This window comes from Bacillus sp. K2I17 (assembly GCF_002209985.1).
GTDB classification, from domain to species: Bacteria; Bacillota; Bacilli; order Bacillales; family Bacillaceae_G; genus Bacillus_A; species Bacillus_A wiedmannii.
This window is the reverse complement of the sequence record NZ_NJGF01000011.1, coordinates 57672-115342: the sequence shown is the minus strand read 5'-3', so window position 1 is coordinate 115342 and position 57671 is coordinate 57672. Positions and strand designations below refer to the sequence as shown.

General features: G+C 34.6%; 68 protein-coding genes and 3 pseudogenes (2 of these 71 cut by a window edge). 18 read left to right on the top strand and 53 right to left on the bottom strand.

Features of this window, described 5'->3' with window-relative positions; translation table 11 throughout:
• Together CER22_RS15205 and CER22_RS15200 are read right to left on the bottom strand one after the other, a co-directional pair.
• On the bottom strand, positions 1-309 hold the start of the coding sequence (locus CER22_RS15205) for a DUF3600 domain-containing protein (protein WP_088609024.1). Its footprint begins 372 nt before the window's first position; 309 of the gene's 681 nt are visible here — the first part of the coding sequence; it begins with the start codon at positions 307-309; its stop codon lies beyond the left edge, outside the window.
• Positions 306-884, bottom strand: a complete 579-nt coding sequence (locus CER22_RS15200) for a sigma-70 family RNA polymerase sigma factor (protein WP_088609023.1) — start codon at positions 882-884, stop codon at positions 306-308. Before CER22_RS15200 ends, CER22_RS15205 begins: the two co-directional genes overlap by 4 nt.
• Before the next feature lie 207 nt (positions 885-1091).
• Here CER22_RS15200 and CER22_RS15195 point away from each other — a divergent pair, with 207 nt between their 5' ends.
• Both CER22_RS15195 and CER22_RS15190 read left to right on the top strand, forming a co-directional pair.
• Positions 1092-2078 carry a quinone oxidoreductase family protein gene (locus CER22_RS15195; RefSeq protein ID WP_088609022.1) on the top strand — a complete coding sequence of 329 codons (987 nt, stop codon included), beginning with the start codon at positions 1092-1094 and terminating at the stop codon, positions 2076-2078.
• Positions 2079-2107: 29 nt separating this feature from the next.
• Entirely contained in the window at positions 2108-2746 is a 639-nt protein-coding gene (locus CER22_RS15190; RefSeq protein WP_088063142.1) for a zinc dependent phospholipase C family protein, read from the top strand.
• Positions 2747-2790: 44 nt separating this feature from the next.
• Here CER22_RS15190 and CER22_RS15185 read toward each other — a convergent pair whose 3' ends face one another.
• The 5 genes from CER22_RS15185 to CER22_RS15165 all read right to left on the bottom strand — a co-directional run bounded on the left by CER22_RS15185 (position 2791) and on the right by CER22_RS15165 (position 7568).
• On the bottom strand, positions 2791-3174 hold the full coding sequence (locus CER22_RS15185; protein WP_088609021.1) for a VOC family protein: 384 nt from the start codon (positions 3172-3174) through the stop codon (positions 2791-2793).
• Between the two features lie 123 nt (positions 3175-3297).
• Positions 3298-4467 (bottom strand): DEAD/DEAH box helicase, encoded by a 1170-nt coding sequence (locus CER22_RS15180; protein ID WP_000588608.1) that lies wholly within the window; start codon positions 4465-4467, stop codon positions 3298-3300.
• A 19-nt stretch (positions 4468-4486) separates the two neighbouring features.
• Entirely contained in the window at positions 4487-5014 is a 528-nt protein-coding gene (locus CER22_RS15175; RefSeq protein WP_141499182.1) for a hypothetical protein, read from the bottom strand.
• A gap of 90 nt (positions 5015-5104) precedes the next feature.
• Positions 5105-6793, bottom strand: coding sequence for a formate--tetrahydrofolate ligase (locus CER22_RS15170; RefSeq protein ID WP_087983223.1), 1689 nt, complete (start codon positions 6791-6793; stop codon positions 5105-5107).
• 94 nt (positions 6794-6887) lie between these two features.
• Positions 6888-7568: a class I SAM-dependent methyltransferase gene (locus CER22_RS15165; RefSeq protein ID WP_088609020.1), complete on the bottom strand. Its 681-nt coding sequence runs from the start codon at positions 7566-7568 to the stop codon at positions 6888-6890.
• Positions 7569-7772: 204 nt separating this feature from the next.
• Between CER22_RS15165 and CER22_RS15160 the strand changes: the two genes are divergently transcribed.
• Complete coding sequence (locus CER22_RS15160) at positions 7773-8111, top strand: hypothetical protein (protein WP_060488565.1); 339 nt, start codon at positions 7773-7775, stop codon at positions 8109-8111.
• A gap of 30 nt (positions 8112-8141) precedes the next feature.
• Here the strand turns inward: CER22_RS15160 and CER22_RS15155 are convergent, their stop codons facing one another.
• The 4 genes from CER22_RS15155 to ytfJ form a co-directional block, all read right to left on the bottom strand.
• Entirely contained in the window at positions 8142-8354 is a 213-nt protein-coding gene (locus CER22_RS15155) for a hypothetical protein (RefSeq protein ID WP_000798747.1), read from the bottom strand.
• Positions 8355-8423: 69 nt separating this feature from the next.
• Positions 8424-8744 carry a hypothetical protein gene (locus CER22_RS15150; RefSeq protein ID WP_048540982.1) on the bottom strand — a complete coding sequence of 107 codons (321 nt, stop codon included), beginning with the start codon at positions 8742-8744 and terminating at the stop codon, positions 8424-8426.
• Positions 8745-8795: 51 nt separating this feature from the next.
• Positions 8796-9572, bottom strand: a complete 777-nt coding sequence (locus tag CER22_RS15145; RefSeq protein WP_000014094.1) for an oxalate:formate antiporter — start codon at positions 9570-9572, stop codon at positions 8796-8798.
• A 160-nt stretch (positions 9573-9732) separates the two neighbouring features.
• Positions 9733-10158 carry a GerW family sporulation protein gene (gene ytfJ / locus CER22_RS15140; protein WP_000349987.1) on the bottom strand — a complete coding sequence of 142 codons (426 nt, stop codon included), beginning with the start codon at positions 10156-10158 and terminating at the stop codon, positions 9733-9735.
• 131 nt (positions 10159-10289) lie between these two features.
• Here ytfJ and CER22_RS15135 point away from each other — a divergent pair, with 131 nt between their 5' ends.
• A complete protein-coding gene (locus CER22_RS15135; RefSeq protein WP_088063139.1) occupies positions 10290-11075 on the top strand; it encodes a GNAT family N-acetyltransferase in 786 nt (261 codons plus the stop codon).
• A gap of 26 nt (positions 11076-11101) precedes the next feature.
• Here the strand turns inward: CER22_RS15135 and CER22_RS15130 are convergent, their stop codons facing one another.
• From CER22_RS15130 to CER22_RS15105, 6 genes are read right to left on the bottom strand one after another with little or no spacing between them, the layout of a single operon-like run.
• A complete protein-coding gene (locus CER22_RS15130) occupies positions 11102-11452 on the bottom strand; it encodes a hypothetical protein (protein ID WP_088063138.1) in 351 nt (116 codons plus the stop codon).
• 32 nt (positions 11453-11484) lie between these two features.
• Complete coding sequence (locus tag CER22_RS15125; protein ID WP_088063137.1) at positions 11485-11913, bottom strand: GNAT family N-acetyltransferase; 429 nt, start codon at positions 11911-11913, stop codon at positions 11485-11487.
• Positions 11907-12281 carry a cupin gene (locus CER22_RS15120; protein ID WP_088063136.1) on the bottom strand — a complete coding sequence of 125 codons (375 nt, stop codon included), beginning with the start codon at positions 12279-12281 and terminating at the stop codon, positions 11907-11909. The genes CER22_RS15125 and CER22_RS15120 overlap by 7 nt, the downstream gene beginning before the upstream one ends.
• Positions 12282-12293: 12 nt before the next feature.
• On the bottom strand, positions 12294-12779 hold the full coding sequence (locus CER22_RS15115) for a GNAT family N-acetyltransferase (RefSeq protein WP_087982712.1): 486 nt from the start codon (positions 12777-12779) through the stop codon (positions 12294-12296).
• Complete coding sequence (locus CER22_RS15110) at positions 12776-13336, bottom strand: 2'-5' RNA ligase family protein (protein WP_088063135.1); 561 nt, start codon at positions 13334-13336, stop codon at positions 12776-12778. Before CER22_RS15110 ends, CER22_RS15115 begins: the two co-directional genes overlap by 4 nt.
• Positions 13337-13342: 6 nt before the next feature.
• Positions 13343-13909 carry a GNAT family N-acetyltransferase gene (locus CER22_RS15105; RefSeq protein ID WP_088063134.1) on the bottom strand — a complete coding sequence of 189 codons (567 nt, stop codon included), beginning with the start codon at positions 13907-13909 and terminating at the stop codon, positions 13343-13345.
• 136 nt (positions 13910-14045) lie between these two features.
• On the opposite strand from CER22_RS15105, the gene CER22_RS15100 reads away from it, so the two are divergent.
• Positions 14046-14672, top strand: coding sequence for a DUF1648 domain-containing protein (locus CER22_RS15100; protein ID WP_088063418.1), 627 nt, complete (start codon positions 14046-14048; stop codon positions 14670-14672).
• A gap of 31 nt (positions 14673-14703) precedes the next feature.
• On the opposite strand, the gene CER22_RS15095 is transcribed toward CER22_RS15100, so the two are convergent.
• The gene (locus tag CER22_RS15095) at positions 14704-15831 is read right to left on the bottom strand and encodes a metallophosphoesterase (RefSeq protein WP_088063133.1); all 1128 of its coding nucleotides are present in this window, start codon (positions 15829-15831) and stop codon (positions 14704-14706) included.
• A 120-nt stretch (positions 15832-15951) separates the two neighbouring features.
• On the bottom strand, positions 15952-16374 hold the full coding sequence (locus CER22_RS15090) for a GNAT family N-acetyltransferase (protein WP_088063132.1): 423 nt from the start codon (positions 16372-16374) through the stop codon (positions 15952-15954).
• A 130-nt stretch (positions 16375-16504) separates the two neighbouring features.
• On the opposite strand from CER22_RS15090, the gene pdxR reads away from it, so the two are divergent.
• Positions 16505-17905: a MocR-like pyridoxine biosynthesis transcription factor PdxR gene (gene pdxR, locus CER22_RS15085; RefSeq protein ID WP_088063131.1), complete on the top strand. Its 1401-nt coding sequence runs from the start codon at positions 16505-16507 to the stop codon at positions 17903-17905.
• A 46-nt stretch (positions 17906-17951) separates the two neighbouring features.
• Here pdxR and CER22_RS15080 read toward each other — a convergent pair whose 3' ends face one another.
• Together CER22_RS15080 and CER22_RS15075 are read right to left on the bottom strand one after the other, a co-directional pair.
• Positions 17952-18797 carry a YitT family protein gene (locus CER22_RS15080; protein WP_000831975.1) on the bottom strand — a complete coding sequence of 282 codons (846 nt, stop codon included), beginning with the start codon at positions 18795-18797 and terminating at the stop codon, positions 17952-17954.
• Between the two features lie 169 nt (positions 18798-18966).
• Positions 18967-20175: a macrolide family glycosyltransferase gene (locus tag CER22_RS15075; RefSeq protein WP_088609019.1), complete on the bottom strand. Its 1209-nt coding sequence runs from the start codon at positions 20173-20175 to the stop codon at positions 18967-18969.
• 386 nt (positions 20176-20561) lie between these two features.
• On the opposite strand from CER22_RS15075, the pseudogene CER22_RS15070 reads away from it, so the two are divergent.
• The 3 genes and pseudogenes from CER22_RS15070 to CER22_RS15060 all read left to right on the top strand — a co-directional run bounded on the left by CER22_RS15070 (position 20562) and on the right by CER22_RS15060 (position 23028).
• Positions 20562-21430: pseudogene (locus tag CER22_RS15070) on the top strand (nitrate reductase).
• 23 nt (positions 21431-21453) lie between these two features.
• Positions 21454-22341, top strand: a complete 888-nt coding sequence (locus CER22_RS15065; RefSeq protein ID WP_088609018.1) for a GNAT family N-acetyltransferase — start codon at positions 21454-21456, stop codon at positions 22339-22341.
• Positions 22334-23028 (top strand): annotated as a pseudogene (locus CER22_RS15060) (class I SAM-dependent DNA methyltransferase). Before CER22_RS15065 ends, CER22_RS15060 begins: the two are co-directional and overlap by 8 nt.
• Positions 23029-23048: 20 nt before the next feature.
• Here CER22_RS15060 and alr read toward each other — a convergent pair.
• Positions 23049-24224, bottom strand: a complete 1176-nt coding sequence (gene alr / locus CER22_RS15055; protein WP_088609060.1) for an alanine racemase — start codon at positions 24222-24224, stop codon at positions 23049-23051.
• Positions 24225-24395: 171 nt separating this feature from the next.
• On the opposite strand from alr, the gene CER22_RS15050 reads away from it, so the two are divergent.
• The gene (locus tag CER22_RS15050) at positions 24396-24857 is read left to right on the top strand and encodes a DinB family protein (RefSeq protein WP_088063128.1); all 462 of its coding nucleotides are present in this window, start codon (positions 24396-24398) and stop codon (positions 24855-24857) included.
• A 7-nt stretch (positions 24858-24864) separates the two neighbouring features.
• On the opposite strand, the gene CER22_RS15045 is transcribed toward CER22_RS15050, so the two are convergent.
• The 4 genes from CER22_RS15045 to CER22_RS15030 form a co-directional block, all read right to left on the bottom strand.
• Positions 24865-25641, bottom strand: a complete 777-nt coding sequence (locus CER22_RS15045; RefSeq protein ID WP_088063127.1) for a Cof-type HAD-IIB family hydrolase — start codon at positions 25639-25641, stop codon at positions 24865-24867.
• A 6-nt stretch (positions 25642-25647) separates the two neighbouring features.
• Positions 25648-26238 carry a histidine phosphatase family protein gene (locus CER22_RS15040; RefSeq protein WP_033656322.1) on the bottom strand — a complete coding sequence of 197 codons (591 nt, stop codon included), beginning with the start codon at positions 26236-26238 and terminating at the stop codon, positions 25648-25650.
• A 262-nt stretch (positions 26239-26500) separates the two neighbouring features.
• Entirely contained in the window at positions 26501-27472 is a 972-nt protein-coding gene (locus CER22_RS15035; RefSeq protein ID WP_088063126.1) for an SPFH domain-containing protein, read from the bottom strand.
• Between the two features lie 2 nt (positions 27473-27474).
• Positions 27475-27903, bottom strand: coding sequence for an NfeD family protein (locus tag CER22_RS15030; protein WP_087982739.1), 429 nt, complete (start codon positions 27901-27903; stop codon positions 27475-27477).
• A gap of 275 nt (positions 27904-28178) precedes the next feature.
• Here CER22_RS15030 and CER22_RS15025 point away from each other — a divergent pair.
• Positions 28179-29395: pseudogene (locus CER22_RS15025) on the top strand (MFS transporter).
• 48 nt (positions 29396-29443) lie between these two features.
• Here CER22_RS15025 and CER22_RS15020 read toward each other — a convergent pair.
• The 5 genes from CER22_RS15020 to spoIIP form a co-directional block, all read right to left on the bottom strand.
• Positions 29444-30916 carry an amidase family protein gene (locus CER22_RS15020; protein ID WP_088609017.1) on the bottom strand — a complete coding sequence of 491 codons (1473 nt, stop codon included), beginning with the start codon at positions 30914-30916 and terminating at the stop codon, positions 29444-29446.
• Positions 30917-31101: 185 nt separating this feature from the next.
• Positions 31102-31548, bottom strand: coding sequence for an NUDIX hydrolase (locus tag CER22_RS15015; protein WP_076537077.1), 447 nt, complete (start codon positions 31546-31548; stop codon positions 31102-31104).
• Positions 31549-31571: 23 nt separating this feature from the next.
• A complete protein-coding gene (locus CER22_RS15010) occupies positions 31572-32312 on the bottom strand; it encodes a M15 family metallopeptidase (protein ID WP_088609016.1) in 741 nt (246 codons plus the stop codon).
• Between the two features lie 11 nt (positions 32313-32323).
• The gene (locus tag CER22_RS15005; RefSeq protein ID WP_141542753.1) at positions 32324-32821 is read right to left on the bottom strand and encodes a GNAT family N-acetyltransferase; all 498 of its coding nucleotides are present in this window, start codon (positions 32819-32821) and stop codon (positions 32324-32326) included.
• Positions 32822-33043: 222 nt separating this feature from the next.
• Entirely contained in the window at positions 33044-34198 is a 1155-nt protein-coding gene (gene spoIIP, locus CER22_RS15000; RefSeq protein WP_088609015.1) for a stage II sporulation protein SpoIIP, read from the bottom strand.
• An 89-nt stretch (positions 34199-34287) separates the two neighbouring features.
• Here spoIIP and CER22_RS14995 point away from each other — a divergent pair, with 89 nt between their 5' ends.
• Positions 34288-34584 carry a hypothetical protein gene (locus CER22_RS14995; protein ID WP_088609014.1) on the top strand — a complete coding sequence of 99 codons (297 nt, stop codon included), beginning with the start codon at positions 34288-34290 and terminating at the stop codon, positions 34582-34584.
• A 4-nt stretch (positions 34585-34588) separates the two neighbouring features.
• Positions 34589-34894 (top strand): hypothetical protein, encoded by a 306-nt coding sequence (locus tag CER22_RS14990; RefSeq protein ID WP_048543104.1) that lies wholly within the window; start codon positions 34589-34591, stop codon positions 34892-34894.
• Here the strand turns inward: CER22_RS14990 and CER22_RS14985 are convergent.
• The 4 genes from CER22_RS14985 to cbpA form a co-directional block, all read right to left on the bottom strand.
• The gene (locus tag CER22_RS14985; RefSeq protein ID WP_088609013.1) at positions 34867-35394 is read right to left on the bottom strand and encodes a DUF1572 domain-containing protein; all 528 of its coding nucleotides are present in this window, start codon (positions 35392-35394) and stop codon (positions 34867-34869) included. The two genes, CER22_RS14990 and CER22_RS14985, sit on opposite strands and share 28 nt — an antisense overlap.
• A 17-nt stretch (positions 35395-35411) precedes the next feature.
• On the bottom strand, positions 35412-35741 hold the full coding sequence (gene csaA / locus CER22_RS14980) for a chaperone CsaA (RefSeq protein WP_046954946.1): 330 nt from the start codon (positions 35739-35741) through the stop codon (positions 35412-35414).
• 66 nt (positions 35742-35807) lie between these two features.
• A complete protein-coding gene (gene brnQ4 / locus CER22_RS14975; protein WP_395940407.1) occupies positions 35808-37145 on the bottom strand; it encodes a branched-chain amino acid transport system II carrier protein BrnQ4 in 1338 nt (445 codons plus the stop codon).
• A 436-nt stretch (positions 37146-37581) separates the two neighbouring features.
• Positions 37582-38229 (bottom strand): cyclic di-AMP binding protein CbpA, encoded by a 648-nt coding sequence (gene cbpA, locus CER22_RS14970; RefSeq protein ID WP_088063119.1) that lies wholly within the window; start codon positions 38227-38229, stop codon positions 37582-37584.
• A 244-nt stretch (positions 38230-38473) separates the two neighbouring features.
• On the opposite strand from cbpA, the gene CER22_RS14965 reads away from it, so the two are divergent.
• From CER22_RS14965 to CER22_RS14955, 3 genes are all read left to right on the top strand, one after another.
• On the top strand, positions 38474-39343 hold the full coding sequence (locus tag CER22_RS14965; protein WP_088609012.1) for a hypothetical protein: 870 nt from the start codon (positions 38474-38476) through the stop codon (positions 39341-39343).
• 208 nt (positions 39344-39551) lie between these two features.
• Complete coding sequence (locus CER22_RS14960; RefSeq protein ID WP_000353742.1) at positions 39552-40859, top strand: hemolysin family protein; 1308 nt, start codon at positions 39552-39554, stop codon at positions 40857-40859.
• Between the two features lies 1 nt (position 40860).
• A complete protein-coding gene (locus CER22_RS14955; RefSeq protein WP_046959211.1) occupies positions 40861-41343 on the top strand; it encodes a DUF456 domain-containing protein in 483 nt (160 codons plus the stop codon).
• A 25-nt stretch (positions 41344-41368) separates the two neighbouring features.
• Here the strand turns inward: CER22_RS14955 and CER22_RS14950 are convergent, their stop codons facing one another.
• From CER22_RS14950 to cls, 4 genes are all read right to left on the bottom strand, one after another.
• Positions 41369-41989 carry an NAD(P)-dependent oxidoreductase gene (locus CER22_RS14950; protein ID WP_088063116.1) on the bottom strand — a complete coding sequence of 207 codons (621 nt, stop codon included), beginning with the start codon at positions 41987-41989 and terminating at the stop codon, positions 41369-41371.
• Positions 41990-42232: 243 nt separating this feature from the next.
• Positions 42233-42412, bottom strand: coding sequence for a hypothetical protein (locus CER22_RS14945; protein WP_001045960.1), 180 nt, complete (start codon positions 42410-42412; stop codon positions 42233-42235).
• Between the two features lie 187 nt (positions 42413-42599).
• Positions 42600-43058 carry a spore coat protein gene (locus CER22_RS14940; protein ID WP_000340548.1) on the bottom strand — a complete coding sequence of 153 codons (459 nt, stop codon included), beginning with the start codon at positions 43056-43058 and terminating at the stop codon, positions 42600-42602.
• A 31-nt stretch (positions 43059-43089) separates the two neighbouring features.
• Positions 43090-44274: a cardiolipin synthase gene (cls, locus tag CER22_RS14935; protein WP_142291719.1), complete on the bottom strand. Its 1185-nt coding sequence runs from the start codon at positions 44272-44274 to the stop codon at positions 43090-43092.
• Between the two features lie 160 nt (positions 44275-44434).
• On the opposite strand from cls, the gene CER22_RS14930 reads away from it, so the two are divergent.
• Positions 44435-44521 (top strand): YjcZ family sporulation protein, encoded by an 87-nt coding sequence (locus CER22_RS14930; RefSeq protein ID WP_000505094.1) that lies wholly within the window; start codon positions 44435-44437, stop codon positions 44519-44521.
• A 126-nt stretch (positions 44522-44647) separates the two neighbouring features.
• Here the strand turns inward: CER22_RS14930 and CER22_RS14925 are convergent, their stop codons facing one another.
• The 8 genes from CER22_RS14925 to cotH form a co-directional block, all read right to left on the bottom strand.
• On the bottom strand, positions 44648-45154 hold the full coding sequence (locus CER22_RS14925) for an acyl-CoA thioesterase (protein WP_000141167.1): 507 nt from the start codon (positions 45152-45154) through the stop codon (positions 44648-44650).
• A 195-nt stretch (positions 45155-45349) separates the two neighbouring features.
• A complete protein-coding gene (locus tag CER22_RS14920; protein WP_088609011.1) occupies positions 45350-46237 on the bottom strand; it encodes a TIGR03943 family putative permease subunit in 888 nt (295 codons plus the stop codon).
• Positions 46238-46240: 3 nt separating this feature from the next.
• A complete protein-coding gene (locus CER22_RS14915) occupies positions 46241-47137 on the bottom strand; it encodes a permease (RefSeq protein WP_000418724.1) in 897 nt (298 codons plus the stop codon).
• A gap of 198 nt (positions 47138-47335) precedes the next feature.
• Positions 47336-48277, bottom strand: a complete 942-nt coding sequence (locus tag CER22_RS14910) for a magnesium transporter CorA family protein (protein WP_000932392.1) — start codon at positions 48275-48277, stop codon at positions 47336-47338.
• A 184-nt stretch (positions 48278-48461) separates the two neighbouring features.
• Positions 48462-49841: a putative polysaccharide biosynthesis protein gene (locus tag CER22_RS14905; protein ID WP_002071458.1), complete on the bottom strand. Its 1380-nt coding sequence runs from the start codon at positions 49839-49841 to the stop codon at positions 48462-48464.
• A gap of 96 nt (positions 49842-49937) precedes the next feature.
• Complete coding sequence (locus CER22_RS14900) at positions 49938-50540, bottom strand: DedA family protein (RefSeq protein ID WP_000881203.1); 603 nt, start codon at positions 50538-50540, stop codon at positions 49938-49940.
• A gap of 104 nt (positions 50541-50644) precedes the next feature.
• Positions 50645-51262 (bottom strand): NUDIX hydrolase N-terminal domain-containing protein, encoded by a 618-nt coding sequence (locus tag CER22_RS14895; RefSeq protein ID WP_088063114.1) that lies wholly within the window; start codon positions 51260-51262, stop codon positions 50645-50647.
• A gap of 105 nt (positions 51263-51367) precedes the next feature.
• Positions 51368-52444 (bottom strand): spore coat protein CotH, encoded by a 1077-nt coding sequence (gene cotH / locus CER22_RS14890; RefSeq protein ID WP_088063416.1) that lies wholly within the window; start codon positions 52442-52444, stop codon positions 51368-51370.
• Positions 52445-52625: 181 nt separating this feature from the next.
• Here cotH and exsB point away from each other — a divergent pair, with 181 nt between their 5' ends.
• Positions 52626-53186 carry an exosporium protein ExsB gene (gene exsB / locus CER22_RS14885; RefSeq protein WP_088609010.1) on the top strand — a complete coding sequence of 187 codons (561 nt, stop codon included), beginning with the start codon at positions 52626-52628 and terminating at the stop codon, positions 53184-53186.
• Between the two features lie 45 nt (positions 53187-53231).
• Here exsB and CER22_RS14880 read toward each other — a convergent pair whose 3' ends face one another.
• From CER22_RS14880 to CER22_RS14855, 6 genes are all read right to left on the bottom strand, one after another.
• A complete protein-coding gene (locus tag CER22_RS14880) occupies positions 53232-53843 on the bottom strand; it encodes a phosphoserine phosphatase 1 (RefSeq protein WP_088609009.1) in 612 nt (203 codons plus the stop codon).
• 12 nt (positions 53844-53855) lie between these two features.
• Entirely contained in the window at positions 53856-54401 is a 546-nt protein-coding gene (locus tag CER22_RS14875; RefSeq protein ID WP_088063111.1) for a short-chain dehydrogenase, read from the bottom strand.
• Between the two features lie 12 nt (positions 54402-54413).
• The gene (gene fosB / locus CER22_RS14870; RefSeq protein ID WP_088063110.1) at positions 54414-54830 is read right to left on the bottom strand and encodes a FosBx1 family fosfomycin resistance bacillithiol transferase; all 417 of its coding nucleotides are present in this window, start codon (positions 54828-54830) and stop codon (positions 54414-54416) included.
• A 57-nt stretch (positions 54831-54887) separates the two neighbouring features.
• Positions 54888-56549, bottom strand: a complete 1662-nt coding sequence (locus tag CER22_RS14865; RefSeq protein WP_088609008.1) for a peptide ABC transporter substrate-binding protein — start codon at positions 56547-56549, stop codon at positions 54888-54890.
• 84 nt (positions 56550-56633) lie between these two features.
• A complete protein-coding gene (locus CER22_RS14860) occupies positions 56634-57638 on the bottom strand; it encodes a DUF2628 domain-containing protein (protein ID WP_088609007.1) in 1005 nt (334 codons plus the stop codon).
• A 7-nt stretch (positions 57639-57645) separates the two neighbouring features.
• Positions 57646-57671: the final stretch of a methylated-DNA--[protein]-cysteine S-methyltransferase gene (locus tag CER22_RS14855; protein WP_046959201.1), read on the bottom strand. Its footprint extends 427 nt past the window's final position; only the last 26 of its 453 coding nucleotides appear in the window; the start codon falls outside the window, past its right edge — the gene reads right to left on this strand; its stop codon occupies positions 57646-57648.

Below are 57671 nucleotides of genomic sequence, written 5' to 3'. Positions count from 1 at the left end.
TTCGTCTTTCGCTTCTGATAACTTTGCATTAAAACGCATATACGCTTCTAATGTCATCGCTCCGGCATGTTTTTTTAAGTTCTCAAACGACCCGTATATACCATCCGCCATAATAGATTGGTAAGCAAAACCAGTCGTTGGGATTAAAAATGCTGCTGCAAGCACTCCTGCAATAAGGCGTTTCTTCATCTTACTCCCGCCGTGATTCATTTTTATTTGAACGATTACTTTTTCTTTTAACCCCGGCGGGGCAATAATCCCCTTCGCTTCTTCTTGTATAGATTTTCTAACTCTACAATCTAAACTCATTTCACATTCCCTACCTCTCCTAAAAAGATTTCTTCTACTTGCTCTTTTTGACGTAGTTTCTTTAATGCTGCGTTAATTCTAGATTTCACAGTACCAATTGGAATATGTAATATTTGTGCTACTTCTTCTTGAGAGTAATCGTGTAAGTATCTTAAGATAATAACTTGTTTCAATTTATACGGTAACTTATGAATGAGTTCGATTAATTTTTGATTTGATATTTTACTTACAACATCGCTAGAAAAATCAATTTGTACTGGTTTTCTTTGCTCTTCTGCTTTTTTTATAATTCGTAGTCGCATCCACCTCTTTCTTCTATAAGAATGAATTTGTTTAATCGTAAGCCCAATTAGCCAAGGTCTAAATGGCTTCTTGCTATCATACTTACGAAGCGATTCATATAACTGTATGTATATTTCTTGAACGACATCATCTACATCCGTTTTATCTTCAATTAAAAAATGTGCTGTTTTATATACTTCTTGAATCGTTTTATCATACAACTTGCTATATGCTTCTTTATTGCCTGATAAAGTTAATTGGATCAAATCTGTATACACTGTTTCACCCTTCACATACCATCCCTCCTTTGTCTTACACTATATATTGGCAAGTAATTGACATTTCGTTCGATTTTTTCAAAAGTTTTTTTATATAGATTAATATAATGATTCAATATGTTCATAAGCTTCACTTATAATCACACATAACTATTATATAATTTTCCAATTTCTAATGAACATTTAAAATGATTTATATAGTCAAATTTAGGAGGATATATAATGAAAGCTATCATTGTAACGTCGTTCGGTGGTCCTGAAGTGATGAAATATACAGATGTGGATATGCCGGCTATTTCAGAAGATCAAGTTTTGATTCGCGTTGTTGCTACTAGTATAAATTTCGCCGATATTAAATCCCGTTATGGTAAAAAAGGAAATAAAGCACTACCTTTTATACCAGGGATAGATGCCGCTGGTGTTGTAGAACGAGTCGGTTCTCATGTGAAAAATATTTATCCTGGACAACGTGTCATTGCTTTTCCTCAAGATGGCTCTTACGCAGAATACGTTGTCGCAAACGAAAACCTTACTTTTGCTTTGCCTGATGAAGTCGATTTTCAAACTGCAGCTGCTTGTCCGATTGTATCTTTTACAAGCTATAATTTACTCGCAAATGTAGCAAGGCTTCAACAAGATGAGTCTGTACTCATTCATGCAGCGGCTGGTGGGATTGGTACGACAGCAATTCAAATCGCTAAACTATTAGGGGCTGGAACTGTTATCGGTACTGTCGGAAATGAAGCGAAAAGTAAAATCGCTTTAGACGCTGGAGCTGATTATGTTATATGTCGTCAAGATGTAGATTTTGTAGAGAAAGTCAATGAGCTGACCAACGGTGAAGGGGTTGATGTAATTTTAGATTCTATTTCTGGAACGGTTTCGGAAAGAAGTTTAAAATGTCTTGCTTATTATGGTCGCCTCGTTCATTTCGGAAATGCAAGCGGTGAAATTGGTAACTTCCAAACGAAAGATTTACACGCAAGTTGCCGCTCTATACTCGGTTTTAGTTTTGGTACTACACGAAAAAAACGTCCTGAACTACTCCAAAAAACTGCAAATGAAGTTTTCCGTTATTTACGTGATGGCCGTCTGAAAATGAAAGCTGCGAAATCTTTTCCACTTCAAGATGCAGGGAAAGCACATGAATGGGTCGAAAGTAGAAAAAGTACAGGGAAAGTAATACTAACTGTTCAGTCCCCTTCCTGAAATGAATACTTGAAACCGAGGTGTCATTCATGGGATCACGAATTATGCATGCTATTATCGCTAACAGGATTGCCGAGAAATTATCTATTCAAGATAAAACTTCTTTTATACTTGGAGGCGTAGCCCCCGATGCTGTGCATTCAAAGATAGAAAAAGTCACCTCACATTTTTACGCCGGCTCAACAAAAGACTATACGAGACGAATTGATTATGGATCATTTATTCATAAATATAAAGATTATATGGAGTCCCCTTTTCTCCTAGGCTATTGCACCCACCTCATTGCCGATGATAATTGGCTAAGCGGCTTTTTTCTACCTTGGCTTAAAAACAGAATCGAAAATGACGAAACTATCGCGCCTATGTACTACAACGACTTTAAATTATTGAACGCAAAATTACTTTATCATTACGATAAAGAACAACGGCTCTTCTCTCTTCTCAATCAAGAGGCTCACATTATAGATATTGAAGAGGTTTCTAAAGAAAACGTTTTAGCTTTTCGAAAGTATCTTTTTGAAGATATGTTGTATCCAGAGCAACATTTACATGAAAACTTACAAGTATTTACGTTCGATCAAATCGTTGGTTATATTGAAACAGCTATTGAAAAAGGGGCATTTTTTATTAATCAACTCTCTAATGAAAAATCCACTTCAAACATGTAATCCCCCTCAATATATTTGAGGGGGATTTTCACATAGCAATATTATTATTTGTTCTTTTCCATAACCGCAAAATAATTCTCTTCACTATCAGCAAAGTTAAATACTTTACCAGAAGGCATTGTTACCATTTCACCAACAGTAACATTTTTATTTTTTAAATCTGTATATAATTGATCAAGATTTTCTGAGAAGAACATTAAAGATGGTGTACCAAGATTTAATTCTGGGCTCATCTTAGAAATCACTTCTTTATTATGTAATATAATGCTCGTTTCTGCACCGCTAGTCGGAGCAATCTCAACCCATCTCATTCCTTGCTTATTATCTTCCTCTGCAACTACATGAAACCCTACCTTTTCCGTCCAAAAATTTACTGCCTCTTCTTGATTGTTTACATATAACATAATTTGTCCAACTTTATGAATCATTTCATTTCCCCCTAATGGTTTTTATATTCTATGTAGGTTTCTACAGGTACTATTATTATTCCTCTTTCATTCAATTACAAACAAAAAAGACGTAACTACAAATAGTTACGTCTTTCTCTTTATTTATCTAGGCTTTTTCTTCCCAGTAAATGCTGGCTTCTTTTTCTTTGGTGCTTTCGGTTTCGTTTCTACAAATGATCCGTTGAACATTTCTTGCTTCGTAAATACGATGCCTAGTTTTTTTGCAAATTGAAGTAATTTACGCTCTTCTTGTTGTGTTACAAGAGAAACGACTGTTCCTTCTTTACCCATACGTCCTGTACGTCCTGAGCGGTGAATATATTGGTCTACTGTGTCTGGTAACTCCAAGTGGATTACATGTGTTAAATCATCGATATCAATACCGCGTGCTGCAATATCAGTAGCAAGTAGAATTTCTAATTTCCCGCCGCGGAAAGCACGCATCGTTGCTTCACGCTCTTGCTTACTTGCCTCTGCATGAAGAGCCGCTGCTTTCATTTTACGGAATTGCAATTTCTGAGTAATTTCATCTAAACGGAATGGGTCATTTAAGAAAGCAACTGCTTTTACATCGCCCATATGCATAATTCTTCTTACGTAATCATTTTTTTCGCGTCGCTCACAAATGATATACGTATGCTCAACTAAGCTTTTTGACTCTGCACGTGTTATACGTACTAATTGTGGTTCAACTGCTAAATCACGTGCAGCATCTTCTGCCGCTTTTGTAATTGTCGCCGAGAAGAATACTAATTGACGATCTCGCATTGTAGATTTAATTACATCTTGTACTGCGCCCATCATCTTTTGTTTTACAATTTGATCAAACTCATCAAATACAATCGTTTTTACTTCATGCATCTTTAGCTTTTTCATTCGAATTAATTCTAAAATACGTCCTGGTGAACCGACAATTACTCTCGGGTGTTTCTTTAATTTTTCAACTTGGCGCTTAATATCTGCACCACCAATTAAAGATGCCCCTGAAATTTCAGTCCCTGCTGTAAACTTTTGAACCTCTTCGTGAATTTGCATTACAAGCTCACGTGTTGGCGCTAAAACAACAACTTGTGGTTGTTTTACTTCAGGATTAATTTTATGTAAAAGGGGTAATAAGTACGCTAATGTTTTTCCTGTTCCAGTTGGAGATTCAGCTATAACGTCTTGTCCTTCTAAAATAGTTGGAATCGCTTGTTTTTGAATTTCAGTTAATTCTTTAAAACCAGCCTTCTCCCAAGCTTGTTGTAAAAATGGTTGCATATCTTTTATCATTTGTTTTTCTCCTTTATCTCTATTTTTGAAGAAAATGTTGTATTGTTCGCACCGTTTCTATCATGTGTGAAATAACAGCTATTAAATCATCAACATGGTCTTCTGTAATCGCTTTTTGAAATATAACCTCTACCTTATTATGATATGAAATCGCTTGCTTATTATATTCGTATGAAATTTTCTGCGTAATCATTCTTTCTTTTCCCCATATAGAATGCATGAAATTTTCAATTTCTTCACACACTACCTCTGGCTTTTCTATCGGGAATGAAAATGCTAACTTCATTTCACAACCTGGTGTAAATTGTGGTACTTCCAATATTTCACCAGACAAGTTCTTTGCATCTACAGATAGTGAAAATGTTGCTTTTACTACCGGTTCGAACGGTTCTGTTAATTGAAATGAAATATGGTATATACGACTTAATGAGGCAAGGTCCATCATATCTTTTCGATCTGTTACAAGAATATCTCCATGTAAATCAAAATCATAAACAGCACCTTCTACGATTACTTTTAAATTATCAAAAGCAGTTGGATCAAACATAATTTCCTCCAAAAAACAGGCGCCTTTCGATGGAAAGGCGCCACTTGATGTATATATAGTTTACAGATAAACGAGATGAATTACAACCTTTTAGAATAAACCTACTGCTTTTCCATCTTCATTTACATCCATTTGTAGTGCTGCTGGCTGTTTTGGAAGGCCTGGCATTGTTAACATTGTTCCTGTTAACGCAACGATAAACCCTGCACCAATAGATGGTTTTAGCTCACGAATTGTAACGATGAAGTCAGATGGACGACCTAATTTTGTTGCATCGTCAGAAAGAGAGTATTGTGTTTTCGCCATACAAATTGGTAGGTTACTCCAACCTTCTCCTTCATATTGAGCTAATTGCTTACGTGCTTTCGGAGCAAATTCAATATCTTTTGCACCATACACTTTTTGAGCAATTGTACGGATTTTTTCTTCTAATGGTAATTCTAATTCATAAAGTGGTGCGTAGTTGTTCTCACCTTTTTCAATTTCTTTTAATACTTTTTCAGCAAGGTCAACTCCGCCTTGGCCACCTTTCTCCCAAACTTCCGTTAAGGATACTGCATAGCCACGCTCATTGCACCAATCTTGTAAGTATGCAACTTCTGCATCTGTATCTGTAATAAATTTATTAATTGCAATTACGAAAGGCACACCGAAGCTTTGAATTGTTTCAACATGCTTCTGTAAGTTTTCCATACCTTTTGCTAATGCATCTACATTTTCTTCTTTTAATTGATCTTTTGCTACGCCGCCATGCATTTTAAGCGCACGAATAGTCGCAACAATAACAACTGCTTCTGGTTTAATGCCAGCTGCACGAGCTTTAATATCTAAAAACTTCTCTGCACCTAAATCAGCACCAAATCCAGCTTCTGTAATAACATAATCACCTAATTTTGCGGCCATTGTTGTAGCGATAACACTGTTACAACCGTGAGCGATATTCGCAAATGGTCCACCGTGAATGATAGCTGGTGTATTTTCTAACGTTTGCACTAAGTTTGGTTTTAATGCGTCTTTTAATAATAGTGTTAACGCACCTTCTACACCTAAATCTTTAACCGTTACAGGTTGATTTGCAAAGTTATAAGCAACTACGATGCGAGATAGACGAGCTTTTAAATCTTGAATATCTGTTGCAAGGCAGAATACGGCCATAATTTCAGATGCTACTGTAATATCAAAACCGTCTTCACGTGGTACACCTTGAACTGGTCCACCAAGACCAATTACTACGTTACGTAGGGCACGATCATTTAAGTCAACACAGCGTTTCCAAACGATTTTACGCGTATCAATTCCAAGTGTGTTCCCTTGTTGGATATGATTATCAATAAACGCCGCTAACGCGTTATTAGCAGTTGTGATCGCATGAATATCTCCAGTAAAGTGAAGGTTAATGTCTTCCATAGGTACAACCTGTGAAAAACCGCCACCTGCTGCCCCGCCTTTTAGTCCCATCGTTGGTCCAAGAGATGGTTCGCGAAGTGCAATTACTGTTTTCTTACCAATTTTATTAAAAGCTTGACCTAAACCAACTGTTACTGTTGATTTACCTTCTCCAGCTGGAGTTGGGTTAATCGCTGTTACTAAAACAACTTTACCGTCTTTCTCATCCTGTAAGCGCTTAAAAATATCAAGAGATAACTTACCTTTATAATGCCCGTATGGCTCTAATTCATCTTCTAAAATATTTAATTCAGCTGCAATTTCTTGAATCTTCCTCATACTCGCTTCTTGCGCGATTTCAATATCGGATTTAACTGTTGTAGTAGTTGTCATATACCCTAGTCCCCCTTTAATTGGTTCTGATGATATTGTATCAGTTTTTTGTATTTTCTGCACTTATTTACCTCCTAAAAATTCTTTCATTTCTTTATGCGTTTTTTAACATAAATACCCATAAGAATGTTAACGATTGTTGTAACTCGTTAGGTAGTTGACCTAGCATCTTCTCATTTACTCCGCGCTTATATACACCGATGCCATCTACAACTTCAAAACCTTGTTCTTTCGCTAACTGTTCAAACTCCCAAGGCATCATCGTATTACAAACAACGTCTTTGCCATATAAACGAGGATAACTGTTCTCTCGAGGCTTTGCTGTCGGTCCTAAAATTGCAATACATGCATACCCATCTCTTTTTAAAACGCGCTTTATCTCATTTAATGCTCGTAATGGCTCCTCGGTCCATTCTAAAGAATTTATTGCCATAATTGATTCAAATTGCTCATTTTCAAATGGTAAGGAAGAAAGATCCCCTTTTATAAAAGATAAATTCGGTCCTTCTCCACGCTCCTTCCCTTTTTGAATCATCACTTCTGATAAATCTACTCCAACTGCTTTATAGCCCGCGCGACTTAATTTATATGTACCATATCCATCCCCACAACCAACATCGAGCACCTGAGCTTCTTTCTTCACATACTGTTCAAAAAATGGAATAATTGTACTCCTACTCCCGCTGTCCCACATCTCTTGACTATTTTGATTCCAAAATTCTGCACTACTATCCCATTTTTTCTCTGCTGATTCATGCCAATTAAATTTCGTCATACATTCCCCTGCCTTCACGTTTTATCACTCATTTCATTCTACATCATTTTCCAAAATTCCTGTTTATCTTCATTAGGAGATGTACAAGCTAATAATGGAATCTTTATTCTCCAATTTTTGCTTTACTTGGGTTTAACTCATACTCATGTTCTTCTCTTTGTGTAAGATACTATAGGTACACCCAATTGAAAGAGAGGGATGTACATGCGAAGAAAGAGAAATCATCATTTTAAAAGTGGTGAAAAACACGAAGAGTATGCAGCTGAAATATCACCAGCTGGCATACCAATTAGACATAAGCGTAAAGAAATTGCAAATGAAATAGAAGGTACAAACACCGGTGCAATGGTAGGCTATGTCGCTTTATTTCTTTCACTTTTCTCAATTGCATTTTATCCAGTTACACTCGGCTCTCTTGCGATTTTAGTCGGCTTATTAGCTGTCAATTTCGGAGCAAGAACACTTGGATATACAGCAATTGGTTTTGGTAGTTTTTCTGTTTTATTTACTTTACTCTATCCGCTTTCTTTGTCAGCGTTTTAAAAAAAACACACCAAGTTATACTTGGTGTGTTCATTCGTGATACAACATAATATGACCGCATCCACAGCAATGTTTCGCTGTAATTTCTTGAAACACTGGATAATTTTCTTCATCCCTATGTTCAATAAACACCTTTTCAAAACGGTACATGTTTGGCGCATATGCCCAATCTTGTTTCGTACGTGCATACAAAGTTGAGGAAAAAAACTCCTCACCACCGCAAACGATACATGTATTCTTCATTACTATCCCTCCTATGCTTGTCTTACTTCATCTATATGAACATAAGCATAAGAAAAAGACCTTCTATTACTAGAAAGTCTTCTCTGAAACAAAAAGAAATGTACCAAACATTCCTACTCCGCTATATTCTTTCGTAACACCAGCTTCTGTTTTAAATGTTTGCTTTGCAGTCATAAAGAATACACCATTTCGTGCATCTGTACTTTCAAATTGTAATTTTTCTTTTTTACCATCTACATTTTGTGTGCATTCAAAACTACTCTCATCACATTTCAATGCATACTTATCCTCTACATATACTTTAAAATCCGATTCTTTCGGACAAGTAATAAGTAAAATCGCTACGAGAATAATACTTACAATACCCACAATTGTATAATATTTCTTCATTTGTACTCCTTTCAAATGACAAGAAAACTTGACTTCATGCGCCAAGTTTTCTTAGTCCACAACCCATTGCCATTCTTGTTCTTTCTTATCAAAAATAAGCCAGCCTGTCTCTGTTGCTTCTTCTTTCAATTCATCGATATTATCTAGCACCTCATCCGTACTTTCATACGAACCAACTACATATACCGGAATTTCAAGACCTCTTCTTGACTCAATTTTCCCTGCTAGATCAATATAAAGACCATCCTCCATTAATGGAAGAAGCCCCATGATCACTTCTTTCGAAATTGCTGGGAAAATTTTTGATTTTTGGAACAAAGAAAAACGTTTCTTACCAAAAGCACCGAGTTTATAAGGAATGACTTTACTTAACATCCCTACAAAGTCAGCAATTCTACGATAATACACTTTGTTGTACCATCCGTCATCATGTGAAAAATAAACAAATCTATTTTTCAATAGCGGAAAGAATGTTCTTGCAAGTGGTTCTTTTTTGTGAGCCAAATATAAAAGCTCTGCAATTTCTTTTGGCTCTAATTCATCTAAATCGCTTGCATCATCAAAATCTACCCAACAAAATTCATCAAATTCATCAATCTCTGCTTGAATTAGCTTATGTATATTTTCTTCCTCAACATATTCAAATAAAGTATGATAATGAAAATCTGTCCATTCAAAGTTATGCTTCAAAAGCAACACTTGATGAAGCGGTGAAGGGATGTTACTTGCAAACTCTTTAAACGTAATTCCTGATGTAATAAAACAATGACCCCGACGATTACCATTAATATATATCATATTTTTTACTTGGTCAGATCCTCCAGACAAAGCACCTAGCCACCTTCGTTTTATATGTTTCAATTCTATAGCATATTTTAACATGAAAAATTTTAGAAACATAGAAAAAAATTCAAAAACTATTTACAATTTCATGTGTTTTATTACATAGTGATTACAAGAAAAAACACCTGCTCGTGAGCAGGTGTTTTTAAAGGATTTCATCTGGGTTTTGAGGATGATGATTTCCCTCTTTCTTTTCATCTTTTTGGAACATCGATTGAATTTTATCAATTGTTTGTGGAGCTAATTCAATCATTTTTTCTGCTAAATGTGTCGCATTTTGTAGATGCAGAATATTTACTCCATCTTTATTCACTACAAGAAATGCTACTGGTGTAATAGAAACACCACCCGCGCTACCGCCACCAAATGCAGGGTTACCGTTCGCTCTTTGGCCATCATTCGTTTGGAAATCAGAACCTCCTGCTCCAAAACCGAACGCCACTTTAGAAACCGTTAACACCACACCACCGTCAGCCGTTTGAACAGGCTCTCCAACAATCGTATTTACATCGACCATTTCTTTTAAATTTTCCATTGCCGCTTTCATTAACCCTTGAATTGGATGATCCACCGTTCATAACCTCCTTTGTCATATCTTTCCTAGTTTTTCCGAAAGTTGGTGAACTAAACATAAAATTTTATATTGATTTCAAAAAACTTAAGTTGTAATATTTAGAAAAGTAAAAAAGAGGTCGATTCGTTATGATGCGAAAGTTAACAAAGAAAGATCATGAACAAGTATTCGATTACCTAAAAGAAGAAGCAGCCCTTAACTTGTTTATTATTGGGGATTTAGAAGCTTTCGGTTATGAAACAGACTTTCAAGAATTATGGGGCGTATTTAAAGAGAATGGAACATTAAAATCGATTTTACTCCGCTTCCATGATGCATTTATACCCTATAGTAAAGAAGAATTTATTACCATTGATTATGAGGCACTTATTTCCGCCTATAAGCCGCTTAAACTCTCTGGCAAATCAACTATTGTAGAAAGATTTGAAACCGCTCCGAGCATACAACTAGGTGTCAAAAATGAAATGTATTTTTGTGAATGTCTAAATGACAACAACTTACCTATTACACCTGTCCAAGAAACAATTAAACTTGCCACACTAGATGATGTAAAGCGAATAATGCAATTACGAAGTAACATCGTTGAATTTCCGACTGCTAATGAATCAGAGAAAATATTAAGACAAGCTCTCGAAACAAACACAGGACGTACATACTATATTGAAAAAGACGGCGCTATTATTGCATCCGCCTCTACATCTGCTGAAAATTCATTATCCGCTATGGTAGTTGGCGTATGTACGCATCCGAACTACCGCGGAAATGGATTTGCTTCACTCATATTGCAAAAAATGATTCAAGACTTTACGAAAGAAGGCCGAACACTTTGCTTGTTTTATAATAATCCGGCTGCTGGACGAATTTATAAACGATTAGGGTTTAAAGATATAGGGATGTGGACGATGTACCGATAATAAAAAGCCGATTTGAAATCGGCTTTTTATACATATTGTGCTAATCCAGCTTCAAAGGCTTTTTTATCATTATTTAGTACACCAAACAATGCTTCTTGAAGCGCAAATGTACTTTTATAAAAATACATTCGTTCCTTTACTGCTTCTAAATTAGGATAATGAGCTGAAAATAGTTGTAAAAACTCCTCTCCATAACTAGCTAATTCTATTCGAAGTTTTTGAATACCTTTTTCATATTTCGGAAAACGGAATACTACATTATCATTTACAATTAATACATCATTATTTTGGCCAATTTCATTTATATAAGCTGATCTTATTTGTAATTCAGGACACACTCTTTGTAAATACGAAACATACTCATTTTCTTTTCTCATTCTTTCCCCTCTCCCGTTCAAGCCTATTGTTCTCACTTCAAAGTCATAATTACCTGTCTTTCAACAAAACCAAACTCTTCGTACATCTCTTTCGCAAAATTCCCGGCAAATACATTTAAGCGAATTTCTGAATACGTCTCCTTCAATTCCTTAATACCAGCTTCCATCAGTTCTTTCGACAGTCCTTTCCCTCGATATTCTGGAAAAACGTATAACTCATATATAAATCCAAGTTTTTCACGAGAAAAATAGTCTGTATTTTCCCCTATTAATACCCATCCTATTACTTTCTTTTCTTCTTTAATAACTAAATAATATGCTCCCTTTTCCACTATTGGCTTTGTAATTTCAATCGCTTTCTCTATACTTAATCGACAATTCCCTCTTGTCCCTTCAAAAAGTGATTGAGCTGCATACTGTAAGATTTCATTCGTTTCTTCTCGATTCGCCTTTTCTAACATTTTTCACAACTCCACTCATTAATAGGCATTACTATCGCTTGTTCAAGTTCCTCCGACTCAATCACAATTGCCAGCAATCCCTTTTCCGTAATCGTTTCATGAAATTCGCCCTTCTCCCAAAACACAGCCTGTCCCGCTTCCACCTTCACATTTTCTTTATCTGCTCCGCATACATATCCTTCTCCATCCACAATAAGAAGCAGCTGTGATACAACTGCTTCATGATATCCAATTATTCCATTCTCTCGTAAATGCATAGCACCAATATGTACATTTCCTTTATGGTTTAATATTTTTGACATTATGAAATTAGATTGAAATGCTGAGATTTTCTTTCCCACTTTTTCACTAAAATCAAAAATTTTCATTACTAATCCTCCCTATACGTATAAAACCATCCTTACTGTCTGCATCATATGTCCTTCAAAATCTTCTTCAAATTCCTCTAATTGTGCAAAACCTTTCGCTTCATAAAAACGTTTTCCTTTTTCATTCGCTGCTTCTACATGAATGTATAGTTTCCGAATTCCTTTTAATTCCGTTAACCCTTTTTGTAATAAAGCACTTCCTACCCCTTTCCCTTGCTGATCTGGTAACAAATAAATCGCTCCTAATTCTGCTTCGTTTTGCAATCTAACAGGTGAAAAATTCGCAAAGCCAATTACTTCTCCCTCTTCTTCCGCAACGAATAAATGTGTATTTTCAAGACGATATTTCATTTTTTCATCAGAATAGGCCTCGTCTAAAAATCTGTCTTGAATCTCTCTCGGAATAATGCTTTCGTATGTATCATGCCAAGCTATTTTCGCTACGGATTGTACAGCGTGAATATCTTCTTGCTTCATTTCTCTAATTACATATGTCATCTCGTTGTCTCCATTCTCTTTAACTTATATTCTGCTAATATACTAGAAGAAATGGCAGAACCATTTTCATAATTCACTTTAATTAATTTTAATTTCTCAATTGAAGCTGTTGCATAATCAAATTTTTCATATATATATTCCATTACACTTAAAAACTGATTTGCATGTAACTTATTTGCAATCGTGCAATGCGGAACCCATTTTCCTGGTACATAATATGAATTTAAATTATCATGAAAAGTTTTAAAATTATCATGATAAGAATGATGAAGTTTTAACAATTCATCTGTAATGGTCGGTGCTAAAAAGATCGTTCCATTAGTAGGAAAAACTCCAACAGAAGGAAAATTTATTGCAGCCATATTTTCTTGAACAGCTACAAACTCCTCTAATTTCTTAGTATATAAGTTAACATCTACCTCATTGTAATCAGCTAATGTAATATGAGGTTCTACTCCGGCTAATTGATTTGTGCCAATGATATTTGTTATTTCATTTTGTAATTCTATAATTTTATTAGTAAACACACGATCAAATGTAGCAATAATAGCGTACATACTTTCTCACCCCTTCGTTACATATAACGCTTCCCATTCTTCACGAATCATTCCCATTCGAATAGAATCATAGTACGTCCCGTTATAATAACGACATTTTCGCATCCTACCTTCTAAGCTCATTCCTATTTTCTCCGCTACTTTCATCATTCGTTCATTGCCAGACCAAGTCGTGATTCCTACTCTGCCAATCTCCATCTTTTCAAACAGTAAATCTCGATATAACGTTAACGCCTCTGTACCATAACCACCATTCCAGTAATTTGGATTATAAATAACAAGCCCTATCTCTAACCAACGCGTCGGTTTATATTCCCAATAAAACCCGATTGCCCCTATAATTTGACCGTTATTTTCTATAATTAAATTGGATAGAGGTTCCTCTTTTAAACGAGTTTTCATCTTCTCTTTATAAGACGAGTATTCTTGCATTGAAAACAGAAAATACGGTGCATCCCATTTTTTCCATTCTGGATTTTCTTCTTTAAATACGAGATCCCATAATGTTTTTATATCTGATTCTTCAATTGCACGAATTGTAACTTTATCCCCTTTTACTCTTACGTTTTGCATAATTTCCTCCTACACTCCTCTTTATTTCATATATAATTATAATGTTTTTTCAGAAAAATCAAAACAAATATCGTTTATTATATTGTATAATTTTGTTATAAGATACCAATTATTCATGTGGAAAGCTGGTGATTCAATGAATAATCGATTTAGTATTACTTTATTTCTCACTATTATTACAACAAATATTATTCTCTATTTCTTCTTACCATTACGTATTGTTACTAAATGGGACTTCAATGGAACGCCTACATCAACAATGGATAAAAGCACTTTTGTTATCGTAAATATAATTATATGTACCTTCTTATTCTTTTTATTTTTAGCTTTATCTAAAGCAGCGAGTAACCAGAAATTTCTCCTTTGGATTGGCAACACAATTTTACTATTTTTATTTTTTGTCGATATTGTCATTGCTCTCATCGCTCTTGGCTTCACTCTTCCTCTTGATCATTTAATATTTTTAGCATTAGGGCTTTTATTTATATTAATAGGCTATTTCAGTTCCAAAATCGATACGAGTAAATCAACGGTTTCATTGGAATGGAATGATAAACATCTTGAAAAAAGAGCTTCAAATATTTGTAGTATTTCAATGATAATAGCAGGTATTTTCCTAGCCGGGCTTCCATTTATCGTTCCTGTTCCGTATAGAGGTTATGCTATAATCGCAATTATTTTAGGAATGACGCTTGCCATTTTACCGAGTACGATTTACTTACTTATGAAAGACAGCAAGCAATCTACTCATTTAAAAAGGTAATAAAAAAATAGGAGGTTCTATACCTCCTATTTCAGCTAAACGTTTTCTTTTTCATTTTTTCTATCTCAACTAAAATCCCTTTCTCTATCCAGCCTTCTATTCCATCTCTTTTCACTAAATCATATCCTGAACAGCTTCCATCAATGAGAGAAACAATGTCCCCTTTCCTTACACATATTTGTGCACAAGAAATATCGGTTTTCACTGTGTAATCACCTGACTCAAGCTGCCTAATATATTCATTTTTCACATAAAGTAATGTATTCTTTTCCTTTTGCTTGCATATTGTGTATTCTTGCACCTTCTCCATCGGCTCTATGTAATAATATGGATATGTTACCCCGCCTTGCATTTCTGAATTCGCATTAAAATCTGCTATCACTTCATATTCTGGAAAATAGTCTACATATGTATAAGAAAACATATCACCTGCTGGTTTCCTTTGAATGATAAATGCGTTTAATTGTCCTGCTTCTTTAATCGCATTTCCCCCATCAATCGCAATAATCTTTTTCTCCTCATCAATAACTGGATTGTTAGACGGTGCCTTATCTGAATAGTTTACAACAGGCCAATGACCGACAACTACATACTTATTTGCTCTATGTGATTTATTGAAAAACTCTGGCATTGCTATCGCATTTTTGCGCTCTGTTTCTTTCCAATCTTCTTTATCATCAAGGCCAGCATGTACAAAGATATAATCTTCTGTTTCAAGCGCTGTTGGCAATTCTGTCAGCCACTTTATTTCTTTTGAAAAATGGCTCATTAATACTTCCCTTACTTTTTGAATAGGCGTACCTTCATGAATAGAGAAATGCACACACTCTAACCATTCATTAAAAATCGAATGCTTTCTCGTACATAAATAATTGATAAGACCAGGATTTTCATTTAAAAGCGCATCAACTAAAACTTCACAATTCCCTTCAACAACGTGAACATTTGAATTGTTCTTTACAAGATTCATAACGTAGTTTACGACGCCGATGCTGTCTCCTCCTTTCTCACAAAGATCACCATTAATAATTAAATAATCTTCATCTTTAAAGTTAACTTTCTGTAGTAATTCTTTTAAAAGAAGTAATTCTCCATGAATATCAGATATTACGATTACTCTAACATCATTAGGGATTGATAGTTTCTTTATTTTTTCCAAGTGTAAGCGCTCCAATCATTCTCTGTATTATTTACAAAAAAACAATTCAACAACATAAATTATAAACCTTTCTAAATGAAATAGGTTCTATATATTATGTCATATAGAACCTATCCTTCTTTATAATTCTTTATAAAAAGAAAAACTTACCTTATCATAACCTTCTCTTTCATAAAAGCGGTGAGCGTCTAATCTAGGAAACGCTGATGTAAGAACGATGGACTCACATTCGTTTTCTTTTCCCCAGTTCTCTATATAGGAGAGTAATACATTCCCATACCCTTTTGAACGATGTGCTTCTGCTGTTACAAGGTCATATACGAAAACATGTTTCTCATTATAAAAATTCGTACAAATCGCTACACCGGCTAGACTAACTGCTTCATCCTCTTCATTACGTAGCGAAAATAGTTTATAATTCTCTTCTTTCATTTTTTGAAACAAAGAACTTGCTTCTTCTCTTGAAAGTTTCGTTCGTAACTGCTGTAATACGGGAAATACATCATGTAAATCCGTTTCTGTTACTACTTCTCTAATATTCATTTTGATTCTCCCCTTACTATTTATAAAATTTTCTAAATGTTATATCATCATTATAGAAAGCCACTGCCCTTAGCTTAAGTGACAGTTTTATCCTTTTTTATAAGGCCAGTATGAAAAGGAGCGTCTACGAATGGATCTGACTATCCCATTATTATTACAAAGTAAAACACCCCTTTACTTACAAATTTATGAATATATGAAACGAGAAATCTCTCATGGATCACTATGTGCCGGTACACGCCTTCCTTCTCACAGAAATTTAGCAGTACAACTTAATGTGAGCCGTATTACAGTGGAATCCGCTTATCAACAATTACTAGCTGAAGGGTATGTAGAAAGCAAACCGAAACGTGGGATTTTTGTTGCAGAAGTTGATATGGATGTCATTCAAAAGAAACAGCAAATTGCGTCAAACATTGCTAACAATAAAGAAAACGAACAATATGATTATGATTGTAGTCAAGGACTTATTGATCAAAAAGCTTTTCCGATAACAAACTGGAAAAGAGCAATACACGAAACTTTATTTCAGTATGAAAATGAATTATTTGCTAAGGAAGATCCACAAGGTGAGCTCGTTCTACGAGAACATATTTCAAAGTATTTATATCATGCTCGCGGGGTACATTCTTCACCTGATCAAATTATTATTGGAGCAGGTACGCAGCCTCTTCTTTGGCTACTACTTCAACTACTTGGTTCAAAAAAGGAATTCGGAATCGAAAACCCTGGATTTCACCGTATTCCTGCTATGATTCAAAGTTCTGGTCTTACCGTTCACCCCATCCCTTTAGATGATAAAGGAATTCATATTTCCGCTTTACGTGAATCGGGTTGCAATGTAGCGTATGTCACTCCATCTCACCAATTTCCACTTGGAATCATTATGCCATTATCTAGAAGACTCGAGTTATTAAAATGGGCGAATGATTGTAAGGGCTATATTATTGAAGATGATTACGACGGGGAATTCCGTTATATAGGAAAACCTATTCCTTCTTTACAAGGACTAGATGCAAATGAACGTGTTATTTATATGGGAACTTTCTCGAAATCTTTTTTACCTTCTTTACGAATGGGATATATTGTTTTACCACCTCATCTGTTAAGAGCCTATGAAGAGCTTGGTGGTATGTTTAAACAAACTGTTTCTACGCTGCAGCAACTTACCTTTGCCACCTTTATTCAAAATGGTGATTGGGAACGTCATATTAACCGAAGTCGGACGTTATATAAAAGAAAACATATTTCTTTAATTAAATCTATTACAAACGAGATGGGAAATAACGTTCATATACTCGGTGAACAATCCGGACTTCATATTGTACTTCACGTTCATAACGGGATGAATGAACAAGAACTTATTCATGCAGCCGCAAAAGAACGTATTAAGTTATACCCTCTCTCCACATACGATTCTGTTCATAATGTAATGGATGAATCGTATGTATTGCTCGGTTTTGGCAGTATTCCAGAGGATCGTATCGAAACTGTAGTTCAATTACTGAGAAAGGCCTGGTTCCCTAAATAAGAATAGCTCCACGTAAGTTATACTTACGTGGAGCTATTTTCATTCACTATTTTTCTGATCTCGCTGCCCTTCCTGGCCGCTTAACACCAGTTGTTTCTGTTGAATAGGAAGCTTCAATGATAGCAGTTGGATCTACAGAGAGAACGAGATCTTTCATTTTTGGATAAATGAAACGGTTTGTAATACAATAAATGATTCTCTTATGTTCTCCTAAAAAACCACCTTCTCCATGTAGATACGTAACGGATAATTGCAATTCTTTCATAAGCAGATCGCCTATTTCTTTATTTTTACCAGAAATAATCATGACGCTCTTTCCTTGGTTAATACCATCTAATATGAAATCAATCATCTTCGTAACAATATAGAAAATTGCTAATGAGAACATCGCTTGTTCGATTGAAAATAAAATCGCTACAAATGTGAAAATAACTGCATTTACAGCAAGTAAAAATGTACTAATCGGTACTTTAAAGTGTTTGTTCATCCAAACCGCTAACATTTCTGATCCATCTATTGCGCCACCCATTTTAACAACAATCCCAACGCCTATTCCAAACAGTACGCCACCATAAAGTACAATTAATAATTCAGAAGTTGTAATCGCCGGAAATGGTTTTAAATAGATTAATCCAAGTGTTGTAACTACATTTGCATAAGATGTACGGATGAAGAACTTCTTCCCCATTACTTTTGCGGTAAATAGCAGGATAGGAATATTAAGTCCTAAAAACACTCCGTAAAGCGGTAATCCAGCAACTTTATTTGCCATAATAGCAATGGCCGTTACCCCACCATCTACTAAGCCATTAGGTGCTAAAATAAGCTCTAATGAACCCGCTACAATAATCGATCCAATTGTTAATAATACGTATTCAAATACTCTTTTCATTCATTACCCCCAAAACTTATATATTTTCTTAGTATTATTTTAACGTAATTTTACTACTAATTCAAAGATATGAGTTTATATACACAAAAGTTTCACCTTTACAGTGATTTTTTATGTAATTTATTTACAGAAACACACTTACGTATTACAGTAAGTGTGCTCCAAACATTTATTTAAGTTTTAAGTATGAATTCATTTTCATTTTTAATATTTCATCAACTGCCCTATTATACCCACCAGCATTTCTAAGGGACTCACCAACTTTACGACTATTTTCTTTAAATGTCACATCATCCATTACTTTTTCTACAGTCTCACGTAACAATTCAGAACTTAATTCTTTACGATTAATCCTTATTCCAGCCCCTACTTCACTCACTCGTTGCGCAACTAAAGGCTGATCTCCTGTTACCGGAATTACAACTAACGGGACACCGTAATATAGTGCTTCACTCGAACTATTCATACCACCGTGTGTCACGAATACATCAGCATGCTGTAATATTTCTAATTGCGGTACGTAATTATACAACTTAAAGTTATTCGGAATGTTTTCAAATTGATTTAAATTTATCTTCTTACCAACAACTAATACGACTGTCGCTTCTACATCTTTAAACGCTTCAAAACATTTTTCATATAGTTCAGGTTGTTCATTAAAAACTGTTCCCATAGAAATGAAAATCAATTTTTCATCTTTTAAATCTTCCATAGAAAAGCTGTCTACTTCTTTTCGAGTAGCAATTGATGGGCCGACAAACTTATACGATTCATCGAATACATCTGAACGCGGCTGGTATTCTTTTGAAGTATATACAATAGTAATATCACCAGGATGATTCATAATATCATACATACTATTACATTTCATTCCATACTGCCTATTCCATTTTTCCATTCCCGCTAAACAAGATTGATATAACGGATTCGTTTCATCTACTTGTCTTGATTCTTGTTCATCATTAAAATTAATGTACTGATTAAAAGCAAATGTTGTACAAGAAGAAACGCTAGGTAATTTTAAAATATTGGCTATAATACGTCCTACGGGAAAATGATTATCGTATAGCAAGTAATCGTACTTTTCCCCTTTTGTTTCTTCTACAATTTGAGTCACAATACGCTCTGATGCTTCAATCATATGAGATAGCATCGTCAAAGGACTCCCACCTTCATTTACTCGTTCCATAATATTAATTTGAGAGAGGAAATTCTCAAACACTCGGAATTCTGCACCTGTTGCTTCAATCTTCTTTCTATAATCTCCAATACAATACGAAACAACTGTCTCCCCTCGCCGAATTAACTCACTTACAATAGCTAAAGTCGGATTTATATGACCTTCTCCGGGAAAATTTATTACGAGTACATTTGCCATCATATTCTCTCCTATCTAACAATATTAATAGTTAATTATATTAATTAATTTAAAACTATTATAAAGGAATCTATTCTACTTCTTCATATTTTTCACTTCATTTTATTATTGAGAAATATTTTTCATAACCTACATTATAACTCTTATAAAAGTATGCTTAACCTTTCATTTATTGAAAAATACGGGAGTTATATTCAGGCATTTTTACAGATTTATCATCAGAAACATTATTTTGATAATTCATACAAAAGTAGAAAAATATAATTTCCACACTGATTTCTCACTATAAATTTATTTAAGTTCTAAGTTGTCCTCATCATTATCCACTTGGAACATATTCTGTTATATAATGAATTTATAGAATTTACAGAAAAAGAGGTAACTTCATGCTACAACAACTATTCACTTCACCTATTTTATCTATTCAAGCTTTACACCCAGGTTATGAAGACCATGCAAGCGATGTGTTTCTCGTCCGAACAGAAGATGCAGAAGTCATCGTTCGTTCTTCTAAAATGAATGAAGAGCCAAATAATGATTTTTGGTGGGGATGTAAAAACCTATTTGGAATTGATCCAAGGAACGTACATCATTTAAAAGCTGTACATACATTGCTGCAAGAACATACTAATCTTCCTATCCCAACAATATTAGAAAAACATATTTTAAATGGCCGTGAATTCGTTGTAGCCGAAAAGTTAGTAGGTAACACAGTTCAATCTTTTATCGGGCAACCAGATTCTATTTTATTCAGTCTAGGAAAAGGGCTTGCAGAAATACATACATTTAAAGCCGATTACATAGGAAATGTGTCAGGTTCCTTCCAAATTACACTAGATGAATTCCAATCACACATTTTAAATGTGAGTAAAGAGCTTGTGAATATGTTTTATTCCGATAATGAAAGCATACAAAATGCATTTCCTACTTTTGAATCACAACTTTCTTCCTTACCAGCACCAAAGGAATCAACGCTCGTTTTAATTGATATGGACCCTACTCAGTTTTTATCAGATGGTACAACTATTACGGGATTAGTAGATACAGAAGCCTATGCCGTTGCTCCCCGGGAGTTTGATTTTATCGGCTTAGAATATGTGTTTACAGAAAAAGAGGCACATGCTTTTAAACAAGGTTACGAAACCATTATGCCCCTTCCTCATCTTGCAGAATGTAGACATATTTGTACCGGTTATTATCTGTTCAGGGCAGTGTGGAGTTAAAAAAGTGGCTTAGTCATCCATCCTATTTTTAAATACGAATGAGAGGGGTTATGAAATGAATATTGAACAAAAGAAATCTTTAATAGCAAACGAAATTCAGCAAATGAAAGATTTAGCTCATATTTGTGGGCAACACGATCAAATTGATTACTCATCAGATTTACATATAAACTTTTTAACTGCTCGCAATAATGAAGAGGTATATGATTTCCTATTTTATGATAATACTCAATTAATCGGTGCATTAAGTATGTATGATTTTGAAAGACCGACAAAACTGGAGTTAATAGGGTTTGTTCATCCGAACTATAGGAAACAACATATAGGCACTACTCTTTTACAAACCGCAATGAAAGAAATACGAATAAGAGCGGCAGATGAAGCTCTTCTTATTATGAATGGGGATTCTGCTTCTGGGAAAGAATTTGCAAGACATATGAAGTTACCTTATTTATATAGTGAATATAGTATGGAGTTCAAAGCTAAAGAAGTTCAAAAAACAACAAAGAATTCTATACAGCTTACTCTTGCATCTTCAGGGTCACTTCTTGATCTTATTGAAATTTCCAGTAAAGCTTTTGGAGATTCAGCAAAAAATACCGCTACATGGTTACAAAAAATGATGAATTCCCCTTCCTATCAAGTTTACTGTGCTCTTATCGACGAAAAAGTGATAGGAACGATTACAGTTTCTGAGCAAGAACAATCTACTACACTATCAGGATTCGCCGTTCATCCTTCTTATCAAGGTAAAGGATACGGAAAAGATATTCTTAGTTATATGGTACATACCCTTATTACAAAAGGAATTTCAACAATTGAATTAGACGTCGAAACGAAAAATAACCACGCTTTAAAACTATATACACAATGTGGTTTTGAAATGAAAAAGAAGCATGACTATTATAATGTAATGAATCTTGAGGTGAATACATATGTGTAAAAAACTAATTTATTCTGATTATGATATTTTCGCATCCATTTATAATAAACATTGGGGGCATTATGCTGAACACTCCTATCTACTTTTGGAAAAACTCGTTTTACAATATGCACCACCACATTCTCATATTTTAGATCTTTGCTGCGGGACTGGTCACCTTACTAAGAAATTAATTGATAATACTTTTTTAGTAACTGGTATAGATGGTTCTGCTCAAATGATTGAATACGCACGTCAAAACGCGCCAGACGCAACCTTTATCGTCGATGATGCTCGTTATTTCACTATGTTATCTCTACTGGCGATAGCTTAAACCATATTTTAAAATTAGATGAATTAAAAAATGTTTTTCATAATGTTTACTCCGTATTACATAGCGAAGGTACATTCGTATTTGATATGAATATGGAGAAATGTTTTCTTGAAAATTGGATTGCTTCATTTCATATTTCAGCGGAAGAATATGTATGTACAATTGATTCTACATATGATAAAGAAAATAAAAAAGCAGAAATGAACTTTATACTATTTCAACATAACATAGATAATAATTGGAAAAGAAGTGACTTTTCTTTTGAGGAAGCTTGTTATTCCAATGAAGAAATAATTTCTTCATTGGAATCTGTAGGTTTTAAGAACATTCAATTACACGGTACAAACAGAACATTTTTCATTTGTCAAAAATAAAAAAACTGAATCATAACGATTCAGTTCTTTCTTAGTATATTTACGACAGCAGCCGTTTCATTATTTTCTTTATACACTCGCGGGATTCTTCTGTCTAACATACAAGTAACTTCATAGTTAATTGTACCTAACATATCCGCTACTTCTTCTACCGCAATTTCTTCTTCACCTTGTTTACCGTAGAATACTACTTCATCCCCAACTTGTACTGGCATTGCTTTTGAAACGTCTAACATAAGTTGATCCATACAAACACGGCCAATAACAGGTACTCGAACTCCATTTATTAATGCATGCCCTTTATTAGATAACTGACGATTATATCCATCAGCATAGCCAATCGGTACAGTTGCAATCCATTCTTCACCAGTCGTTACATACGTATTCCCATAACTTACACCGCGATTCTTCTTCGCATGTTTAATATGAGCTACTTTTGATTTTAATGACAACGCAGGCTGTAAAGAAACGACTGCATGATCTACCTCTTTTGAAGGATACATTCCATATATTCCAATACCTACACGAACCATATTTTGAAATGTATTGCTAAGCTCCATTGAACCTGCACTATTTGAACTATGAATATATGGAATATGAATTCCTAATTCTTTTGCTGCATTGACAGCTTTCTCAAATAAACTTGTTTGCATATTCGTATATGATTTATCAATTTCATCTGCCGTAGAGTAATGTGTAAACATTCCTACTACCTCTACATACTCCATACGGTTTAATTCTTCTAAAAATGGTTTAACCTCTTCTTCTTGTAAACCGATACGACTCATTCCTGTATCAATTTTCACTTGAATTTGCGCTTTCTTTTGAAGACGGTTTGCGATTTCATTTATACCTTGTAAATCTTCACTTCTATAAACAGTCATCATAACGTCATATTGAATTGCCTCTTCCGCAGCTGCTACTGATGTATAACCTAAAATTAAAATCGGCACGTTAATTCCTGCTTCTCTTAACTCTATCGCTTCATCTACAAATGCAACTGCAAGCTGATCTATTCCTACTTCACTAGCAGCTTTCGCAACTTCAACCGCCCCGTGACCATACCCATTTGCTTTTACAGCAGCCATCATTGCAATATTTTCATCATTCACACGCTTTTTAAATTCTTTTACATTATGTTTTACTGCATTTAAGTCAACTTCAATAATTGTATCTCTTCCATATTTCAAACTCATTGGTCTAACTCCTAACTCAATAATTGCATTCCATTCTATTTCACGTTTCATATGACCTTTTACAATATAATACTTTTCAATATGCTAGTCAAACTACTAGAATTTTCGGAATTTTGAGTATGATATAATACCCTTAAGAAACTATTATATACGGAGAAGAGGAGAATTACAATGTTTGTACAATCTGCATTGCATCAACTACAAGTTGCTGTTGATACTTCTATTCAAATGCTTAACCAATATAATGAAGATAGTTTAAAAATACAACCAATTCACTCGAAGCGAGCTTTATTTGAAATGTGTGCACACCTTTCTCTGATTTGCCATGCGGATTTACTCATTTTAAATGGTAGTACTGAAAAACAACTACACACTTTCTATAAAGAACAAACACCCGAAACAATTACGCAAATGCAAAAAACGATGCTACAGGGCTACGATGTACTTTCTAAAACTTTTTTATCCTATTCCAATGAAGAATTAGCGGAAATGAAGACTGCTTATTGGGGTATTTCTTATTCCCGCTTTGAATGGTTACTTGAAATTGTTGCCCACTTTTATCATCATCGTGGGCAAATTCATATTTTATTGTGCGAGCACATTAAAGATCCTAACATACCTTTATTCCAATAAAGGTATGTTAGACGACATGAAAATTCTCTAAAGCAAATAAAATACCACCTTCACTCGCCTTCTTTGTAACGAAATCAGCTTTTGTTTTTAGTACTTCTCCGCCATTCCCCATCGCAATTCCTAATCCTACATATTGCAACATCTCAATATCGTTTCCACCGTCACCAAAAGCAATTGCTTCTGATTTACAAATGTTTAAGTGATCCAATACTTTTTGAATTGCGGTGAGCTTCGATACTTTATTATCTTCCAATACATTTATGACATAACCATGAAAACGGTCGAATGTAAGCATTGGGTATTTTTCAATAAATTTTTGAGATTCTATTTCATCCGCATACAAACATAAACAATAGATCTCTTCAGACAAATCCTTGCTTTTTTCAGGGTACTCCCCTAAATTTAACGTCTCGCTAAGTGCTTGCATTACACGCTCATTATCTGAGGCTATTCCGTTCATTGTAAAACCCTCAGTAAAATAAGAAACGCCGTGACCATGTAATTCTGCAAACTCTGAGATATCATGAACGATTTCACTTGAAAGTACCGATTTATGTAGAACTGTTTCCCTACACTTAATATGTGCACCATTTGCAGAAATAATTGTATGTATGCCCAGCTCTTTAAATTGTGAACATAAGCTATATGGTCTCCCTGTTGTAACAACTACGTGAATTCCTTTATCTATTAATCTTTGTATCGCTTCTTTTGTACTTTCGTGCATACTTCTATCAATCTCACTTAAAAGCGTACCGTCAACATCAAAAAACACTACTTTGTACACGGGTCTTTACATCCCGTCCAAATGATTCGTATCATTAATGAAATGTACCGTTTTTTGTTCGCCATCAATTTCAATTAAGCTTATTCCCGTATCTCCCATTTTAAAATAATAGTCCATTGAAATGGGCATTTTGAAAAACGCACGTAATAGACTATTTATTACACCACCGTGTGCAACGATTGCTATCCGTTCATACGTATTCTCTGTCACGATTTTAGAAAAGATTCCTTCTATTCTCATTCTAAATTCAATAAATGATTCCCCATTTTCAAAACGGTCATGAAGAAACTTTGGCTCTGGATATTTCTTTGCTTCTTCAAAAGATAAGCCTGCTTGCACTCCGTTATTAAACTCCATTAATTCCTCTTCTAGTTGAATTGGGCATCCAATTCCTTCAGCTAACGTTTCACCAGTTTCACGAGCACGCTTTAATGTACTTGCCCAAATGAAATCTGGTGGAAAATCTGCTTTCACTTTCTGTACAAGCCTTTGCACTTGCTGTCTTCCTTTTTCTGTTAATTCAAAGTCAGCTCGCCCTTCATGTACGTTTAAGATATCAGCTTCTGATTCTCCGTGGCGTATTAGCAGTATTTGCATTTTTTCTCCACTCCCTCGTTTAATATCCACAAAATCCCATTATATCATACTCTGAATTTTCTATTACAAAAATATATTACTGTACAGTTGTTCAACCCGTTTTAATAAACGAGTTATTCCACTTAACAATTACAAGCACTCTAAACTTATAATTCTTTTAAAAGTGAAAAGAAAATCCATCTTCATAGTAGCAAAGAGGCTAATATTTTTTATCTAGATAAAAACAAAAAGAGAAACGGCATTCCATTTCTCTTTTTCACTCTTATTGTTCTTTTTGTGTATCTGAAGAAGGCAATTTCTTCGCTTGTTTTTCTTTAAAGATTTCTCCAATGGCCCCGAGAGTACCAAGCGTCTCAATTGCATTAGATGGAATAAAGACTTTATTTGCTGGCCCTTTTGCAACCTCAATCAATGATTCAAATGATTTATAAGCAAGTACGCGTTCATCTAAATCTGCTGCACGAAGTAATTCAATTCGATTTTGTTCTGCTTTTGCAATTTCCTCAATCGCTCTTGCTTCCCCTTGCGCTTCTAATTCTTTTGCTTCTTTTATACCTTCAGCTTCTCGAATACGTGCTTCTTTATCACCTTCAGCCATTAAGATTTTACTTTGCTTTTCCCCTTCAGCACGAAGAACTTTATCTTGTTTTGCAGCTTCAGCTTCTAAAATGATTGCACGTTTATTACGCTCTGCTTTCATTTGTTTTTCCATTGATGCTTGCACATCTTTCGGCGGATTAATATCAACAACTTCAACACGTTCAATACGAACGCCCCATTTTTCTGTTGCTTCATCAAGTGCTAAGCGAATTTCTGTTGAAATTTTTTCACGACCTGATAACGTTTCATCCAGTTCCATATTACCAATGATTTGACGCATCGTTGCAGAAGTAATGTTACGAACACCATATTCATAGTTTGAAATACCATATGTCGCAAGTTCCGGTTCCACAATTTGATAGAAAATAATTGTATCAATCTCTACTTGTACATTATCTTTCGTAATTACCTTTTGGGGTGGTACATTCGTTTGTTGAATACGTAAGTCATGATATACACGAACTCGATCTACAATCGGGATTAATAAATTTAATCCTGGCTGCATAACACGTTGAAACTTACCAAATCTTTCAACGACTCCAACTTTTTGCTGTGGAATAATTTTAATTGTTAACGCGATAAATGTAACAACAATTAGTGCTAAAATAATCGTTAATGTTAATGCTACTGCCATATTTATTCACTCTCCTTTTTAACTTGTAATATAGTACTATTCCTCTTTATAACAATAACTTTTTCTCCAACATCAATTGGATCATCTGCAATAGCTGTCCAAGTATCTCCATCCACCTTCACAATACCATTCGCTTCATTTGTAATCGCTTGCATAACAATACCTTTTTTACCGACAAGCAAATCTACTGTATCAGTAAAACCTTTTGCTTCTCGAAAGTTTTTTGAAATTCTTTTCGTAAAGAAAGTCAATGTTAAACTTACAATCGCACCAGCAACAACTTGTAACAGTAGTGCTTCAGGGGCAAACAAAGCAATTAGACCTCCGACAACAGCTCCAATTCCAAGCCAAAGCATATAAAACGTAATCGACAACAGTTCCGCAATAAATAAAATACCAGCTATTATAAACCAAATTACCCAAGCAGCCATATGCAACCCTCGCTTTCTTTCTCATTTTCTATATGTATATGAAGAAAAGAATGGTTTATCCGCCCTTTCTTATACCGGGGCATTTACTACAAGCTATTGTACATATTCACTGTTATAAAAAGCATCAATAAAATACTATATTAATATATTCTTCATTATACATGAAAATCCCTTTCAAAAAGTGACAAAAAATGAAATTCTTCCGGAAATTTATTTTTTAAATTATAATTATTTTAAATACTGAAATATTATTTTTTAGGAAGGTGGTGTGCTTATTGCAAAATCGTTCATTAACTTACTATTTAGGATCAAAAATATGTATTACTCTCGCTGATATCGTATACATCATGATTATTACAACCCATATGTATATCACAACGAAATCAGCTACATTAACTGCTCTATTTCCATTACTCCAAGTTATAACTAATCTTATAGCAAATACATCTGCACCACTTATCATGAATCGTTTTTCATCTTATTCCTTACTTTTTACACTACAATGGACAAAAACTGCTCTCTTATTTTTATTAATGATATTATTCCCACCCCTGTCCACAAACATTGTAGCACTATTCATTTTCATTTTTTCATTTCATTATGTAGTGGCTGGAGCGCTCCATTACTTTACGGTATTCTGCCGCGCCTTACACCACAAGAAAATTTAGTAAAAGTAAATAGTATTTTTTCCTTTTCCACACAAATTGCGCAAGCCGCTGCTTATTCATTTACAAGTGTTATTGTTCTTCTTATCGGCGCCACCTCTACACTCATGATGAATAACATTTTGATGATTTTTGGATGTGTTGCACTACACATTTCATTACGTTCTATACATAATGAACGAGTAATAGAGCCTTCTTCTTCAAAAGGCGCTGCTTTATTGGAAGGTTGGAAACTCTTATTTCAAAATCCATCTCTCCGTACCGTCACATGTATGGACTTAATGGAAACTTTCGCAGGGACGATTTGGATTGGTGCTATTACGATGGCTTATGTAACAACTGTCCTTCATAAAGGAGAAGAATGGTGGGGATATATTAACACAAGTTATTATGCGGGGACGTTAATTGGCGGGATATTAGCGTGAAAAATGAGTACATACATTCAAAACAATTTAATACGCTCCATGGCGATAGGCTCCCTTATGTTTAGTATTCTTACATTTTTATATGGTATGACAAGTAGCGGGTTTATTGCGCTTTTTCTATGCGTTCTAATGGGGCCATGTTATCAAATTAGAGATATTTCTCAAACGACGGTTTTACAATCCAGCGTCGCTCCTTCTTTATTATCCAAAATGTATACAGCACACGGCGCACTTCTTTCAACAGCTTCTGGTCTTTCTATGCTTAGCGTTGGCATTATTACCGACCTGTTCGGTGTTCGTACTATTTATATTCTCGCTTCTATCCTTATATTGTGCTCTGCTTGTTTATCATTTAACTTATTAAAATATGATAAAACAGAGAAAAAAGATATTTCACTTTAATGAATAAAATAAATAGGACAGGAATTCCTGTCCTATTTATTTTATTCATTATAAGTTAGGGATTTTCCGATGCTTTGTCGCTTGTTCAAAAGCATATGCTAGTTTAATCAAGGTCCCCTCAGAAAAAGCAGTGCTTGCAAGAGTAATTCCAAACGGTCTTCCGTTATCCATATATCCCGCAGGTATCGCCATAGACGGATAACCTGCTTTCGCACATATAGTCGAGCCGATATAGGAAGGGAATAGAATCGCATCAAGATCATATTTTTTCAGTGCAAAATCAATACCTTGTTCTTTTGAAAAATATATATCTGCTAATCTTGCATTTAAATATTCTGGATTTCTTAACGTATTAGGAAAATCTTTTCTTCTTTCTAACTTAGTTTGTCCATATTTTAAAGCTCTTTCAGCTATGTTTTCATTAAACGCCATTAACTCTGAAATAGAATGTACTGGCATAGTAGAAGGTAATTTAGAAAGATAGTTATCTAAACTATGCTTTAATTCATAGAGCGATACTCCCCAGCTCCATTCTCTATGAAAAGACGGAATATCAATATTTTCTACTACTGTTGCTCCCTCACTACGCAATACTTCAATCGTTTCCTTAAACAATTTTTCATCATATTCACCAGTTTCATAATAATCTTTTGGTGCATTGCTATATACACCAATCTTTGCTCCATGTAAACCGTTAACATCAAGATATTTTGTATAATCATGTTCTGCTATACCTTCACTTTTATGAGTAGCTACATCCTTCTCGTCTACCCCAGTTAAACTCCCTAGCAAAATAGCAGCGTCTGTAACCGTTCTAGCAAATGGACCAGCTGTATCTTGCGAATACGTGAACGGAATAATGCCTCTACGACTAATTAGACCAACAGTCGGTTTAATACCGACTACAGAACTTTGAACAGCCGGGCTTAAAATAGCAGCATCCGTTTCCGTTCCAACAGATACTACTGTAAAGTTAGCAGCAACTGCAATTGCAGACCCCGTACTAGAGCCACCAACAAACATATCATCCTCGCCCGTCCCATATGGATTGATTGTTTGTCCACCTCTTGCACTATATCCAGCCCACATGTCAAAAGACATTGCATTTGCTAATTCTGTCATATTTGTTTTTCCTATTATTACTGCTCCTGCCTCTCGAAGTTTCGTAACGAGAAATGCATCTTCACTACTTATATTTTGTTCCAGGGCAATCGTACCTGCACTTGTATGCATAGAGTCATTCGTTTCAATATTGTCCTTAAGTAAAACAGGTATACCATGTAATGGTCCCCGTCCACCTTTTGTCTTTCTTTCATAATCTAGCGCTTCTGCAATAAAAATAGCGTCAGGATTGATTTCTAAAATAGAATTGATTTTTGGCCCTTCTTGATCATATTTCGCGATTCTATGAAGATAATACATAACTAATTCTTTTGAAGTTAATTGCCCAGCTTCCATCGCTACTTGTATATCATGAATTGTTAATTCTTTTTGTAATCGAGCATTGAACTGAATCTCCATCTTCATTCTCCTTCTTTAAAAGCTTTTATTGATAACGTGTATCTATTACTTTTTCATTTTCTCCGCTCCTCGCATATACAACTACAATCCCTTTCAAAGAATTCAACTTACCAATGTAAAAACCTTTTATTTCCTGAAAAATAAAAAAGTCTGAAACGATTAAATTTCCGCTTCAGACTCTTTTATTACTTTACATATACCTCATCTAACAAATGTAAAAACTCACCTTGTTTCCCAGCTAGTGCAGGGCATTTTGCAATATCAATCCATTCGTAGCAAAATACTAACCCTTGATCTTCCTCACCGGCACTTACAATATGTTCCCAATCATCTTTTACATCTGTTAGTAAAGTTACGTGGAAAAAATGCCGCTTTTGATATTCCTTTTTCTCTTTCACAAGTATGATGTAATCGGCTAGGAATCTTTCTATGCATAAATGACGTAATCCAGACTCTTCCTGTACTTCACGTAAAATTGCTGCTTCTAACGTTTCCCCTTCGTCAACTGTTCCCCCTGGTACTTGTATACCAGCTTCAGGTATATCACGATGTTTAAAAACAAGCAGTTGCATAACTCCTTCTTTTTCTCTTGTCACATATGCGTGTACTTTTTTCTTATATAACACCGTCATAATCCTTCTCTCCCCTCAATTGCTCACTGCGTTACTTCTTCAAGCGTCAGTTGATTTTCATATAAATATGTAGCTTGTGGGTTACCCACATACCTTACGTGCCATGGTTCATATCGATAGCCCGTAAGCGATTCTTTCTCTTTTGTATATCGAATTACAAACCCAAATTTATGGGCATTTTCAGACAGCCACTGCCCTTCTTTCGTTTCACCAAAAATTGTCTCTAGCTGAAACTTAGCAGCTTGAGATGTAATATCCATAGCAAGCCCTGTTTGATGTTCACTCGTACCAGGAACCGCACTCGACATCGCTGTTTTTACTGCTCCATCTTGCTTTTTATACATCGTATTTAATGCTTTTTGTCGATCGAAAGATCTAAATCCCGATACTGCAAATAAGAAAATATGCTCCTTATCAGCTTGCTGAAACATTTCCTCTAGCGCCCCTGCTGCTTCTTTCCTCATTTTTTTCTTTTCTTGATCACCTTCACTTGAGTAGCGCACTTTCGGAATAACTAAATCTGGCGGTCTGTATCCATCTGGTAAACGTCTACTTTTATTCACAAGCACAAGCATCGAATTCGGATTACTAATTACCGCAATATCACCATCCATATTGGCAATCGTTTCTTTCGCTTTCGGAAATATGTTATTCACATTTACCTCGCGCGCCTGCTTATCCTTATACATTTTATAATTGATTCCTGCTACTCCAACAATGAGTATCATCGCTACGATACCAAGTAGTATCCATCTTTTTTTCATATAACGACCTCTTATTTTAATAATTTGGCCATTTCATACTCATCGATGTTCTCTCCACCGATAATAAGAGCTGCTCTTTTGACACCTTCTTTCTCAAATCCAACTTTTTTATATAGTGCCTGAGCTCTTGTATTGTGGGCCATTACCGTTAATTCTAAACGCCATACATCATGTAATCTTGCCCACTTCTCAGCCTCTTTAAACAATCTCGTCCCAATACCTCGCCCGCTATACTCTTGCAAAATACCAATTACAATACTTGCTACATGTCTCTTTCTTTGAATATGATTTCCATTCACTAAAATAAACCCTACTATACTTCCTTCTTCAACTGCTACGAATATTGTTGCATATTCATTTTCTATAAAGCGATGAATCATTTGTTCTTGTTGCTCGGCTGTAAATTTTCTTTCGCCTGGTTCATATAGCATAAATTTCGTTTCTTCATCTAATTGCTTACTTAATTGCAAAAATGGTGCTGCATCTTCTATTTTGATCTCCCTAATCACTTCTATCACCCTACCCGTTTTATAATAAAAAGTTTTCCTTGTAAAAAGATTTTCTCTACTTTCCCGAAAATCCCTTTGTAAATCTCCCAGTATAATTTGACAAATTTCGATATTACTATAACAACGACAAATTATGTCTATTCTGTGACGTCTCATCATGACAAAAAACGCAAGCTTTACACTCACGTTTTTTCAGACTCTCCCACAAATTTATGTTTCATTTTATCCATTCACCTTTTCTGCCTGCCAGAAATATTCACCAAATGCTTTAGCAAGGGCATCAATCGATCGATTTAGTTCTTCCTCCGTATTATCTACGCCACCAACTTCAATTAATATCGCTTGTCCTGATAAGTCTTGATTGTAGACACCATTTCCTGTTTGGAATCCTTTTTGAATGACACCACGACTCACTCCTGGATATTTCTTATTAATTTCCTCATGAAGAGCTGTTGCTAATTGTAAGTTCTTTTCATAATTTTTATTGCCTTTCCCTATTACGAAAGCAAGCTTTGCATATGATTTATCTCCAATTGCTTTTGTCGTGACATTTTTCCGAGCACTATCACGATGCAAGTCAAAGAAGTACTGCAGTTCTTTATTGCCTGTCATTGCTTCTTGTACAATTTCCCGTGACACTTTGTAAGAACTATTACTATTTAACCCTTTACTAATCAACTTTTGGCCGACATCAGTCTTGTCGTTAGTAGCTCCTATCCCTTCACTTTCTAATTGTTCACGAAATCGATCGCCCACTATTGAAATATTAGTGACGGAACTTGTTGCTTTATTCGGATTTGGATCGTTTGCTAAATTTAGTAACGGCAAATAAGATTCCCAACTATGCGAATGATAAATAAGCGCAACTTGTCTTTTTCCTGTTGTTTGAGCCGGTTGCTTTTTCTCTTTGTTCGTATTCGGCTTTTGAGCCTGTCCACCTTCACCAGTTCGTTCTTTTACCACTTCTTCAAGCGGAACGCTCGACTCTATCGGTAAGTTAGAGTAATTTGTCCCTTCACCCGCAATAACAATTTCTGTATCGTACTTTCCAAAACCAGGTAGCTCTTTTCCGACAAAACTGCGTACATCATTAAAACGAATATTCGTAGCCATAGAAAAGAGAAACGAAGAAATTGAAAAATCTTGATTTAAATTTCGATACTCCTGTGTAAAATAATGATTCTCTTTCCCAAGAACGTACATGTAACCATTCATCGATAACTCATTTAACCAATTATATAAATACGTTGACTTTGTCTCTTTCATAGAGGTTACCATCATACTAATAAGAAAAAAAGTCGCTAGTACTGTAGTAATAATAAATAAAACTAACTTACGTACACTTGTGAACTTCACATAAAAAAAGCCTCGATTCATACTATCACCCTCTCTATTTCAAGTTATGTACAAGCTCTAGAGAATAGACCGTCTAAATTCCGGCTATATTGTTAATGAGGTGAAATGAATTGAAGCTACTAATAGGAACATTACCCATTGTACTATCATTTATTTTTTATTGGCTTGCTAAGCATCCTACAATCCGTGTTGCTTTACATATTTCAGCGTACTTAGCACTTTATGTACTCGGTACAATTATTTCTATTAATATATATGATGTTTTAATACAAGATTTAGTTTTCATGACAAGCATTCATGGAATTTTACTAAATCCATTTTTTCTTATATCAGGAGGATATATAGGGATATACACCTTGCACTTAATCTTGTCTTACGTTATTACGAAAATAAAAAATGGAGCGTAATAAAATGCAACCACCATTCATCTGTCATACATGCAAAAAAAGAATTGTGCGAAAGAAAGATCTTATTATTGCCACATCGTACTTCCGCTTTTATTTATTTCACAGTGATTGCTTTAAACGACAGCAAGTGTTCATCTCACGATTTATCCCTGTAAATACGCTTTTTAATTTCTTTCTTATTATATACGGACTTATTTTTGGCAGCATGCTTATGATTACAGAACCATCTATTATTTGGGTGATTTTCTTATTTCCCATTTTATATCGGTTTCTTTCCTATTATTATGTTGAACGTTTTTTCTCTACATAACGTGCAGACTGTCCTCTAGGAATACTTAGACATTCCCACTCATTTTCTTTTAACATCTTCCCAATGTAAATAATCTGTCCAATATGCAAAGCATAATGAGAAATTTGTCTTTCAATTGCTTGCATGACAGTATGTGCTTCACTGCGAATATATACCGTCTGTAATAAATCTTCTGGCGTTAGCACATGCATCGTTTTCAAAACATATTCCCATCCTTCATTCCATGCTGCGAGAACCTCTTCCTTAGAATGATAACCATCTTCAAATTCAGCGTCTCGGTTACGATTTATTTTTTCACCATCAGATGTTAAAAAATCCGTCCATCTAGAACGCATATTACCTTGCAGATGCTTTATAATAACCGCTATACTATTTGTTGCTTCATGAGAAGACCATTCAATCTGTTCATATGATAATTGAGAAAGCACCCGTTCCCCTTGTTTCTTTGTTGCTTCAAAATTCGAAATGGCACATTGTAAATATTCTCGTCCAATATCCATGTTCCCCCGCCTTTACACTAACTAATTTTCGTTCCATTTGGTAATTCCATATTGGGCTGAAGTAATACGACATCACCGGCTTCAGGTACTCCCCCTAAAACAAGCACTTCTGATTTAAATCCAGCTACACGTTTTGGCGGAAAATTTACAACAGCAACGATTTGCTGACCGATTAAATCTTCTGGGGTATATCTCTTCGTAATTTGAGCACTTGACTGCTTAATTCCAAGCTCTCCAAAATCAATTTCTAGTTTAATCGCTGGAACTCTTGCTTCTTTAAATTCCTCTGCATGTGTTACAGTTCCAATTCGTAAATCCAAAGCTAAAAAATCTTCAAAATTAGCCATTTTATCATTCCTCCCATTTATTACTTAGACAAAACAATAAAATCCCCTTTAAAAAAAGAAAGGCGCCTAAGCACCTTTCTTTTGTAGTTCACTTGATTCATTTGATTTATAGAAGAAGAAACCAAGAATCCCGCCAATACATGATGGGATTAACCATCCTATTCCTTCATTATATAATGGTAACATTTGTAGTACGTTAGAAATCGCGTCAATTTTAATGTTCGCACTTTCTAAACCGTTAAAGAAACTAATTAACAATGCGCCTAGAATAGCTCCAATATAAATGGTATTACGCTTCCCAATCCATTTATGGAAGTAAGAAAGTACGATTAATACGATTGCAACTGGATAAATGATCATTAACACTGGTAAAGTAACTGTGATTAATTGTGTTAAACCTAGGTTAGATACAATTAAACTAAACACACATACCATCGTTACAATCGCTTTATGCGAAAGTTTAGGGAATAAGTTTGTAAAGAAGCCAGCACAAGCTGATGTTAATCCAACAGAAGTTGTTAAACAAGCGAGTATAATAACGAGCCCTAATAAAATTTTACCACTTGTTCCATATAACTCATTTACAACATTCGTTAAAATAAGTCCACCATTCTCTGATACACCAAGTGATGTACTTGTTGAACCAAGATAAGCAAGTGATAAATAAATTAACGTTAAACCAAGTACTGCAATAATACCTGATACTACTGTTATTTTTGCAACTTGACTACTTTCTTTTATTCCTTTAGAACGGATAACTTGTACAACGACAATTCCAAATACAAGCGCACTAATTGCATCCATCGTTAAATATCCTTGTATAAATCCACCAAAGAAAGCATTTTCTTTGTATGCTGCTAGCGGCGCAGCTGGTTCTCCAATTGGATCAATAATTGCCTTTCCAACAATAACAGCAACAATCAATACTAACAATGGTGTAAGAAATTTTCCGAACCAATCCACTAATTTAGATGGATTTAATGATAAATACCAAGTTATTCCGAAGAAAACTATCGTGAAAAGAAATAGCATGTACCATTCGGAAACCAATGCCTCTGATAAAAATGGCTTCATACCCATTTCAAATGAAACGGCTCCAGTACGCGGAATCGCGAAAAATGGTCCAATTGCTAAATAACTAATCAATGGGAAAATAAACGCGAATATTGGGTGAACTCTAGAAGATAGCGCTTTCAAGTCCCCCTCTACAAACGCGACAGCTGTTACAGCTAATAGGGGTAATCCGACTCCCGTCACAAGGAATCCAATTGTAGCAATCCAAACATTCTCTCCAGCTTGTTGCCCTAAAACTGGTGGGAAAATTAAATTTCCTGCTCCTAAAAATAGTGCAAATAACATTAAACCGATTGCTACCGTATCACCTGGCCTTAAACGTCCCTTCATACTTTTCATTTGCATAGCACTTTTTCATTGTTTATCTCTATTTTCACAATATGCTATGCATCCTCCTCTCTGCTCAAGCTGATAAAATATGCCCCTTACAAAGCAGTGTCTTTCTCCATAATTTCTCCATTCCCCTTATTTTTACTCTAATTATTAATTTTTGATTTTTTTGAATATTTAACTCATTAGAGTGTTATTGCGTGGAGTATAGTTGTCAGACCTCTTTGTTTTTATCACACATATAGTAACATATTTAGTTGAAAAATAAAAACATATTTTCAAATTGATTTTTTTGAAAATCAAAATTATCTACATTTTTTATTCTTTTACACAAATATTGTTACAATCTCGACTTTTATCCTATCATTATTTTTAAATAACTTTATTCAAGTAACATAACAAAAACCATCCAACATAATTAGATGGCTTTTGCATGTTACTCTATCGTTTCAACTTCGCGTGGATTTTTCATCTCTTCCACATACACAACTCTAAATCCGTGATCTTCTAAATCTTTCAGTAACGTCTCTAATTCACCGTCGTTAAACTCTTCTCCTAATGTAAACATAATTCTCCGAACTAATAAGGCATCATTATCAAAAGTCATTAAACTTTGGATACCTGTATATTTCTTTAATACTGTCGATAATTTTTGAATGGCCCCATTATAATCTTGTGTCCCAATCATGACAGAATATTTACTAGAATGAACGCCCCAAGCATCTTCTAATAACTCGAAAACCTTTTTATGCGTTAAAATTCCAAGAAAGACTCCATTTTCATCAACTACTGATAAATAAGGTAATTTTTTTATTGTAAAAAATACTTTAAAGAACGAAGAATCTTCTCTAACATAACCTTCTTTATCGTTTAATAATTGTACTACACTCTCTTCCAGCGAACCTTTATATTCTAAAATATCTACTTTGTATACATTCCCTAAATATTTCTCTTTTTTTTCATCTAAAACTGGTACACAACGATACCCAGTTTTATTTAAATGCTCCAGTGCTTCCCCTATCGTAATTGAACTTGAGCAAAATAAAACTTCCTTTTTCGGCACATAATTCCCTTTAATCCTCATAAACAGCCTCCTTATGTTAAAATACTTTCTGTGCCATAACTATATTATATTTTCAGAAAAAAATAAATAATTTATTTTACTTTTCTGAAAATTATTTATTTTCTTGTCATAATTTATTCACGTTTCATTCACTTATATCCCCTACAATACTAAATTTCTTTAAGAAAAATATATTGTAACTTACGCCGAAAAAAGCTAAAATAATAATAAGAATTTTCTGAATATTCTAAGAGTAGGTGATTACATGTCTTTATTGCGCTCACATATATGTAAATTTATCGTTGGTGTTCTCATTATATTTATCATTAGTCCTATTCCTGCATTATTCATTACACATAAATACTCATACATAACTGGCTTTATAAGCATTTTTCATAACTTCGCACAACTTTCTTCTATGACAATTCCAAAGATTGATTGGATGCACGAATCTATCTTTTTCTCAGCAAATCAAATGGTTCATACTTCTAATCATTCAACACCGTTATTCCCTTACATATGGGAAATATATTTTTTATCGATTGTTCGTTTTACCTTTACTCTTGCGATTGGATTCTTTATCAGCTTAGGGATCGGCCATTTATTTTTTAAAGCACCTCAATCGGTTAAGAAGTTCACTTATTTATTAAAATGGATACCCTACTCTTTTTGTACTGTATTATTACAATGTTCGGTCTTATTACTACTCCTATACATCGCAAAATTGATAAAGCTTCCTTACTACTCATCTTTTATCATCGTTTGTAGTACTTCCATGATTATCGTTATGCAAGCAATAAAAAAGTGGGTTCCTTTCTTAAGTAACACCAATGAATATGAAATAAAACAATCTTCTTTCCTTGTAGATACATTGTTTTTAGCGCTTACTTCGAATCATAAATCTATTCTAGGTTCCATTATTCTTTCATTCGTTATTATGGAATGCGTTTTTCATGCAAGCGGACTATTGCAATTTGTCGTTCAATTCGGTGGAAATGCACCTGTTATTGTTACAATTAGCTTATTACTTTTGTATATCCCGTATTGCATACTCTCTTTCCTTCAAACACTATGGACGACAAATCACGTTAAACAACAATCATACGCTTTAACGAGAAGTATTCCAAAACCTTAATTTGAAATAACCCTCTATAATATGAAAGTAGGGGGTTATTCCTTTTGTATAGCGGACAAAATAACAGCAAATTCAAAAACTATTGCAGAAACATACCAATATTTACCCTTTTTCTTTGACTATTCTTTTCGTTTGGATTTATTATAAAAGTATAACATAATCGCAGGAGGTGACATCTTTATTCCAAACTACGGAATAGAGAACACACTTGGACATATTAAATATTTTTCTCATCTTTGTGCTCATCCTTATTTCCGGCTTTTTCGTTGCATCAGAATTCGCTGTTGTAAAAGTACGAAAAAGTCGCATTGACCAACTTGCAAATGAAGGCAATAAACAAGCTTTAGCTGCAAGAAGTGTCCTATCTAATTTAGATGTTTATTTATCAGCTTGTCAGCTCGGGATTACGATTACTTCTTTAGGGCTTGGTTGGCTTGGTGAACCGACTGTGGAACATTTACTACGACCGCTCTTTGAAAAGATTAATATTACTGGAACAATGGCGAATACTTTATCCTTTATTATTGCTTTTAGTGTTATTACATTTTTCCATGTTGTATTAGGTGAATTAGTTCCAAAGTCTTTCGCCATTCAAAAAGCTGAAGCAATCACACTTAAGTTTGCACGACCACTTATTTTATTTGATAAAATTATGTATCCATTCATTTGGCTACTTAATAGTACGGCAATCTTTTTCACAAAACTACTCGGTTTAGAGCCTGCGAAAGAAAATGAACTTGCCCATTCTGAAGAGGAACTACGACTCATTTTAGGTGAAAGTTTCAAAAGCGGCGAAATAAACCAAACCGAATATAAATATGTAAATAATATTTTTGAATTTGACGACCGGGTCGCGAAAGAAATTATGGTCCCTCGTACAGAAATGATTTGCTTATCTACTGAAAATACGTTAGAAGAGAATATGGATATCGTCGCAACTGAAAAGTATACACGCTATCCGATCATCGAAAAAGATAAAGATGATATTATCGGTATGATCAATACGAAAGAAGTATTTCACGATCAAACGAAAGGCATTCATAAACCACTTGAATCTTACATACATCCAGTACTAACTGTATTTGAAACTGTTCCAATTCGCAAAACATTAGTACATCTACAAAAGAATCGCGTTCAGATGGCAATCATTATGGATGAATATGGTGGTACTGCTGGACTTTTAACAATGGAAGATATTCTTGAAGAAATCATTGGAGAAATTCAAGATGAGTTTGATGCGGATGAATCACCTATGATTGAAAAACGTACGCCGAAGCTTACTGTTTTAGATGGGAAGGTGCTCATTTCTGAAGTAAATGATATGTTTGGCCTGCATATTGATGATAGCGATTTAGATACAATTGGAGGCTGGCTCCTCTCTCAAGCAGTTGATTTAAATATTGAAGCTGGTTATTCCATTGAATTTGCCGGTTTTCAATTTAAAGCACTAGAACTTGATGGACATCAAGTGAAAAAAATTGCGGTACATAAATTAGACACGAAGAAGGAGTTATAAAGTGACAGTATTATTAACAATCTGTATCATTGCCTGTTTCATTGTTTCATTTCTCGCCTTTATTTATCCTATCATTCCAGGCATCCTTGCTGTTTGGGCTGGATATTTCATTTACCATTTTGGTATAAATGGCGGAGAACTAACAACTTCCTTTTGGATTATTCAAGTCATTTTCACACTATTTATTTTCGTGGCTGATTTTATTGCAAATGGATATTTCTTAAAGAAATACGGAAGTTCTAAATGGGGAGAACGTGTCGGTATGATTTCTATCATTGTCGGATCTTTCTTCTTCCCACCATTCGGTTTAATTATCATACCGTTCTTATCGGTATTTATTACAGAACTCATGCATAAAAAAGCGCCAAAAGACGCCTTTCTAGTAGGAGTTGCTACTGTAGTTGGTTTTTTAAGCAGCACAGTAGCGAAAGCTATTCTCCAAATCATTATGATTCTCATATTTGTATGTTATATCATCTTTTAACCATCCCAATTTCGGGATGGTTTTTTTAATATGAAATACCTACTCGGCTATTCTCATATTTGTTTTCACTACACAGATTCCACGTAAATTGCGCTGTATCACCAACTGTTATTTTCGCTCCCCCTTCTGGTAATACATCTTTTTCAGTTCGATACACTCCTGTCACATCACCGTCTATTAAATGCGTCGGACAAACGACCGTCCAACATAAATTACTACTACTAAGTATCTTATATGCAGCTAAATGATCTTCTGCTGCTGTTGTCATTTTCCTTTTTGATTCAGCTGATTGAAAACGATATAAATTTAGATTTGTTCTTGCTTGTAAAATACCTGCTGTTCCTATTGTAATGATTTTATGAACCCCTACTTCTTCCATTTTCTTTATAATATGTGGCATACTCTTCGCCAATGTCCCATTTTGATCCGTTCCAAGTGCACTAATTACTATATCGCTTCCTTCTATCGCTTTCTTTATATCATTTTCATTTAGTACATTACCTTCTATTACTCGTAACCTTTCATGTTGTATTTCTATTCTATTTAAATCACGTGCTAATGCAGTTACTTCAGCTGCATCCTTTAATGCTAATTTTATTATATTTGAACCTACTCGACCTGTTGCTCCTAATATACATACTTTCATTTGTTTTCCCCCTATTTCATTCTCCCTCTATTTTTCAATAATCTCAATCAATTTACAACAAAAAAGCTTCCTCATATATAAGAGGAAGCTCTATTATTATTTTACCCCGCTTTAACGGGCAGTAAGACCCCACCTCAAAATTCAGTAAAAACAAAGAAGTTAGATGGGGATCAACTGCCCGTTAAAGCCCGATTGGTTCAACTAATAATCAGTGGGGGATGCCCCACTGATTAAAGTTTCACTTTATTTCTTTTCTTTAGAATCTGTAGACTTCTCAGTTCCACTTGTTTCTTTATCCTTTTTGTCCTCTTGTTGTGTTGTTGTATCGTCTTCTTTCTTCTTGTCCTCACCTTTACTACAACCTACCATTAATAAAGAACTTGCAAGTGCCATAGCAGTTAATGATTTAACCCATTTGTTCATTTGCGTTTCCTCCTTTAGATAGAATATGTACAACCCCCATATTACTCTCTATTTTTAAAGGAAAGATTGAAAAATAGTAAATAAACGGTAAATATTTGTAAATTTTCTAATAATAGATATGTACACCTAGTCTTTTTTCTCCATGAAAAGTAAAAAACTAAGGCGCCTATCTTTCCGCCTTAGTTTCTTATGCAAACTTCTCATTTTCATATACATGTTTAATCTTATACTCTTTCTTCACAACATATTGCCATACACTATAGGCATAACGATTCATTTTCAGGAAGCAATTTTCTAAGAACGAGCGGAATTCTGGATTCGCAACTTCAACTGCCACTTGAGCGAACTTTAGTGCTAACCGTTTTAAATGCGAAATATAACAAGTTGCAATATGGATATCCCCTGTATATTTACTATCAGTTTCCTTTTCCATTTCATGAAAATGAGATGAAATTGGTTCACAAGTTATATGCTGTACATTCTCTCCTTCTTGAAAATTCACTTGTTCATTATACGCTTGCAACATATATGGTAAATGATGCTGTAATAGCTCTTTTAATTCTTCGTCTCTTACCTCTCCTGTATACTCCCCAACCTTATAAATAAGCATATAACTATACCTCATTAATTCTTTCATACAATCCATGAAAATACCTCCCTTCTCTTTTGTCTATATGTTATAAATATGATGCTATAACATTTGCTATTCTTGCTAAAAACCAATCCCACTTACTAATTTTCTCAAAGTCTTCTTCTGAAAATCTTTTTGATTTATGAAAGTCTTCTTTTAATCGGTTCCATACGTCAGCAACAACTGTTGTATCATATATGATACAGTTAGATTCACAATTTAAATAAAAACTTCTATTATCAAAATTCGCTGTACCTATATCAACAATTTCTCCATCAATGATTGTTACTTTCCCGTGAAAAAAACCATTCCGATATTGATAGATCTCCGCTCCAGCATGGTTCATCTCTCTCAAATACGGATAGGCAGCTTGTTTTAACAATACTGCGTCGCTTTTAAATGGTACGAGAATTTTCACATTGACACCTCGGTTTAATGCACCTTTTAACTCTTTCATCATTTCTTTACTTGGTACAAAATATGGCGTAGCAATAATTAAAGACTTTTTAGCCTGCTTTAAAAGCGCTCCATATTTTTCCCATAACCCTTTTCCATCTGAAAATAAATATTGATATTTTACATGCCCAATTGCAGGTAGACTTTTATGTATAGGCATTTTTTCTCCCGTATCTTCTTTCCAGTCAGCAGCAAACTTTCTTTCCATATCCGTGGCACCATTCCCCTTAACTCGTACATGATAATCACGCCACGGGCCAAATTTCGGATCTTGTCCAAGGTACTCCTTTCCAATGTTAAAGCCGCCGATATATGATACTTTTCCGTCAATCGTAACAATGCGTCTATGGTTTCGTTGATGCAACGAATAGAATAAATGTTTCAATTTAGGTTTTTTACTAAACGTAAACTGGACACCTTTGCTTTTTAGTTGACGAATTATCTTTTTCTTCAGCTTATATCCACCTATTCGATCAACTGACAATTTTACTTCTACTCCACTCGATGCCTTTTTCTCGAGTAACTGCAAAAACTCTTTGCTTATTTCATCTTTACCTACAATATAAAAATGGATATATATGTACTTTTCTGCATTACGTATATCCTCAAATAATTTCGTATATAACTCTTCACCGTTCGTATATAGTTGAAATTCACCTAATCGAACTTGCCCTAATTCATATTCACTAGCCATTTTTTTCCCCATTTCCACATCGATGTTCATCCAAATGAATATACCTATTAAACAAAGGATTACAACGAAAAAGTGTTTCATGGATATTTTCCTTCCTCCACTTACCGTTATTTCTATATCTTCCCTTTTTTAATACAATATCATTCAAGAAAATATGTCATTACATGATATATGTCCATATCAAACGATAGCTCATTTGCATATTGTATGTTGTATCTTAAAATAAAAGGAGGAAATAACAATGGGCTTTGCACATGGTAATGGATTCGCGCTATTAGTCGTATTATTTATCCTCTTAATCATCGTCGGTGCTGCTTGCTTCTGCTAAGTAGTTATCGTCATATGATATGTGGATGAAAAAACTATAAAAGCGGACACCTATTTTTAGGTGTCCGCTTTTCATATGAAAAACATTTCCGTTTGTTATTGTACCTTTAACGACTACATATTCAACTCAAAAAGTTAATAATGTAGCTACTTTCTTACTCTCCGCCTTACGTATATGGCGTTGTTCTGCACGTAACACTGCAATGCGATGTAATTCTTTCTCTTCTTCTGTTTCAGGGATAACTCGCGGCACAGGAACCGGATTATTTTCCTTACTAAGCGCAACAAAAGTAACAAATGACGTTGCTGCTATACGTTTCTCACCCGAAATTAAATCTTCTGCTACTACCTTCACAAATACTTCCATAGAAGTTCTACCCGTCCAAATTACAAAAGATTCATAACTAACACAATCTGAAGAGCGAACAGGATGTAAGAAATCTACCCAATCCATAGATGCTGTGACACATTCTTTTCTTGCATGCCTCGTTGCTGAAATAGAAGCAACCATATCCATCTCGGCTAATATCTTCCCACCAAATAGCGTATTATGATCGTTTAAATCTGTTGGAAATACTCGGCTCGTTTTAAACACTCTAGACTCATTAGCTGTTTTCCCTTTTACTTCAGTCATTGTTATCACCTCTTTGATTATTTAACCCGCTATTTGCAGACATTAAGACTCCCACCACAAAATTCGGCTGGAGCAAAGAAGTTCGGTAAGAGTTCCATTTCCCATTAACACTAGAACGGTATGAGCTTACTATCACTACACGTTTAATATTAACAACATTCAGAACTCTTAGTCCACAAAAAAGAACCGATGTTATCAATCGGCTCCTCTAAATACATATTGTTCTTTTGGCGGTTCAACCTTATTCCATTTCGTTACTTCTAATACAGGGATATTCGCATGGAATGGCTGATAAAATTCCGTTGATATTTCTCCTTCAACTTGAATCCAATCATCATTTTTCCATTCTACACCTTCTGGTTTTTTCACTAACATACCATATACACCAGAATCCGCTACACAATGTATAATCCCGAAACGGAATAAGAAATATTGTTCTTTTTGAGAAGAGTCATCTTTGAAAACAAACCCTTTAAAAGATAATTTTTTCCCAGTAAACTCGCCAGGATAATTATAAATTGTTTCCATCCCTTTTAGAAAATCTTCATCTTTTAAAGTAATACTATCTTTCGTAACAAACTCTTTTTTCCCCTTTTCCATTACACCACGGTATCCTTCTTTCCCGTAATAAATGCTCGTATCAGGTCTTAGAAATTGCCTTGTCATAAATGGATCTGTACTTTCTGCTTGTGCAACAGGAAAATGAAATCCTTTCGCCTTAACGATATCTGAATCTAACGTTGCAATCGGGAAAAACAGCCCTGAGACAATCGGAAAACAAAACAATGAGTACGAAAATGCTTTTTTCCACCATGTATTCTCATCTTTTGAATGATCATGCCCGCAATGGCTATGATCACAACCACAATTGTGCTGTTCTTTTTCTTTTTGATGTTCTTTTTCTTTTTGATGTTCTTTTTGGAAAACGATAATAATTTGAACGACCGTTAAAAAACCTAAAATAATAGCTGCTGTTTTTGATAAATAGGCATACTTCATATTGATATACTTCGTAATATTACCTGAAATATGAAGCTGCGCAATTAAGATTGTAAAACCTAATAATATATATGCTCGAAACATAACCTACCACCCCATCGCATAAATGAGTAGTGAGCTTGCATAAACAACAAGTGTAACTGTAACTGTAACGACAATTACAAATTTCGTTTTAAATGTCGCAAGCATCATAAACATATTTTTAATATCCACCATCGGTCCATATACGAGGAACGCGACAAGTGATGCTGTTGAAAATGTACTTTGGAATGACGAAGCAATAAACGCATCCGCTTCTGAACAAAGTGATAAAATGTAAGCTAGTCCCATCATAACAGCTGGTGAAGAGAACGGCCCTTGTCCTATAGCAAGAAGTGTTGAAGTTTGTACGAACGTTTGAACTGCCGCTGCAATTAACGCACCTAATACTAAATATTTTCCCATCGAGAAAAATTCCTCAACAGCATGCGTACATACATCCCACATTTTTTTACGTAATGGACGCTTATGATTCACTTCTGGGAAGTGATCATCTCGTAATTGATGTTCTTTAAACATAAATGATAATATAATTCCAACGATAATTGCTACGATAATCGCTACGATAGAACGATACCATACCATGTGCATACTACTTCCAAAGGCAACGTATGTTGCAAATAATACGACCGGATTAATAATTGGCCCAGTTAACATAAATGCAATCCCGGCATATGGTGGAACCCCTTTTCCGATTAACCGTCTTACAATCGGAACGATTCCACATTCACAACCTGGAAACATCATACCTAAAAAAGTAGCCATTAAAACAGACAGAAAACGGTTTTTCGGCATCCATTTTGCTACCATATCCTCTGTCACAAACATTTGAATGAATCCTGAAATAAATACACCAATGAGCACAAAAGGAAGTGCTTCGATCAATATGGAGATAAAGATTGTATTCATTTGCAGGAATGCTTTCGGTAATTGAAACAATTCCATGATGTATTTCCTCCAACTTTTCATTAACAATATGTAATTTTAACCCCATTTTATGAATTGGACAAGGCTTATACGGAATTCACTTCCTTCATATACATTACATTTTATAAGTTATATTCTATTCAAAACTTTCGATTTCATAGCAAAAAAGCTGCTCTAGCGCAGTTATATAACTATGCTAGAGCAGCTTTCTTCTCGTTAAAAGTAACGTTTCTTCCAAAAAACAAATGCTAATGTGAAAGATAGTGTTACACATATTATGAGTACAATTACAAAACCATGTGCTTCCCCTTCAAACGGAACCTTTACGTTCATTCCAAAGAAACTAGAAACCATCGTTGGTAATGATAAAATGATTGTAATAGACGTTAACAGTTTCATAACACTATTTAAATTATTTGATATAACGGAGCTAAAAGTATTCATCATTCCACTTAAAATGTGACTATATATTTCCGCCATTTCAATAGCCTGTTTATTTTCAATTAATACATCTTCTAATAAATCTTGATCGTCTTCATACATTTTTAAAAATGTACTGTTACGCATTAATTTTTGAATTACAATTTTATTCGCCTTTAATGATGTTGTAAAGTAAACTAAACTTTTTTCAAGGCCTAGCAATGTGAAAATCTCTTTATTTTTCATCGACTTATTTAATTGATGCTCTAAATCGATTGTTTTTCTGTTAATTTGCTTTAAGTATCTTAAATAATAAGTAGAAATCGTATATAAGAGCTGAAGTGCAAAGCGTGTCTTTTTAAACGTATAAAATTCTTTAATACGTTGATTAATAAAGCGTTCGAAAATTGGGTTTTCTTCTAAACAAATTGTCACAAAGCAATCTGGCATTACAATCATACCTATTGGAATCGTGTCATAAATCGAATTTCCTTCTTCATCATGTCTAACTGTTGGAATATCCACGATTATTAAGGTATTATTGTCTTCCTTTTCAATACGAGAGCGTTCTTCATCATCTAAAGGGTCTTTAATGAAATCTAAGTCTACATTTAAAGTTTGTACTAGATATTGAATTTCTTCTTCCGTTGGATGAAGTACATTAATCCAGCAACCCTTTTGCATTTCCTCAACCTCTTGTAGTTTTCCGTTTCGGTCTGTTAAATAAATATTTAACATACTATCACCCCGATTCTTTTTACATGTAGGAATCTACCTCTCTTACATAACAGTTTTTGAACCGCCATTCTCAGCATATGAAACATACGTTTAAATTTCAATAGAAAAATTATTTTGAAAACGTTTTTATAAGAAAAATATTCTAAACAAAGAAAAAGACAGAGTGCTCTCTGCCTTAAAAAGCTTATGTTGCCTTTATAACATATTTAGAAAGCATCCACAAGTTAAAGCCAACTGAAATCGTATAACCAGCGTATGTTGAAATAATAAAACTTACATAATCGAAATACGGAAGCAATACGATATTTAAAACTATCTTTACAATAATGCCAATTACTAATCCTAGCACTGTTTTCTGTTGTTGGTTAATTCCTTGTAACATCGCAGCTGTTACTGTAAAAAGCGAAAATAGTATACAGGCAGGAGCATAATACTGTAAAATAACTCTCCCCATCTCCGGATCATTTCCGGCACCAAATAAAAGAGTATATACTGGTTTTGCTAACAACATCATTCCAATCGCCGCTGGTACCGTAATACCTACTACTAATACATTCGTTCTCGTAAAATGTTTGTACAGTAACTTCACATTCCCTGCTGTATAGGCTTTTGTCATCTCAGGTACGAGAGACATACTAAAAGCAGTCGCAACGGAAACTGGGATGAGTACAACCATCTGAACAAGACCAATTATTGCATTTATCTTCTCCGCTTCTCCTTGCATATACCCTATTTGTATAAGTAGTTTATTAATTGTAAATGTATCAATCGTCTGATACAACGGAATTGCTAAACCAACCACAACAAACGGTATTGAATATGTAAAGAGCTCCTTATACAGTGAGAAGAAAGATTTCGTTGTTTGCGGAATACTCGCCATTTCTTTTTTCTTTAAGTGCTTTCTCCTTCTTATGTAATACGCACTTAAAACAGTTAATCCACCTATCGCTCCCATAAAGGCACCGAACGTTGAAATACCAACTGCTAGCGAGATAGAAGCTTTTAAAATATATAAAACGACAAAGCTTCCTATTAAAATGGTTAAGACCCGAAAAAACTGCTCAACAACTACACTTAAAGCAGAAGGCCCCATCGATTGAAACCCTTGAAAGAATCCCCTTAATAAACTCATTACCGGTACAAGTATTAACGCAAAACTTACAATTTGGATATTAGTAGTGACCGCTGCTACACTATTCCCTGTTTGATCATTTCCATCGATTACAAGTTTAGCTAAATGTGGAGCTAATATATATAGCGTAAAACATGAGATTACTCCCATTATTAACATAAAAAAGATACCGCTCTTTAGCACTCTCTTAACCGTATGATAATCATTCAGTTGATCATATTTTGATACCATTTTTGAAACGGCAAGTGGTAGTCCCATCGTCGCAATGCTGAGCATAATCGTATAAGGACGATATGCATATGTGTATAAAACGTACCCACTCGTACCAACCATTGCTGTAAATGGTATAACATATATAAATCCTAACATTTTAGATATCATCGTTGCCATCGTTAAAAATATCGTTCCACGTATAAACGGTGACCCTTTCATCACATTCCTCCGCTACGCTTTATTATTACACATTATGGACAACTCCTTTTTTTTAGAACCGAAACAAATAAAAAAGCCAATGAAAAATCATTGACTTTAACGCGCTGCTTTTTTCTTTTTTAAATACTTTAAACCGAAGTATAGAGCAACAAAGAGAACAGCTCCTATAATTATGTAATGTGTGTAATCAGATGCATACTCTTTAATGTGTCGCCAATTTCCACCAAGCTTTTCACCTAAGTATATAAATAGTATTGACCATGGAATAATCGCAACTACTGTATATAGTGTAAATAGTTTTAACGGCATTTTAGCTAATCCTGCTGGAATAGAGATTGCATGACGTACGACTGGGATAAAGCGTGCAGAAAAGATTACTCCTGCTCCGTAACGCTTAAACCAACCTTCTGCTATGTCTAAATGGTGTTTATTAATAAGTAGATATTTCCCATATTTCTCTACAACCGGACGCCCTCCGTAATATCCAAGCCAGTATAAAAAGATTTGGGCTAAAGTACCACCAATAGTTCCGGCGATAACTGCACCAACAAAACTAATTTTACCATCCGCTACTAAAAATCCAGCATACGAAAGTACAATCTCACTCGGGATAATTTCAATCATTAAAGCTAGCGCTACTCCAAAGTAACCTAAGCTTGCAAAAAATTGCAATAACTGATCTATTATGCTTGCTAACATTTTATTTTCTATCTCCTTTTTTCTTCACATACCATCCCATTATTACATAAAGGTTGCATTCTGCCAATATCTTCATTTCAACAATATCATCGGCATAAGCATTATTAATCTATTAATGTTTCTTTTTGAGGTTCTTTCATGTAGGCAAACATTTCTTTAATTTGCTCTTCTGTATTTCTAGCAATCGATAAATTAGGCAATTCATTCTCACCAAAAAACTCCACATCTTCTGTTTCAATACTAATTTTCTTTTCACCACCAACAATCTTACAGCCAATAAAAATTTTATATACATGTGTTGCTGAAGGCGATGGTTGATGTTTTTCTTTATCAAATATAGCGAGTAGCTTAAAATCATCTACTTCATAACCCGTCTCCTCTAAAACTTCTTTTGCTGCTACTTCTGTCGGCGTATAACCGATATCAGCCCATCCACCTGGCAATGCCCATTTCCCATCACTTTTTTCTTTCACAAATAATAGTTTTTCATTTTGAAAAATGACTGCTCTTATATCAACTTTAGGTGTTTGATAGCCTGTCTCACTTGCAAATAACTTCTCTACTATTTCCCAATCTGTCTTTGTATAATGTGACATCATCGAAATGGAAATATCCCGTAATTGTTGGAAACGCTCTATATCATACACATCTTTAGAATACGTTAAACCCGCTTGAGCTATAGATTGTATTTGTTTTACCCAATCAACCCACTTAACTGTCATGTTTCCACATCTCCATTCTTTATTAAGTAAATATTACTTCAATTCAATTGATACATCTTTATTATACAAAAAAAGAGATTGATAATGTTCCAATCTCTTTCAAAATTAATCCAATTCATGTAAGTGGTCTTGTATATACTTTCTTCTTTTATTTATATATTCATCAATCATATCAGCTTCTTGATCAAATGTTTCTAATTTTTCTTTCATATATGGATCTTGTAGTAAATATGGGCGAATCGATTCACACAAACCTTCTACTTTCGGCATCATAAATGAAACGGTAAATTGTTCTTCTAATATTTCTTCCAAAATGCTTCGGTATTGTTTTCTAAATACAGGTATATCTAACAATCTTGCACTTAACGTGTTATAACCTTGGATACGAATATACTCATGATTAAGTGGTCTCCCTTGTACATCTCGCCCCCAAGTCGCATCATAATCCCACGGTATCACTTCAAATAAATTTGTTTCATCGTTATGATATAGTGCATAGTTATGAACGAAACCATCAAAGTTTTGTGTAAAAATAACGCCAGCTAACCATCGTAAATATTTATCAACATGCAAAAACTTTCCAATTTCTTTTTCATAAGCTTCCCTCGACAAAGCATTCGCTTGAAATACAAATTCACTCAGCTGTTCTTCACTATTTTTATTCGAATATTTAAATTCATAACCCGCAAAGAGCTCAGTCTTAACATCTTTATCTCTCTCACTCATTAAAGAAAAATTCGCATCATCATCTATTGCATAATAAATAGAACCACTCGGTAATCCTCTATTTTTCAAAAAGTTTTCATCAACTGATTCTAACTGTAAATATACACCTTGAATTTGACCATTAATTTTTATAAATACATGTTGTGATTTTGGTGAAAGTACACCAATATCATGAAAAAAATCTAAAGATAATTTATTTCGTATAAGAGACGGATCCATAAACTCAGAATTTAAATGAAACTCTTTCGCACCTTGAAATTTTTTCGGTTTATAAAACATAACATGATAAGACTTTTTCTCAAATTCACGAATATGAGCGCCTCGGTATACGATATCAATGTCATACTTCTTTTTTCCATAAGTTAATTTTGCTGGCACTGGACTATCTGACCAAATTTCTTTTTTCAACTCCACTAAGTTCATTGGATGAATAAAAAAATCATATGAAGGTAGCATATTTCCCCATCCCTTCTCAGTTCTCTTCATTCAATGTATGCACCTTGCCTTGTCCATACATCCGCTATCATCTATTTATATAAAATTACACTCTTGTCCTGTTCAGAAAGACGTCATATCTCATATCATGTTAAGGAAAAAGAATACCTTTTCAACTTAATACATGATAAGGAGGATTTCTATGAAACGTGATATTAGAAAAGCGGTTGAAGAAATCAAAAGTGCTGGGATGGAGGATTTCTTACACCAAGATCCAAGTACTTTTGAATGCGATGATGATAAATTCACTCATCATAATTGTACAACTGGGGGTAAATGTCCAAGAACAAGATGTACTCGCGTGAAACATTGTACTTTCGTTACAAAATGTACGCATGTAAAAAAATGGACATTTGTTACGAAATGTACTCGTGTACGTGTTCAAAAATGGACATTTGTTACGAAAGTAACGCGTAGAAAAGAATGCGTTTTAGTTACAAAACGTACTCGCAGAAAACATTGTACTTTCGTTACAAAATGCATACGCTTTGAAAAGAAATTTTTCTGGACAAAACGAAGTTTCTGTAAAAAATGCGAATTCTTCCCTCACGGACACGGTCACTCTTGCGATGATTCATGTGATCATGGTAAAGACTGTCACGATGACGGGCACAAATGGAATGATTGCAAAGGCGGACATAAATTCCCATCTTGCAAAAACAAGAAATTCGATCACTTCTGGTATAAAAAACGTAATTGCTAGTTTTTATGCCTACAAAAAAAGGCCGTTTTGCGGCCTTTTTTACGTTTATTGAAAGTGACTTATATCTGCAAATTGCTTCACTTCACCTTTCCCTTCTTCAAATTCTATTATACTTAGACTAGCACTATGCATAAATGGATCATCCCATACATTTTCTATTTCAATACCCGCAAAATGTCCTACAAGTAGTTTTGCCGCTGCCGCATGGGAAACAATTAATATACTTTCTCCTTTATGCTTTTCTAAAAGAAGCTGTATCCCATCCATTACCCTTTTATGAACAGCCGCAAAATTTTCTCCCGATGTTGACTGGAAAAGATGTGGCTCATACCAAAACAACTGTATTTCGTCTGGGTACTGCCTTTCTATATCATCGACTGTCTGTCCTTCCCATATACCCATGTTAATTTCATAGAAATGCTCATCCGCGATTATCGGTATATCACGTTCGCCCTTTATTAACTCTGCAGTATGAAGGGTTCTTTCACTCGGACTACTATAGATCGCATCGATAGATAAATCTTTCATTCGATCTCCTAATTGCTTAGCTTGTAACATACCATTTTCAGTTAAAGCAGAATTTTTCCTGCCTTGCATTCGTTTCTCTACATTCCATTCCGTTTCACCATGCCTTGTTACATATACCGTTGTCTTCACTTCAATTCCCCCTTACCATGTCGGCCGCAATTCCCACGGTTCTACTCGTCCTACAATCCATTCATCACATTTACTTTCAATTCCTTTTATTACTCCATCCGATATTTCTTCATGAGTAAGCCATCTTCCGTATGTATCTTCTAATATAAAACCTAATATTATTCTATGATAGCTACATCGCGTACCGCCTATTTTTTGTGAGGCTATTCTCGACGCTTTACTGCCTAAAATATGAAAAACGTTGTATGTTTCAGACGACAAGTCTAATTCTCTACAAATGAGTGATAATGCATCCTTTGCACTTGAGTGTATCCATGCGACAACCAATGTTATTGGGCCATTCCTCTCAATTGTGTTTTTAATAGCTAACTTTACATCGTCATCATGATGATAATCTAACGGAAGGCATGTGATACTTTCAGGTGTGGTACTCTCCCGTTTAACATTTTCTAATTTCACTTCATCTCTTCCAATAATAGAAACATGAAACCCTTGCTCACAAAGCCACATAGACACCCTCTTTAGCATTCCCGTTCCACCAATTACTAACGCATGCAACTTCTTCCCCCCTTAGTAAAATGTCATATGAGGTTTATCTTCCCTATAATAATTAATTCGGTCTTGCAATGTCCCTGAATGAAACTCAAACTTATGTCCATCAGGATCAACAAAATATATAGACTCACAATCTCTTACATCCCGTTCTCTTCCTTGTAAAATATGAACATCATTTTCTTCTAATCGCTGTATTAGACGTTCAAAGTCTTCTTGTTCAACAGAAAATGCAATGTGCGTATAAGATTGATGAATCTCATTTCTCGGAATATGTTTCTCTTCATTAAGTGCTATCCATACTCCACATATGTTAAAATACGCCAATTTTCTCCCTTTAACTAATAATTCTCCCCCTAATACTTTTTCATAAAACATAATAGAGTTTTCTAAATTAGACACTGAAAAACAAAGATGATTGATTCCCCTTAACAACTATAATTCCTCCTTATACAAAAAAGATGAGCGAAAATTCACTCACCTTTTATTATACTATTTTTTTGTAATATATGCCCATTTATAACTGAAGTCCCCGCCAAACGTATGATTAGCAATACCTTTTACAAACGGCTTCTCTAAATAAGCTGTGCTTTGTTGATACGTAGGAGAAATGGCAGCATCTTGACCAATTAAGATTTTTTCAGCTTCCGCAAGTGCATTCCAGCGTGCTTTATCATCTTTTAATAGCTCTCCTTTTGATTTCGCTACTAAATCATCATACTTCGGATTAGAATAATTCATTTCATTAAATGAGCTTCCAGTAACAAACATATCAATATAAGTCATTGGATCTGGATAGTCAGGGCTCCATGCAGATAATGAGAATTCATATTCGAATTTCTTTTCTAAATCTAGCTTCTGCTTGTATGGTTGCTGTTTCAAATTCACTTTAATACCAGGTAAGTTTTTCTCTAATTCTTCTTTAATAAAGTCGCCTACTTTTTTACGGCTACCATTATCATCATTTAGTAATTCAACCGTAATTGTATCTTGACCAAGCTCTTTCTTAGCTTCTTCCCATAATTTTTTTGCTTTCGCTGCGTTATCTTTACTATCACGGAAGTTTTTATTTACAGAGCGGAAGTCTTTTCCATCCGGACCTGTCGTGAATTTTTCAGGTACTAAGAAATATGCTGGCAAAGAACCGTCATTTAAAATGACATCAGCAATTCCTTTTTTATCGTATGCTAAATCAATCGCTTCACGTACTTTTTGGTTTTTAAATGTTGCATTTTTTTGGTTAAAACGCAAGAAATACATACGTGGATCTAACTTCGTTTTAAATTCATCTGGCTTATTCTTTTTATATTTATCAACAAATTCAGAAGTTAAAATAACTCGATTTGCTTGATCACTATCATATAAATTTACTCCAGTGCTTGTTTCCTTCACAATACTTACATTAATTTCGTCTAACTTTACAGTATCTTTATCCCAATAATTAGGATTTTTCTTTAACTGATAATTTTGTTCATGTTTCCATTGACTCATTGTAAATGGTCCATTATATAATAATTTATCTGCTTCTAATCCGTATTTATCTCCTTGCTCTTTCACATATTTTTCATTTAATGGGAAAAATGTAGGGAACGACGTAAGCTCAAGAAAATAAGGTGCTGGTTGCTCTAATTCTACTACCAACGTTTTATCATCCTTCGCTTTAACACCCAATTGATCTGATGGTAATTCTCCTTTATTTACTTTCTGTGCATTTTTCACATCAAATAAAATGAATGCATATTCTGCCGCTATTGCTTTATCTAATGTACGTTGCCATGCATATACAAAATCTTGTGCTCGAACTGGATCACCATTTGACCATTTCGCATCACGTAATTCAAATGTATATGTCTTTTTATCTTCACTAATCTTCACATCTTTTGCCATGCCTGGTGTTGGTTTATTATCTTTATCTAGACGATATAAACCTTCCATTGCATTTACAAATACACGGAAAGATACAGAATCCGTTGATTTAGATGTATCCATTGAAGGAATTTCAGCTGTTTCTAGCAAATTTAAAACTTGTTTATCTGCCATTCCCTTATTCGATTCTTTCTTCGTTGTCGAAGCCTTCTCACCATTCCCACATCCTGCAACCAATACACTCGTCGTTAACGCAAGTGCAGCAATTGTTGTTGTCTTTCTCTTCATTCTTCCTTCCCCCAATCTATATGTATAAGTTAAATCTTGTATAATATATTTCATTATACAAAAGATTCTGATTATTTTAAATATTTATTTTAACAAACATAGAAAAAAGCGGTCGGAAGTTTCTTTCCAGCCGCTTTTTTGAATCGCATTTACTTGTAATCCATCCTCTATATCAAATGGATTTTGAACCTTAAATATTTCGTCCATCATCTTCAAAAACTCTTCTTCATTTTTAGATTCACCATTAACCGTAAGCGAGTACGGTTCCACTTCACCCAATTTATAATCGACAACAAATTGAATCGTCACCTTTTGTTTTGGTGCTCCCGCGTTATATCCTTGGAATTCTACTAATTCTAACCCTTCCGTTCCACGATAATATATCCAACCTGAATTTTGAAAATAATTTTCGAAAGATTCACCTATTGAAAAGAAAGGATATTCATAAAGCGAGCTTGTACGAACCTTTTGTATAACGTCTCGATCAGTCGGAAAAAAGAAATGACTAAAAAATATGCTAGCAACTGCTAAAATAGTAACAATTGTCGCTCCCATTTTGCTCGTTCCGCCGCTATCATGGATAAGATAGTTTTCAACTGATTTATCTTTTATTTCTCTTGCTTTTATTCGGTATATACGTCTTTCCGCAAATTGATAGTATAATCCATTTGCAAAAATCCCCATTCCAAACAGAATAAAAATGAGTAATAAAAACGTAAGAGGCACCATATTAATGATTGGCAGTGCTACATTGAAACCCATATAATAAGAAAACGCATCACACGCTACTAATAACAATACAAATAATGCTGCCGGTAAATAGTACTTACGATATCCAAGCCAACCTATATTGAAAATAGTTGCCCAACCATTCCAGCTCCACCTAGCAATCCGCTTATTCTCAAGCTCCCATTTCCTTTTGTAATACGGATATTGTCTCCCTACATATACTTCTAGTTCTTTATCTATTAACGAGCTACTTTCACCTTGTTCATTATCCAACTTTCGCTGACAACTTGCACAATTTAACTGTTCCTCCTCGCAAGGTTGCCCACAATTTATACATTTCAAAACAATCCCTCTTCCCATCCATACGTCATTTCAAAATACCTTCGTGTTTTA

Excerpts from the sequence above, each read along its gene's own strand:
- CER22_RS15035 (WP_088063126.1), bottom strand. The coding sequence starts at position 27,472 with ATGGCAGTAGCATTAACATTAACGATTATTTTAGCACTAATTGTTGTT.
- CER22_RS15125 (WP_088063137.1), bottom strand. The coding sequence starts at position 11,913 with ATGTTAGAAAAGGCGAATCGAGAAGAAACGAATGAAATCTTACAGTAT.
- CER22_RS15080 (WP_000831975.1), bottom strand. The coding sequence starts at position 18,797 with ATGAAAAGAGTATTTGAATACGTATTATTAACAATTGGATCGATTATT.
- CER22_RS14920 (WP_088609011.1), bottom strand. The coding sequence starts at position 46,237 with ATGTTTCGAGCATATATATTATTAGGTTTTACAATCTTAATTGCGCAG.
- CER22_RS15115 (WP_087982712.1), bottom strand. The coding sequence starts at position 12,779 with ATGACATATGTAATTAGAGAAATGAAGCAAGAAGATATTCACGCTGTA.
- CER22_RS14945 (WP_001045960.1), bottom strand. The coding sequence starts at position 42,412 with ATGAACAAATGGGTTAAATCATTAACTGCTATGGCACTTGCAAGTTCT.
- CER22_RS15075 (WP_088609019.1), bottom strand. The coding sequence starts at position 20,175 with ATGGCAAATGTACTCGTAATAAATTTTCCCGGAGAAGGTCATATAAAT.
- CER22_RS15040 (WP_033656322.1), bottom strand. The coding sequence starts at position 26,238 with ATGCAAATACTGCTAATACGCCACGGAGAATCAGAAGCTGATATCTTA.
- exsB (WP_088609010.1), top strand. The coding sequence starts at position 52,626 with ATGAAACGTGATATTAGAAAAGCGGTTGAAGAAATCAAAAGTGCTGGG.
- CER22_RS14985 (WP_088609013.1), bottom strand. The coding sequence starts at position 35,394 with ATGGATATTGGACGAGAATATTTACAATGTGCCATTTCGAATTTTGAA.
- CER22_RS15110 (WP_088063135.1), bottom strand. The coding sequence starts at position 13,336 with ATGTACGCTATTATTGCTACATTTGATCGTGTGTTTACTAATAAAATT.
- CER22_RS15160 (WP_060488565.1), top strand. The coding sequence starts at position 7,773 with ATGCGAAGAAAGAGAAATCATCATTTTAAAAGTGGTGAAAAACACGAA.
- CER22_RS15010 (WP_088609016.1), bottom strand. The coding sequence starts at position 32,312 with ATGAAAAAAAGATGGATACTACTTGGTATCGTAGCGATGATACTCATT.
- CER22_RS15155 (WP_000798747.1), bottom strand. The coding sequence starts at position 8,354 with ATGAAGAATACATGTATCGTTTGCGGTGGTGAGGAGTTTTTTTCCTCA.
- CER22_RS14910 (WP_000932392.1), bottom strand. The coding sequence starts at position 48,277 with ATGTTAAATATTTATTTAACAGACCGAAACGGAAAACTACAAGAGGTT.
- CER22_RS14860 (WP_088609007.1), bottom strand. The coding sequence starts at position 57,638 with ATGGGAAGAGGGATTGTTTTGAAATGTATAAATTGTGGGCAACCTTGC.
- CER22_RS15105 (WP_088063134.1), bottom strand. The coding sequence starts at position 13,909 with ATGCAAAACGTAAGAGTAAAAGGGGATAAAGTTACAATTCGTGCAATT.
- pdxR (WP_088063131.1), top strand. The coding sequence starts at position 16,505 with ATGGATCTGACTATCCCATTATTATTACAAAGTAAAACACCCCTTTAC.
- CER22_RS15015 (WP_076537077.1), bottom strand. The coding sequence starts at position 31,548 with ATGACGGTGTTATATAAGAAAAAAGTACACGCATATGTGACAAGAGAA.
- CER22_RS15100 (WP_088063418.1), top strand. The coding sequence starts at position 14,046 with ATGAATAATCGATTTAGTATTACTTTATTTCTCACTATTATTACAACA.
- brnQ4 (WP_395940407.1), bottom strand. The coding sequence starts at position 37,145 with ATGAAGGGACGTTTAAGGCCAGGTGATACGGTAGCAATCGGTTTAATG.
- alr (WP_088609060.1), bottom strand. The coding sequence starts at position 24,224 with ATGAGTTTGAAATATGGAAGAGATACAATTATTGAAGTTGACTTAAAT.
- CER22_RS14925 (WP_000141167.1), bottom strand. The coding sequence starts at position 45,154 with ATGACTGAAGTAAAAGGGAAAACAGCTAATGAGTCTAGAGTGTTTAAA.
- CER22_RS15195 (WP_088609022.1), top strand. The coding sequence starts at position 1,092 with ATGAAAGCTATCATTGTAACGTCGTTCGGTGGTCCTGAAGTGATGAAA.
- CER22_RS15130 (WP_088063138.1), bottom strand. The coding sequence starts at position 11,452 with ATGAGAAAAGAAAATGAGTATGTTTCGTATTTACAAAGAGTGTGTCCT.
- CER22_RS15150 (WP_048540982.1), bottom strand. The coding sequence starts at position 8,744 with ATGAAGAAATATTATACAATTGTGGGTATTGTAAGTATTATTCTCGTA.
- cotH (WP_088063416.1), bottom strand. The coding sequence starts at position 52,444 with ATGCTACCTTCATATGATTTTTTTATTCATCCAATGAACTTAGTGGAG.
- spoIIP (WP_088609015.1), bottom strand. The coding sequence starts at position 34,198 with ATGAATCGAGGCTTTTTTTATGTGAAGTTCACAAGTGTACGTAAGTTA.
- CER22_RS14905 (WP_002071458.1), bottom strand. The coding sequence starts at position 49,841 with ATGAAAGGGTCACCGTTTATACGTGGAACGATATTTTTAACGATGGCA.
- cbpA (WP_088063119.1), bottom strand. The coding sequence starts at position 38,229 with ATGAGGATTAAAGGGAATTATGTGCCGAAAAAGGAAGTTTTATTTTGC.
- CER22_RS15030 (WP_087982739.1), bottom strand. The coding sequence starts at position 27,903 with ATGGCTGCTTGGGTAATTTGGTTTATAATAGCTGGTATTTTATTTATT.
- CER22_RS15090 (WP_088063132.1), bottom strand. The coding sequence starts at position 16,374 with ATGAATATTAGAGAAGTAGTAACAGAAACGGATTTACATGATGTATTT.
- CER22_RS15020 (WP_088609017.1), bottom strand. The coding sequence starts at position 30,916 with ATGGAGATTCAGTTCAATGCTCGATTACAAAAAGAATTAACAATTCAT.
- cls (WP_142291719.1), bottom strand. The coding sequence starts at position 44,274 with ATGAAACACTTTTTCGTTGTAATCCTTTGTTTAATAGGTATATTCATT.
- CER22_RS15185 (WP_088609021.1), bottom strand. The coding sequence starts at position 3,174 with ATGATTCATAAAGTTGGACAAATTATGTTATATGTAAACAATCAAGAA.
- CER22_RS14915 (WP_000418724.1), bottom strand. The coding sequence starts at position 47,137 with ATGGAATTGTTTCAATTACCGAAAGCATTCCTGCAAATGAATACAATC.
- CER22_RS14965 (WP_088609012.1), top strand. The coding sequence starts at position 38,474 with ATGTCTTTATTGCGCTCACATATATGTAAATTTATCGTTGGTGTTCTC.
- CER22_RS15120 (WP_088063136.1), bottom strand. The coding sequence starts at position 12,281 with ATGAAAATTTTTGATTTTAGTGAAAAAGTGGGAAAGAAAATCTCAGCA.
- CER22_RS14865 (WP_088609008.1), bottom strand. The coding sequence starts at position 56,549 with ATGAAGAGAAAGACAACAACAATTGCTGCACTTGCGTTAACGACGAGT.
- CER22_RS14930 (WP_000505094.1), top strand. The coding sequence starts at position 44,435 with ATGGGCTTTGCACATGGTAATGGATTCGCGCTATTAGTCGTATTATTT.
- CER22_RS15165 (WP_088609020.1), bottom strand. The coding sequence starts at position 7,568 with ATGACGAAATTTAATTGGCATGAATCAGCAGAGAAAAAATGGGATAGT.
- CER22_RS15170 (WP_087983223.1), bottom strand. The coding sequence starts at position 6,793 with ATGACAACTACTACAACAGTTAAATCCGATATTGAAATCGCGCAAGAA.
- CER22_RS15135 (WP_088063139.1), top strand. The coding sequence starts at position 10,290 with ATGATGCGAAAGTTAACAAAGAAAGATCATGAACAAGTATTCGATTAC.
- CER22_RS14940 (WP_000340548.1), bottom strand. The coding sequence starts at position 43,058 with ATGGATTGTATGAAAGAATTAATGAGGTATAGTTATATGCTTATTTAT.
- CER22_RS15050 (WP_088063128.1), top strand. The coding sequence starts at position 24,396 with ATGTTTGTACAATCTGCATTGCATCAACTACAAGTTGCTGTTGATACT.
- CER22_RS14900 (WP_000881203.1), bottom strand. The coding sequence starts at position 50,540 with ATGTTAGCAAGCATAATAGATCAGTTATTGCAATTTTTTGCAAGCTTA.
- CER22_RS15190 (WP_088063142.1), top strand. The coding sequence starts at position 2,108 with ATGGGATCACGAATTATGCATGCTATTATCGCTAACAGGATTGCCGAG.
- CER22_RS14895 (WP_088063114.1), bottom strand. The coding sequence starts at position 51,262 with ATGACAGTTAAGTGGGTTGATTGGGTAAAACAAATACAATCTATAGCT.
- csaA (WP_046954946.1), bottom strand. The coding sequence starts at position 35,741 with ATGGCTAATTTTGAAGATTTTTTAGCTTTGGATTTACGAATTGGAACT.
- CER22_RS15180 (WP_000588608.1), bottom strand. The coding sequence starts at position 4,467 with ATGATAAAAGATATGCAACCATTTTTACAACAAGCTTGGGAGAAGGCT.
- CER22_RS15065 (WP_088609018.1), top strand. The coding sequence starts at position 21,454 with ATGAATATTGAACAAAAGAAATCTTTAATAGCAAACGAAATTCAGCAA.
- CER22_RS15175 (WP_141499182.1), bottom strand. The coding sequence starts at position 5,014 with ATGTTTGATCCAACTGCTTTTGATAATTTAAAAGTAATCGTAGAAGGT.
- CER22_RS14950 (WP_088063116.1), bottom strand. The coding sequence starts at position 41,989 with ATGAAAGTATGTATATTAGGAGCAACAGGTCGAGTAGGTTCAAATATA.
- CER22_RS14990 (WP_048543104.1), top strand. The coding sequence starts at position 34,589 with ATGCAACCACCATTCATCTGTCATACATGCAAAAAAAGAATTGTGCGA.